Source organism: Leuconostoc fallax KCTC 3537, assembly GCF_000165675.1.
Classification (GTDB): domain Bacteria; phylum Bacillota; class Bacilli; order Lactobacillales; family Lactobacillaceae; genus Leuconostoc_B; species Leuconostoc_B fallax.
On sequence record NZ_AEIZ01000017.1, the window covers coordinates 1 to 43,565 of the forward strand.

General features: G+C 37.9%; 41 protein-coding genes, 1 tRNA gene, 6 pseudogenes and 1 other annotated feature. Of the genes and pseudogenes, 39 read left to right on the forward strand and 9 right to left on the reverse strand.

Features of this window, described 5'->3' with window-relative positions; all coding sequences use genetic code 11:
• On the forward strand, positions 1-3,957 hold a 3,957-nt coding region (locus tag LEUFL_RS09945; RefSeq protein ID WP_010008003.1), incomplete at its 5' end, for a glycoside hydrolase family 70 protein.
• 59 nt (positions 3,958-4,016) lie between these two features.
• On the opposite strand, the gene LEUFL_RS0105390 is transcribed toward LEUFL_RS09945, so the two are convergent.
• Positions 4,017-5,354 (reverse strand): dihydrolipoyl dehydrogenase family protein, encoded by a 1,338-nt coding sequence (locus LEUFL_RS0105390; protein WP_010008005.1) that lies wholly within the window; start codon positions 5,352-5,354, stop codon positions 4,017-4,019.
• Positions 5,355-5,634: 280 nt separating this feature from the next.
• On the opposite strand from LEUFL_RS0105390, the gene LEUFL_RS0105395 reads away from it, so the two are divergent.
• The 7 genes from LEUFL_RS0105395 (at position 5,635) to LEUFL_RS0105420 (ending at position 8,527) form a co-directional block, all read left to right on the forward strand.
• Positions 5,635-5,934 (forward strand): thiamine-binding protein, encoded by a 300-nt coding sequence (locus tag LEUFL_RS0105395; RefSeq protein ID WP_010008007.1) that lies wholly within the window; start codon positions 5,635-5,637, stop codon positions 5,932-5,934.
• 32 nt (positions 5,935-5,966) lie between these two features.
• Positions 5,967-6,305 (forward strand): TetR/AcrR family transcriptional regulator, encoded by a 339-nt coding sequence (locus tag LEUFL_RS12470; RefSeq protein ID WP_050792577.1) that lies wholly within the window; start codon positions 5,967-5,969, stop codon positions 6,303-6,305.
• The gene (locus LEUFL_RS12475; protein ID WP_050792578.1) at positions 6,289-6,546 is read left to right on the forward strand and encodes a hypothetical protein; all 258 of its coding nucleotides are present in this window, start codon (positions 6,289-6,291) and stop codon (positions 6,544-6,546) included. The genes LEUFL_RS12470 and LEUFL_RS12475 overlap by 17 nt, the downstream gene beginning before the upstream one ends.
• A gap of 25 nt (positions 6,547-6,571) precedes the next feature.
• Positions 6,572-6,655, forward strand: a sequence feature (ribosomal protein L21 leader region).
• An 11-nt stretch (positions 6,656-6,666) separates the two neighbouring features.
• On the forward strand, positions 6,667-6,966 hold the full coding sequence (gene rplU / locus LEUFL_RS0105405) for a 50S ribosomal protein L21 (RefSeq protein WP_010008008.1): 300 nt from the start codon (positions 6,667-6,669) through the stop codon (positions 6,964-6,966).
• A 25-nt stretch (positions 6,967-6,991) separates the two neighbouring features.
• The gene (rpmA, locus tag LEUFL_RS0105410; protein ID WP_010008009.1) at positions 6,992-7,306 is read left to right on the forward strand and encodes a 50S ribosomal protein L27; all 315 of its coding nucleotides are present in this window, start codon (positions 6,992-6,994) and stop codon (positions 7,304-7,306) included.
• Positions 7,307-7,424: 118 nt separating this feature from the next.
• A complete protein-coding gene (locus tag LEUFL_RS0105415; RefSeq protein ID WP_010008010.1) occupies positions 7,425-8,033 on the forward strand; it encodes a L,D-transpeptidase in 609 nt (202 codons plus the stop codon).
• Positions 8,034-8,131: 98 nt separating this feature from the next.
• Complete coding sequence (locus LEUFL_RS0105420) at positions 8,132-8,527, forward strand: rhodanese-like domain-containing protein (RefSeq protein WP_010008011.1); 396 nt, start codon at positions 8,132-8,134, stop codon at positions 8,525-8,527.
• Positions 8,528-8,562: 35 nt separating this feature from the next.
• On the opposite strand, the gene LEUFL_RS0105425 is transcribed toward LEUFL_RS0105420, so the two are convergent.
• Positions 8,563-8,745, reverse strand: coding sequence for a DUF3042 family protein (locus tag LEUFL_RS0105425; RefSeq protein ID WP_010008012.1), 183 nt, complete (start codon positions 8,743-8,745; stop codon positions 8,563-8,565).
• Positions 8,746-8,993: 248 nt separating this feature from the next.
• Between LEUFL_RS0105425 and miaA the strand changes: the two genes are divergently transcribed.
• A complete protein-coding gene (gene miaA, locus LEUFL_RS0105430; protein WP_010008014.1) occupies positions 8,994-9,890 on the forward strand; it encodes a tRNA (adenosine(37)-N6)-dimethylallyltransferase MiaA in 897 nt (298 codons plus the stop codon).
• Between the two features lie 521 nt (positions 9,891-10,411).
• Here the strand turns inward: miaA and LEUFL_RS13410 are convergent.
• Positions 10,412-10,738: a hypothetical protein gene (locus tag LEUFL_RS13410; RefSeq protein ID WP_308736780.1), complete on the reverse strand. Its 327-nt coding sequence runs from the start codon at positions 10,736-10,738 to the stop codon at positions 10,412-10,414.
• A 292-nt stretch (positions 10,739-11,030) separates the two neighbouring features.
• Between LEUFL_RS13410 and metK the strand changes: the two genes are divergently transcribed.
• From metK to LEUFL_RS11680, 14 genes and pseudogenes are all read left to right on the forward strand, one after another.
• Positions 11,031-12,200: a methionine adenosyltransferase gene (gene metK, locus LEUFL_RS0105440; protein ID WP_010008015.1), complete on the forward strand. Its 1,170-nt coding sequence runs from the start codon at positions 11,031-11,033 to the stop codon at positions 12,198-12,200.
• A gap of 208 nt (positions 12,201-12,408) precedes the next feature.
• A complete protein-coding gene (gene gatC, locus LEUFL_RS0105445; protein ID WP_010008017.1) occupies positions 12,409-12,714 on the forward strand; it encodes an Asp-tRNA(Asn)/Glu-tRNA(Gln) amidotransferase subunit GatC in 306 nt (101 codons plus the stop codon).
• Positions 12,714-14,180, forward strand: a complete 1,467-nt coding sequence (gene gatA / locus LEUFL_RS0105450; protein WP_029508677.1) for an Asp-tRNA(Asn)/Glu-tRNA(Gln) amidotransferase subunit GatA — start codon at positions 12,714-12,716, stop codon at positions 14,178-14,180. The genes gatC and gatA overlap by 1 nt, the downstream gene beginning before the upstream one ends.
• 17 nt (positions 14,181-14,197) lie before the next feature.
• Entirely contained in the window at positions 14,198-15,631 is a 1,434-nt protein-coding gene (gene gatB / locus LEUFL_RS0105455; protein WP_010008020.1) for an Asp-tRNA(Asn)/Glu-tRNA(Gln) amidotransferase subunit GatB, read from the forward strand.
• 68 nt (positions 15,632-15,699) lie between these two features.
• A complete protein-coding gene (locus LEUFL_RS0105460; protein WP_010008022.1) occupies positions 15,700-16,695 on the forward strand; it encodes a diacylglycerol kinase family lipid kinase in 996 nt (331 codons plus the stop codon).
• Between the two features lie 77 nt (positions 16,696-16,772).
• Positions 16,773-18,170: a 23S rRNA (uracil(1939)-C(5))-methyltransferase RlmD gene (rlmD, locus tag LEUFL_RS0105465; RefSeq protein WP_010008024.1), complete on the forward strand. Its 1,398-nt coding sequence runs from the start codon at positions 16,773-16,775 to the stop codon at positions 18,168-18,170.
• 79 nt (positions 18,171-18,249) lie between these two features.
• Positions 18,250-18,321: transfer RNA gene (locus LEUFL_RS0105470), tRNA-Glu, on the forward strand.
• Between the two features lie 102 nt (positions 18,322-18,423).
• Entirely contained in the window at positions 18,424-19,026 is a 603-nt protein-coding gene (locus LEUFL_RS11670; protein ID WP_141557416.1) for a glycosyltransferase family protein, read from the forward strand.
• A 223-nt stretch (positions 19,027-19,249) separates the two neighbouring features.
• A pseudogene (locus LEUFL_RS13210) lies at positions 19,250-19,875 on the forward strand (glycosyltransferase).
• Positions 19,876-19,883: 8 nt separating this feature from the next.
• Positions 19,884-20,726, forward strand: a complete 843-nt coding sequence (locus tag LEUFL_RS09975) for a hypothetical protein (RefSeq protein ID WP_050792582.1) — start codon at positions 19,884-19,886, stop codon at positions 20,724-20,726.
• 15 nt (positions 20,727-20,741) lie between these two features.
• Positions 20,742-21,566: a Cof-type HAD-IIB family hydrolase gene (locus LEUFL_RS0105485; RefSeq protein ID WP_010008028.1), complete on the forward strand. Its 825-nt coding sequence runs from the start codon at positions 20,742-20,744 to the stop codon at positions 21,564-21,566.
• 104 nt (positions 21,567-21,670) lie between these two features.
• Positions 21,671-22,609, forward strand: a complete 939-nt coding sequence (gene rbsK / locus LEUFL_RS0105490; RefSeq protein ID WP_010008029.1) for a ribokinase — start codon at positions 21,671-21,673, stop codon at positions 22,607-22,609.
• Positions 22,587-23,993, forward strand: a complete 1,407-nt coding sequence (locus LEUFL_RS0105495) for an RsmB/NOP family class I SAM-dependent RNA methyltransferase (protein WP_010008030.1) — start codon at positions 22,587-22,589, stop codon at positions 23,991-23,993. The genes rbsK and LEUFL_RS0105495 overlap by 23 nt, the downstream gene beginning before the upstream one ends.
• 55 nt (positions 23,994-24,048) lie before the next feature.
• Positions 24,049-24,885: pseudogene (locus tag LEUFL_RS11680) on the forward strand (DUF368 domain-containing protein).
• A 25-nt stretch (positions 24,886-24,910) separates the two neighbouring features.
• On the opposite strand, the pseudogene LEUFL_RS11685 reads toward LEUFL_RS11680, so the two are convergent.
• A pseudogene (locus LEUFL_RS11685) lies at positions 24,911-25,589 on the reverse strand (hydrolase).
• Positions 25,590-25,786: 197 nt separating this feature from the next.
• Between LEUFL_RS11685 and LEUFL_RS0105510 the strand changes: the two are divergent.
• Positions 25,787-26,233 carry a universal stress protein gene (locus LEUFL_RS0105510; protein WP_010008036.1) on the forward strand — a complete coding sequence of 149 codons (447 nt, stop codon included), beginning with the start codon at positions 25,787-25,789 and terminating at the stop codon, positions 26,231-26,233.
• A 31-nt stretch (positions 26,234-26,264) separates the two neighbouring features.
• Here the strand turns inward: LEUFL_RS0105510 and LEUFL_RS11690 are convergent.
• The 3 genes and pseudogenes from LEUFL_RS11690 to LEUFL_RS09995 form a co-directional block, all read right to left on the reverse strand.
• A pseudogene (locus LEUFL_RS11690) lies at positions 26,265-27,031 on the reverse strand (peptidylprolyl isomerase).
• Positions 27,032-27,034: 3 nt separating this feature from the next.
• On the reverse strand, positions 27,035-27,556 hold the full coding sequence (locus LEUFL_RS0105520) for a hypothetical protein (RefSeq protein ID WP_010008039.1): 522 nt from the start codon (positions 27,554-27,556) through the stop codon (positions 27,035-27,037).
• Positions 27,543-27,941, reverse strand: a complete 399-nt coding sequence (locus LEUFL_RS09995) for a phosphatase PAP2 family protein (protein WP_010008040.1) — start codon at positions 27,939-27,941, stop codon at positions 27,543-27,545. Before LEUFL_RS09995 ends, LEUFL_RS0105520 begins: the two co-directional genes overlap by 14 nt.
• Positions 27,942-28,271: 330 nt before the next feature.
• Here LEUFL_RS09995 and LEUFL_RS0105530 point away from each other — a divergent pair, with 330 nt between their 5' ends.
• The gene (locus tag LEUFL_RS0105530) at positions 28,272-28,727 is read left to right on the forward strand and encodes a nucleoside 2-deoxyribosyltransferase (RefSeq protein WP_010008041.1); all 456 of its coding nucleotides are present in this window, start codon (positions 28,272-28,274) and stop codon (positions 28,725-28,727) included.
• Between the two features lie 76 nt (positions 28,728-28,803).
• Here LEUFL_RS0105530 and lexA read toward each other — a convergent pair whose 3' ends face one another.
• Positions 28,804-29,439, reverse strand: coding sequence for a transcriptional repressor LexA (gene lexA / locus LEUFL_RS0105535; protein ID WP_010008042.1), 636 nt, complete (start codon positions 29,437-29,439; stop codon positions 28,804-28,806).
• Between the two features lie 192 nt (positions 29,440-29,631).
• On the opposite strand from lexA, the gene LEUFL_RS0105540 reads away from it, so the two are divergent.
• Positions 29,632-29,880 carry a YneF family protein gene (locus tag LEUFL_RS0105540; protein ID WP_373419076.1) on the forward strand — a complete coding sequence of 83 codons (249 nt, stop codon included), beginning with the start codon at positions 29,632-29,634 and terminating at the stop codon, positions 29,878-29,880.
• A gap of 89 nt (positions 29,881-29,969) precedes the next feature.
• On the opposite strand, the pseudogene LEUFL_RS11695 reads toward LEUFL_RS0105540, so the two are convergent.
• Positions 29,970-30,613 (reverse strand): annotated as a pseudogene (locus LEUFL_RS11695) (lysophospholipid acyltransferase family protein).
• 64 nt (positions 30,614-30,677) lie between these two features.
• Between LEUFL_RS11695 and LEUFL_RS0105550 the strand changes: the two are divergent.
• From LEUFL_RS0105550 to LEUFL_RS12490, 13 genes and pseudogenes are all read left to right on the forward strand, one after another.
• Positions 30,678-31,442 (forward strand): tRNA1(Val) (adenine(37)-N6)-methyltransferase, encoded by a 765-nt coding sequence (locus LEUFL_RS0105550; RefSeq protein WP_010008046.1) that lies wholly within the window; start codon positions 30,678-30,680, stop codon positions 31,440-31,442.
• Positions 31,430-31,708: a GIY-YIG nuclease family protein gene (locus LEUFL_RS0105555; RefSeq protein ID WP_010008047.1), complete on the forward strand. Its 279-nt coding sequence runs from the start codon at positions 31,430-31,432 to the stop codon at positions 31,706-31,708. Before LEUFL_RS0105550 ends, LEUFL_RS0105555 begins: the two co-directional genes overlap by 13 nt.
• Positions 31,709-31,835: 127 nt before the next feature.
• Positions 31,836-32,612, forward strand: a complete 777-nt coding sequence (gene rpsB / locus LEUFL_RS0105560) for a 30S ribosomal protein S2 (RefSeq protein WP_010008048.1) — start codon at positions 31,836-31,838, stop codon at positions 32,610-32,612.
• 108 nt (positions 32,613-32,720) lie between these two features.
• Complete coding sequence (tsf, locus tag LEUFL_RS0105565; RefSeq protein ID WP_010008050.1) at positions 32,721-33,596, forward strand: translation elongation factor Ts; 876 nt, start codon at positions 32,721-32,723, stop codon at positions 33,594-33,596.
• 108 nt (positions 33,597-33,704) lie between these two features.
• Positions 33,705-34,433, forward strand: a complete 729-nt coding sequence (gene pyrH / locus LEUFL_RS0105570; protein WP_010008052.1) for a UMP kinase — start codon at positions 33,705-33,707, stop codon at positions 34,431-34,433.
• Positions 34,433-34,978, forward strand: a complete 546-nt coding sequence (gene frr, locus LEUFL_RS0105575) for a ribosome recycling factor (RefSeq protein ID WP_010008054.1) — start codon at positions 34,433-34,435, stop codon at positions 34,976-34,978. Before pyrH ends, frr begins: the two co-directional genes overlap by 1 nt.
• 239 nt (positions 34,979-35,217) lie before the next feature.
• Positions 35,218-36,162: a glycine--tRNA ligase subunit alpha gene (gene glyQ / locus LEUFL_RS0105580; RefSeq protein ID WP_010008056.1), complete on the forward strand. Its 945-nt coding sequence runs from the start codon at positions 35,218-35,220 to the stop codon at positions 36,160-36,162.
• 57 nt (positions 36,163-36,219) lie between these two features.
• Positions 36,220-38,271, forward strand: a complete 2,052-nt coding sequence (gene glyS, locus LEUFL_RS0105585) for a glycine--tRNA ligase subunit beta (protein WP_010008057.1) — start codon at positions 36,220-36,222, stop codon at positions 38,269-38,271.
• A gap of 124 nt (positions 38,272-38,395) precedes the next feature.
• Positions 38,396-40,249, forward strand: coding sequence for a translation elongation factor 4 (gene lepA, locus LEUFL_RS0105590; RefSeq protein WP_010008058.1), 1,854 nt, complete (start codon positions 38,396-38,398; stop codon positions 40,247-40,249).
• 108 nt (positions 40,250-40,357) lie between these two features.
• Positions 40,358-41,428, forward strand: coding sequence for a zinc-binding alcohol dehydrogenase family protein (locus LEUFL_RS0105595; protein ID WP_029508679.1), 1,071 nt, complete (start codon positions 40,358-40,360; stop codon positions 41,426-41,428).
• The gene (gene prmA, locus LEUFL_RS0105600) at positions 41,428-42,321 is read left to right on the forward strand and encodes a 50S ribosomal protein L11 methyltransferase (RefSeq protein WP_010008060.1); all 894 of its coding nucleotides are present in this window, start codon (positions 41,428-41,430) and stop codon (positions 42,319-42,321) included. Before LEUFL_RS0105595 ends, prmA begins: the two co-directional genes overlap by 1 nt.
• Before the next feature lies 1 nt (position 42,322).
• Positions 42,323-43,062 (forward strand): annotated as a pseudogene (locus LEUFL_RS11700) (RsmE family RNA methyltransferase).
• 191 nt (positions 43,063-43,253) lie between these two features.
• Entirely contained in the window at positions 43,254-43,496 is a 243-nt protein-coding gene (locus LEUFL_RS12490; protein ID WP_141557417.1) for a hypothetical protein, read from the forward strand.
• Positions 43,497-43,565: the final 69 nt, after the last annotated feature.

Genomic DNA, 43,565 nt, shown 5'->3' on the forward strand with positions numbered 1-43,565 from the left:
ACAACAGCACAAGCAACACAAGATACAGCAGCTAAGACAACAGCAACAGATAAGATTGCAGCACAAGCAACACAAGATGTAGCAGCTCAAACAACAGACAAAACGGCATCAACGACATCAGACACTGCTAAAAATCTTAAAGTAATTGATGGTAAAACATATTTTGTTGACGATAACGGGCAAACTAAGAAGAATTTTGCGACTGTTATTGACGGCAAGGTAATGTATTTTGGCAAGGATGACGGGGCACTCGTTACTACTGACAAATATCAGTTCAGCGAAGGCTTGTCTAGTGAAAATAATACCTACACAGCGCATAATGCTGCTTATGCAACAACTGCTGATAATTTTGAAGCCATTGACGGATACTTGACGGCTGACAGTTGGTATCGTCCTAAAGAAATATTAGCGGATGGTAAAAATTGGACCCCTTCAACCGATAAAGATTTACGTCCGATTTTGATGAGCTGGTGGCCAGATAAGACCACGCAAGTTAACTATCTTAATTATATGAAAAGCTTAGGTATTTCTAATCAAGCCAACGACTATAAAGTAACAGATAATCAAGATGCTTTGAATCAGGCGGCACAAGATGTTCAAGCAAATATTGAACAAAAGATTAGTCAAGAAGGCCAAACGCAATGGTTAAAGGACGATTTAGCTACCTTTGTGAACAGCCAACCAAATTGGAACTTTGCCAGTGAATCACAAACAACAGGTGATGATAAAGACCATTTGCAGGGGGGCGCGTTATTGTATGTCAATAGCGACAAGACGCCTGATGCTAACTCAGATTATCGTTTATTAAATCGCACACCAACAAATCAAAAAGGATCACCTTCATATACAATTGATCCAACTCAAGGTGGTTATGATTTCTTATTAGCGAACGATGTCGATAATTCAAATCCGGTTGTGCAAGCAGAACAGCTAAATTGGATGTACTATTTGCTAAACTTCGGTTCAATTACTGATAATGATAGTGATGCTAATTTTGATAGTATTCGTGTGGATGCTGTTGACAATGTGGACGCTGATTTGTTACAAATTGCGGCTGATTATTTTAAAGCAGCGTATGGTGTTAACAAAAATGATGCCATTGCTAACCAACACGTATCAATCCTAGAAGATTGGAGTGATAATGACGCAGAATATGTTAAAGATCATGGTGATAATCAACTATCAATGGATAATAAATTGCGATTATCTCTCAAGTATTCATTAACAATGCCAACTGTGGATCAATATGGGAACAAGCGAAGCGGTTTGGAACCATTTTTGACAAACAGCTTGGTTGATCGTACGCAGGATAATACTGAAAATACAGCACGTCCGAATTATTCTTTCGTTCGCGCACATGATAGTGAAGTACAAACGGTTATTGCCGAAATTATTAAACAAAAAATTGATCCGAATGCTGATGGTTTAACACCAACAATGGATCAATTAAAAGCTGCCTTTGAAATATATAATGCAGATCAACTTAAGACAAATAAAGAGTTTACACAATATAATATTCCAAGCACATACGCCACAATTTTAACAAATAAAGACACAGTACCACGTGTTTATTATGGTGACTTATATACCGATAACGGCCAGTATATGGCTAATAAATCACCATATTATGATGCTATTGACACTTTACTAAAGTCACGAATGAAGTATGTTTCTGGTGGACAAAGCATGAATATGCAATACATGCAAGGTGATGCAAATATGGCATCAGATAGCTATCGTGGTATTTTGACATCAGTACGTTACGGTAAAGGCGCTATGAGTGCCAAAGATAAGGGTAATAAGAATACCCGAACACAAGGTATTGCTGTTATTCAAAGCAATAATCCGGACCTGAAGTTAAGCCAGACAGATAGAGTTGTTGTGAATATGGGATTGGCGCATCGTAATCAAGCTTATCGACCGGTATTATTGACAACACAAGATGGCTTGGCAACTTATCAAAACGATGCCACCGTTGCGACTAATTTGATTAAATATACGAACGCGAATGGTGAATTGATTTTTGATCAATCAGACATTCAAGGTGCTGCAAACCCACAAGTATCTGGCTATTTAGCAGCATGGGTACCAATGGGTGCTAAAGATTCTCAAGATGCACGAAGTGACAGTAAGACAAAGAGTGTTAATGATGGTCAGACATTACATTCTAATGCTGCCCTAGATTCACAAGTGATTTATGAAAGTTTCTCTAACTTCCAAGACTTTCCAACAACAGAATCTGAATACACTAATGCGGTTATTGCTAAGAATACTGATTTATATAAAAGTTGGGGGATTACTAATTTTGAATTTGCCCCACAGTATCGTTCAAGTACTGAGGGTAGTTTCTTAGATTCAATCATTCAAAATGGTTATGCCTTTACAGACCGTTATGACATGGGCTTCAACACACCAACCAAGTATGGAACAGTGGATCAATTACGAACAGCTATTAAAGCTTTGCACACAACAGGTATCAAAGCGATGGCGGACTGGGTGCCAGACCAGATTTACAATTTGACAGGTAAGCAGGTAGTTACTGCACAGCGTGTCAATAATTCAGGAATTTATGACCAAACTTCTGTCATTAATAAGACACTATATGCCGCTCAAACCGTTGGTGGTGGTGCATATCAGGCACAATATGGTGGTGCCTTCTTAGATGAAATAAAGTCGCGTTATCCTGAACTATTTAAGATTAATCAAATTTCAACGGGTGTACCAATGAATCCAAATGAAAAAATAACAGAATGGTCAGCTAAGTATTTCAATGGTACTAATATTCAAGGCCGTGGTGCTTATTACGTGCTAAAGGATTGGGCAACTAATGAATACTTCAAGGTAAGTGCTTCAGATAATAGTACAGCATTCTTACCTAAACAATTATTGAATGAACCAACAAGCACTGGATTTATCTCAAATGATAAAGGGATGATGTACTACTCAATGAGTGGATATCAAGCTAAAGACACATTTATTCAAGATGAAAATAATAACTGGTATTACTTTGATCAAGATGGTTACATGGCTTATGGTTTCCGTAAAGTTGAAGACAATAATTATTATTTCCTACCAAACGGTATTGAGTTGCAAGATGCTTTCTTAGAAGATAGTCAGGGTCAGACATATTACTTTAATCAACAGGGTAAGCAGTCAATTGACGGTTACTATATGAATAAGAACAAGCAATGGCGATACTTTGATAAAGATGGTGTGATGGCTAAGGGTTTGACAACCATTACTATGGATGGACAGTCATATACACAATACTTTGATGCGGATGGCATCCAAATTAAGGGCAAAGCAATTAAAGCAGCAGATAATCAATTACGTTATTTCGCGCTTGATTCCGGTAACATGGTAATGGATCGCTTTGAACAAATTGGTGATAACGTGTGGGCATACTTTGGTACAGATGGTCTTGCTATGACAGGAAATCAAACAATCAAGGGACAAAAGCTATTATTTGACGAGAATGGTCAGCAAATAAAAGGTAAAGCCGTAGCTGATAATAATGGTGTATTGCATTATTATGATGCAAATTCTGGTGAAATGGTTGTTAATCGCTTTGAGCAGTTATCAGACGGATCATGGGCATATTTCGGTGTAGATGGTGCTGCTGTAACGGGAGAACAAACGATCAATGGTCAAAAATTATACTTTATGAACGATGGCCGTCAGGTGAAGGGCCGTGAAGTAAATGATGCCAATGGTCACGTACATTATTATGATGACAATTCGGGTAATTTAGCACAATCAAGATTTGCTAATTTAAAACACAATATTTGGGCATATTTCAATCAGAGTGGTGAAGTTGTGACCGGGTCACAAGTTATTAATGGACAGCATTTGTACTTTGAGAGTGATGGCGATCAAGTGAAGGGTCGTGAACATTTAGATGAAAATGGCCATTTACGATATTATGATGCTGATTCTGGTGAAATGGTACAAGGTTAAAATAAAAACACAATCTCAATGGTAGATTGTGTTTTTATTGCGTTTGTAGCAATGTGCTGTTATTTGATTTGATCCCAAGTTGCAGATGAAATCGAAGGGAAAAGATAGATTAACCTTGAAAGTTCCGCTTTACCAAATTGGAATTCAATTGCAGGTAGCAATGTATTCATCGCATTGTCGGCTTGGTCACTTACTTCAGTGGCCCCCACTAAGTGGTGTGCATTATCAAATATTAATCGACTGTCTGCGATTTTTTCGTTATTTACCTGACGATACCAGTCATTGTCAAAATCAACGGTTTGTATATCGAAATGGTTATCTTGTGCGGCCGCCACAGACATACCAGCCTTAGCAATTCTTGGTGATGTAAAGACAACAGAAGGAATAACAGGATATTGAATGGGGTCTGTTGTTGCTTGACTTAATAGTTGTGTCAGATAAAGCGATTCAAAGATTGCAGTTGGTGTCAACTTTGGTTGTTGTTTATCAATAACATCACCAGAAGCGTATATATTTTCTACGTTTGTTTGTAGATGATCGTTGACAACAATGCCGTTGTCGTTATAAGCGATACCAATTTTATCGAGGTTTAGCTTCTCAATGTTAGGCACTCTACCAGTAGCATCCAAAATCCAGTTTGTTTTAAGGTACTGATCTTGTCCATAATCAATCCATAAGCTTTGCCCTTCTTGTCGAAAAGCTGAAATATCAGCTTGGGTAATAAATTTAACGCCACGTTGCGTTAAATCATCGACAATTTTTTGAACAAAAGGTTGATAGAATTGCCGTAATGCTTGTTTGCCATGCATTAGAACCGTAACGTTAGCACCAGCAGCATTAGCCATTGTGGCAAATTCCATACTAATATAACCTGAACCAATAATTGCAATGTTATCAGGCAGGTGTGTTAGGTTCATAAAGTCTTCACTGTCATGTGCTAATTGTGTCCCTGGGATATCTAAACGATGTGGATGTAATCCAGTAGCAATGACAACCTTTTCAGCTGTAATCGCCTGTTCGTTAACAATGACGGTGTGCTGGTCTTGAAATTGACCGGTACCCTTAAGAATAGTAATACCTTGATTTTTCAGCATGCCAGTGATGGCACCCGGCAAGTTTTGAATAACCGTATTTTTATGTTGAACATTCTCTTGCCAATTAATATGAACAGGATGCGTCACAATCTTTTGCATGCTTTCGGCGTAGCGTTGATGGGTAACGGGAGAATCTAAACTGATTTTAGCATTACAACCACGATTAGGGCAGGTACCGCCAACTAATCCAGCTTCTACAACGCCAACTTTGATACCTTTTGCAGCAAGTGGAATTGCACCATCAAAAGTGCCATGACCACTACCAATATATAAAACATCATAGTCAAATTTATTTTGCGACATATCTTACCTCCATATATGTTATGCTCCAATTGTATCCTCAGCATACGCGTAAATTTGATGATGTACAAAAGATGTGCTTATTTGGTTTTTAACTCAAAAACGTGGTATCGAGATGAGTCAATACCAAAATGGTTAAAATTCATTGATATGCAGATTATGATATTATATGAAGCAAAGGGATATATGATGGTGTATTGTACCTTGGCAAAAAGATGTATAGGTGACTTATCTAAGCATTACGTCACCATATGTTAAGGAGAATAAAGGAGATAATATTATTATGGCAAATGCGGCAATGGCAATTCAAGTACTACCACAAACCACGAATACAACGGAACTATTGCAGATAGTTGATGCAGCAATAGCAGAAATTGATAGCACAGGTTTGTCATATGAAGTTGGTGCTTTTGAAACAACGGTTGAAGGTGATCTTGAAGAATTAGTTATGCTCATTCCAGCGATTCAAAAAGCTTGTGTGGCTGCTGGTGCGCAAATGATTAGTAACTACATTAAATTAAGCTATGCCCCACAAAATCATATTTTAACGACTGATGAAAAGTTGAAAAAGTATCGGCCTTAATATTTAATGTCATTTTTTAGGAGTGGGTCGATATGATCAATACAGATGCCAGAATTATTCAAACGATGAATAAAATAAGAAATACAGCAAAAGCTTTGATGGTTACACAGCCCGACTTTGCAATGACGACTTTTCTAACACAAGCAGGTGTTACAAGAGGCACTTTCTATAAGTATTATGATAATAAAGCACACTTAGTAGCTGAAGTGAATCATGCAATTGTGACTGATTTAGTACAATATACTGAGACAAAATTCCAATTAGCACTCGTTATTAAAGCCATTAGTGAAGATGCTGCTTTTTATAATGCTGCTTTAAATTTGAATAGCAATCCTAGTTTTTTATCATATTTTGATGACACATATTCATGACCAGATGTTGATTCAAACACAAAGTCTTGAGGAACCCATACAACAACATGTGCGTTACCAATGGGAAGTTATTCATGCCGGCTTTTGGGGGATCATTGGCAAGTGGTTACAAGAAAATATGACATTATCTCAAGTTGAGTTACTAGAAGAATTTTCTGAAGTTTGGCGGGTTAATCATGGGGCGATACAACAAACAGGACTGTCTTTATTTGACTTTAGTTCAATTGACAGTTATGAATAATTTTGATACACTGGGAGAGTTGTTAGCGTAGCTACAACCACTCAGATTAGGTTAAAGCATGCGATGGACTAGGGCCACGCCGCCTATAATGGTGAGTCTAAGTATAAGGAGAATCCAATAATGGCATACGCAATTATTGTAACTGGTGGTAAACAGTATAAAGTTACTGAAGGTGACACAATTTTCGTTGAAAAGTTGAACGCTGCTGAAGGTGAAAAGGTTACCTTTGATCAAGTTGTTCTTGTTGACGGCAAGATTGGTACACCTTTCGTTGAAGGTGCTAAAGTTGAGGGAACTGTTGAAAAGCAAGGTAAGCAAAAGAAAGTTATTACTTTCAAGTACCGTCCTAAGAAGCATTCCCACACAAAGCAAGGACACCGCCAACCATATACACGTGTGAAGATTGATTCAATCGCGTAAGCATCATTTGTAAAGGAGAAAAGACATGTTATTAAATCAAGAAAACTTGCAAATGTTCGCCCACCACAAGGGAGGCGGATCTTCAGCCAACGGTCGTGACTCAGCTGGTCGTCGTTTAGGCACAAAAGTTGCTGATGGACAAGCTTTGACTGCTGGTTCAATTATTTACCGTCAACGTGGTACACACATCTACCCAGGTGTTAATGTTAAGCGTGGTAATGATGACACATTATTTGCATTATCAGATGGCGTTGTAAAGTTCGAGCGTAAAGGTCGTGACAAGCGTCAAGTATCTGTTTACTCACGTGAACAATACGACCAAATTCTTGCTGCTAAGTAAGTGTTAAAAAGTTCTATACCTAAAGGTATAGAACTTTTTTATTATATCGCGAATGATAATAAACACTAAAACGCGTGATATACTTAAAAAGATGAGAGAATAGAAATGGGGTAGTGTGATGAAAAAATGGACCATCTTAGTGTTAAGTATGATTGGCATTGGTATTGTCATTGGTGGCTATCATAGTTTGGTTACTTCGCACACATCCTCTGCGTCTGCTCAACATTTGTCAGTGAAGAAGTCACATCCAAATCACGTACAACAGAAATCTAGTATGCGGCCAATGACTGGTGATTATTATTTGAAATCATCTGAAAAGAAGCCCTATGTTGATCTTAAAAAATATCAGCATGTTAACGTTTTAGTATCGATTGCTAAACAGCGGGTTTATATTAGATCAAATCAAAAGGTCTTGTACACTATGTATAGTTCGACTGGTAAAAATGATACTACGCCACGCGGTCAGTATCACATTCAAGGTGAGCGTGGCCAACATTTTTATAATGCCTCATCTGATGAAGGCGCGAATTATTGGGTATCTTGGAAGGATCATGGTATCTACCTCTTTCACAGTGTACCAGTTGATCACACTGGGCATTATATTGCTGCCGAAGGTCAACAACTCGGTAAAAAAGCGGCTTCCCACGGTTGCGTTAGACTATCTGTATCGGATGCAAAGTGGTTTTATGAAAATATACCAGAAAATACTGAGGTAACGATTAGATAATGACTCAAAATTTAGTGTATTGCTGGGGATATTAGCAAAAATTGATGTGGCGTATGCTATAATGTTTACCGTTGACATAATTAAGAAGAGGTCGAATGATGAACATTATTTGGATGGTTATTTATCTTGCGTTGGCATGGATTTTGGTGTCAGTTGCCAGTTGGGGATGGATGTATTTATCTGCCCGAATGAATGCGCAATTACTAAAATCAGAAGCATTTGAAACGCAATCTAACGATGGACAAATTATTGATGTCCGTGACAAGGAACCATATAAACGCTCACATATTTTGGGTGCACGGAATATTCCAGCCATTAATTTTTCACAAGGAAAAGCAGGACTGCGTAAAGACAAGCAGATTTTCTTATATGATGATAATATGCGTAATGCCGCACGTGCTGCAAAGTTATTAAAAAAGCAGGGATACAAGAAAGATAATCTCTACATTTTGCGTAGTGGTTTTGATCAATATACAGGTAAAAAGACAAAATAAAAAATGGTGCCAATTAGTGGTACCATTTTTTAATATTAAAAGCGTGATTGATGAGCAGAGACACTTTTGCGAATCGCTGCCTTTGAGACTTCTTCAGTATGTTCAGCCGCTTTTTGTTGTGGCTTAACGACTGTGTGCTTGTAACCTAAAGCGCTTGCAGCGGCCACGACAACCGAACTCAGGATACCAACAAAAACACCAGCTTTAAATGATTTCATATTTGTCTCTCGTGTAACGATATGCATATGTTACACTTACTTTCTTAAGATTTTCTAAAGTCTATTATCAACTATTTTAGCCGTTTTGTAAATCAATATTGCTTATATGGGATAATAAAGTTATCATATTTAAGCGAATTAAGGTTGTCTTTGCTAATGGATTAATGAGATACAGGATATATTGTCATTCACTATACTACTAGAATAATTGTACTTTTAAAATAAACAGATATATAAGGTAAGAAATAATGAATCAAATTTTAGTGATTATGGGCCCAACGGCTTCCGGGAAGAGTGATTTAGCAATACAAATGGCAGAGCGATATAATGGCGAAATCATATCGGCAGATGCATTGCAAATTTATCGTCATTTAGATATTGGCACTGCTAAAGTCAGCGCGGCAGAACAAGCTACAGTGCCACATCACTTAGTTGATATTCTAGATATGACAGATACCTACTCTGTTGCTGAATTTGTTGAACAAGCAGATCAAATCATTAAACAAATTATTCACCGAGGGCGATTACCAATTATTGTTGGTGGCACAGGCTTTTATATTAAAGCCCTACTTGGGTTACAGCCGTTAGATTATCAAAAAAGCGATACAGCGCTGCTTCAAAAATTAAAAACATTGTCATTATCAGAATTAGTTACTATGTTAGGTCAAGTTGCACCAGATCAATTAACAAAAATTGATTTGCATAATCCGTATCGTGTGCAGCGTGCCATACTCATTGCGCAAAGCGCGCAAAAGAGTAATATAGAACGGCCAAGTTACGATGCTTTAGTTGTTGGTGTAGATTGGCCTAGAGAAGTGCTATATGAACGGATTAATGCTCGTGTTGATAAAATGTTGGGTATGGGTCTGCTCGATGAAGCTAAAACACTATTGGAACAAGGCGGGACGGATTTACAGGCAGGGAAAGCAATTGGATATAAAGAACTCTTTCCATATCTATTAGGACAAACAACGTTAGCTGTAGCAAAACAACAACTCCAGCAAAATTCTAGAAGGTATGCCAAGCGACAGCTTACATATTTGCGCCATCAGATTGCTGGATTAATTTGGATTGATGGTAATACGGCACAATATGATACATCAGTATTAGTAGATCAATGGTTAAAAAAAAGCTCACAATTGTGAGCTTTTTTTAATGATACATGATAATTAAGGATATCATTTGTAATAAAACGTAGAGCATATTTTGCCAATTCCCAATTTTAGCTTTAGTAAATTGGAGAATAAAAGCAGCGCAACTGAATAATAAGATGAAAATGATACCAAAATCTACATGATGACTAAAGATAGCTACGATGAATAATGCAACCGTTAGAATACTCAATTTCCGACCGTTTGGGTTCGGCATGATAATAGGTGTGAAGTAGAAGAAAAAGCTGAAAAATACAGGTAATAGATAAATGAGGAATCGTTGTGTAATAAAGTCATTTTGAACATAAAATAAGGCGATAGGGATTGTGAAGGTAGCTAAAGCACCGAATAATAATAAACCTAAAATATTTTGAATACCTAGCCACAATTGTTGAATGATAATGAGTAACGCATTAAATAGAAGTAATAGCCAAAATATTTCTTGACGTGTTTGAATTAATGACGTGAAAGTAAATAAGGTGCCCAGGACAATGAACAGATAGCTTAAATAACTTCTAAAAATTTTGCGTAATAATCAATGCAATCGCAATACTTGTTGTCAGTGTGTAGCCCATCATTGGTGCGAGTTGCCAAGTGAACGGCACTTGCAACGTATGGCTAGAATAGTGTAACGGCAGATACCACCATACAATATTTAAGGATGTAACAATAACAACTAGTGGGGTCCAAAAACGCCAATCCATTTTATCTAGACGGGCAAATTGCTCAAATGGGCGATGATCAAATGCGTTGAGTGAAAAACGTCGAGGCATTTTTCTGCCATCTGGTAATTGCTGCCTTTGAAAATCATAATTATTTTTGTCTGTCTTAATATTGTCCATACTTTTTCCGCCTTAATGTCATCGGTAATTATTTTACATTACTTTTTGTAACTATAAGTTTTCTTTTTTGTAACGTTTTACCCAATTGCATTTTTTTCATATTTTGCTATCATGTGTATACAATTTAAAACGAGCTATCTAGAGTAGGTGAGTGATACAGCACAATGACCCTACACCAACCGGCACAGCGCGGTGGTACTTCTGTAAGATAGTCGACACGTTCTGCGCGTTCGATTATCGAGCGCGTTTTATTTTGTTAAAAAATACCATTTAGGTATATTAGGAGAACAAAATGACTAAGTATTTCACATCAGAATCTGTTTCTGCAGGACATCCAGATAAAATCGCTGATCAAATTGCGGATGCGATCTTAGATGCTGTTTTGGAGCAAGATCCTGATGCTCGTAGTGCTGTTGAAGTCACAACTTCAACTGGCGATGTTTCTATCTTTGGTGAATTATCAACCAAAGCTTATGTTAATGTCCGCCAAATTGCGACTGATAAGATTCGTGAAATTGGATACGACAAGCCAGAATTGGGCTTTAGTGCTGATTCTGTTAACGTATCTAATCGTATTGTTGAGCAATCATCAGATATTTCTGATGCTGTTGATCAAGCTGATGATGATCCTGAACAGTTAGGTGCAGGTGACCAAGGTCTTATTTTTGGTTACGCTACTAATGAAACAGAAGGTTATATACCATTGGCATTGGCCTTATCTCATCAACTTATGCGAAAAATTCGCGATGTACGTGAGAGCGGTGAACTCGATTATTTACGACCAGATGCTAAAGCTGAAGTAAGTGTCGAAATTGGCGATGACGGGCAGGTGGAACGCATTGCAGCTGTTGTTTTGTCAACACAACACGATGAAAATATAACACTTGAAAAGTTACGTACAGATATTAAGCAACATGTGATTGATCCAGTTTTGCCAGCTGAGTTAGTAGATGATCATACAATTTTTTATATTAACCCAAGCGGTCGTTTTGTTTTGGGTGGCCCTCAGGCAGATTCTGGGTTAACAGGCCGTAAAATCATTGTGGATACTTATGGTGGTGCTGCACATCATGGTGGTGGTGCATTTTCTGGAAAAGATGCAACTAAAGTTGATCGTTCAGCCGCATATTTTGCAAGGTATGTTGCCAAAAACTTAGTTGCTGCTGGTGTGGCTGATCGTTTGGAACTACAAGTTGCTTATGCTATTGGTGTTGCCCGCCCAGTATCACTAAATATTGAAACATTTGGTACGGGACATGTTGACGCCGCGTTAGTACGTCGGGCCGTTGAGACGCTCTTTGACTTCCGACCATTGGCAATTATTAACCATTTGAACTTACGTCGTCCGATTTATCAGCAAACAGCTGCCTTCGGTCATTTTGGTAGAACAGATGTTGATTTACCTTGGGAACATTTGGACAAAGTTGACGACATTAAAGCGTTGATTAGCACAGCAAAATAATATTTAAAATACCCGGTTGGGTATTTTTATTTAACACGTTAAAATAAAAAATATTTAATCACCACTTATTGTTATTTTTTGATGATTCCAATTATTATGTTATATAAAATATGCTAGAATGGATTAGATATCTAAAAGGGAGGAAAAGTGTTGCACGTATTGATATATCAGCATTTATTTACTGATTTTACGGCAACACTTAGTCATTATGAAAGAAAAAATCACGCGTGAAGAAGTTGCTCACGTTGCTGGTTTAGCTAAATTATCATTTAATGATGAACAGCTTGACCATTTTACAACACAATTGAGTGATATTTTAAATATTTTTGATACTTTGGCTACCGTTAATACGGAAAATGTCGAACCAACGTATTCAGTTACAGAAAATGTCAACATTTTGCGTGAGGATGTTGCGGATAATTGGCAACAAAAGCAAGAATTGCTTAAAAATGCGCCATTAGAGGCAGCTGGGTTAATTAAAGTACCGGCTATTTTAGATGAGGGAGAAAATTAATGACAATGAATTATTTTGATCATGATTTGACATCATTGCATCAACAGCTTGTTAACAAAGAAACAACAGCAACTGAATTGGTACAAGCCACATTAGACAATATTAAAGCTACTGATGATCAACTTAATGCTTTTATTACAACGAATCCTGAATCTGCGTTAGAAGCAGCAAAAGCTTTGGATAAAGCAGGACAATTTGACAATGCTTTGGCCGGTATTCCGCTTGGTCTGAAAGATAATATGGCAACTAAGGGCATTCAGACGAGTGCCGCATCACGTATTTTGAAAGACTTTAAGCCGGTTTACACAGCAACGGCTGTTGACAAATTAAATGCGGCGGGTGCTATTTCTGTTGGAAAAGCTAACATGGATGAATTTGCCATGGGTGGTTCAACCGAGACATCTTACTACAAGACCACAACCAATGCTTGGGACCACACTAAAGTTCCTGGTGGCTCTTCAGGCGGGTCTGCTGCAGCTGTAGCAGGTGGGCAAGTGCCTTTCGCCTTGGGATCTGATACTGGTGGATCAATTCGTCAGCCGGCAGCGTTCAATGGTATTGTTGGTATGAAACCAACATATGGTCGTGTATCACGTTGGGGCCTATTTGCAATGGCCTCATCATTAGATCAAATTGGTCCATTTACACGAACGGTTAAAGATAATGCTTTGGTATTGAATACTATTTCTGGTCATGACCAAAGAGATTCTACTTCGGCGACACGTGAAGTTCCTGACTTTACAAGCAAGTTAACTGGGGATGTTAAAGGCCTCAGAATCGCTGTTCCCAAAGAGTATTTTGGTGAAGGTATTGACGAACGTGTCTCTGTTACCGTTCGAGCTGCCATTGCACAACTCGAAGCCTTAGGTGCTACCGTGGACGAAGTGAGCTTGCCACACACCAAGTATGGTGTTGCAGCATACTATATTATTATGTCCTCTGAAGCATCATCTAACTTACAACGTTATGATGGTGTCAAATATGGGTTCCGTGCTGATGATGTTAAAAATTTGGAAGACTTGTATGTAAAAACACGTTCTGAAGGATTTGGTGATGAAGTTAAGCGACGTATCATGTTAGGCACATTTTCATTATCTGCTGGCGCTTATGATGCATTCTTTAAAAAAGCAGCCAAGATTCGTACTTTGATTATTGAAGATTTCAACAAAGTATTTGAAGACTATGATGTGATTGTAGGACCGACTGCACCAACTGTTGCTTATGGTATTGGTGAAGAAATTGATGATCCAACGGCTATGTATTTAGCTGATGTTCTGACTATTCCCGTGAACTTGGCTGGATTGCCTGGTATGTCAGTGAATGCTGGTTTTGTTGATAATTTACCAGTTGGCTTACAAATTATTGGAAAACCATTTGACGAGTCGACTGTTTACCAAACAGGATATGCCTTTGAACAAGCTAGTCGTTTGTTCGAAAAGAAGCCTGACATTGCAAAGGAATATTAAGAGGGGGTCCACACAACATGTCTAACTTTGAAACAACTATTGGTCTTGAAGTCCACGTTGAGATGAAGACTAATTCTAAATTATTGTCACCCTCACCGGTACATTTTGGTTCTGAACCTAACGAAAATGCTAATGCGATTGATTTTGGTTATCCCGGAGTTTTGCCAGTCGCCAACAAAGGTGCTATTGAATTTGGTATGCGGGTTGCTATGGCCTTGCATGCTGATATTACACCATTTATTCGTTGGGATCGTAAAAACTATTTCTATCCTGATAACCCAAAAGCCTATCAAACAACACAATCTCAGACACCTATTGGTACGAATGGATATATTGATATTACGCTAGATGATGGTACAGTAAAACGTATTGGTATTACTGAAATGCACGTTGAAGAAGATGCGGGTAAGAATACTCATGGCACTGATGGTTATTCTTATGTCGACTTAAACCGTCAGGGTACGCCATTGATTGAAATTGTTTCTGAACCAGATTTATCTTCTCCAGAAGAAGCCAAAGCTTATCTAGAACAATTACGTAAGGTTGTTCAATTTACCGGTGTATCTGATGTTAAGATGCAAGAAGGTCAAATGCGTGCAGATGTCAATGTATCGTTACGTCCGTATGGATCTGATACTTATGGTACTAAAGTAGAAATGAAGAACATCAACTCATTTAACTATGTCTATAACGCATTGGCATTTGAAGAAAAACGCCAAGCACGTGTGTTGATGAGTGGTGGTACGATTCGTCAAGAGACACGTCGTTATGACGAACCAACAAAATCAACAATTTTGATGCGTGTTAAGGAAGGTGCTGATGATTATCGTTACTTCCCAGAACCCGATTTGGCACCAATTGCAATTAGCCAAGATTGGATTGCTGAAGTGGCTCAATCATTGCCAGAATCGGCTAATGATCGTCGTCAGCGTTATGTTTCTGAATTAGGTATTGAACAATATGATGCAGATGTTTTGACACAAACAATGGAAATGGCTGATTTTTATGATCAAGCTGTGACGAGTGGTGGAGAACCTAAGCGTGTTGCTAATTACTTGATTGGCGATGTGAATGCCTATTTGAATAAGAACCAAGTTGAACTACCAGATACACAATTAACACCAGAGCATCTTGCCGGCATGGTTAAGTTAATTGAAGATGGTACCATTTCAACCAAGCAAGCTAAGAAAGTATTTGAAGCTATCATGGTTGGTGAAGATCCTGCAGAATATGCACATCAACATGGCCTTGTGCAATTAAGTGATCCCGCACAATTAACACCAATTATCAATGAGATTTTGGATAATAACCCACAGTCTATTGAAGATTTTAAGGGTGGAAAAGATCGCGCTGTTGGTTTCTTGATTGGTCAAATTATGAAAGCAACTAAGGGGCAAGCCAATCCTGGTGTTGTCAATAAAATATTGATGCAAGCTTTAAATGAGCGATAAGTATTAATTTTAAAAACCAACCAGAACAGACTATCTGGTTGGTGTACATAAACAATGGGAGTAACGTTATGAAACGAGCACGAATTATCTATAATCCAACAGCGGGACGCGAAGCAATTAAGCGTGAAATGTTAGATATTTTGGCTGTCTACGAATCAGCTGGTTACGAAACCAGCACTTTTGCGACAACACCGGAGCCAATGTCGGCTGCTAAAGAAGCAGAGCGTGCGGCAAAGGCAGGTTTTGATTTGATTGTGGCGGCTGGTGGTGATGGCACGATTAATGAGGTGGTGAATGGTTTGGCACCTTTGAATGAGCGACCATTGTTGGCTGTTATTCCAGCAGGTACGACGAATGACTATGCACGAGCTTTAAAGTTGCCGCGAGATGAACCTTTGGAATCAGCTAAAGTGATTTTAAAGAAAGAAACGATTCACATGGATATTGGTAAGATTACTAAAGATAATCAAGAAAAATATTTCATGAATATCGCGGCACTAGGTACCATTAGTGAAGTAACTTATGCAGTGCCTTCTTTGATGAAGTCGTTGTATGGTTATTTAGCATATTTAGTTAAAGGTGCTGAATTATTAACACGAATTAAACCAGTTAATGTTAAAGTTGAATATGATGATGGTGAGTATTCAGGCAAAACATCTATGATTTTCTTAGCTTTAACGAATTCTGTTGGTGGTTTCGAATCGATTGTACCTGATGCCAAGTTGGATGACGGTTATTTCACACTGCTCATTGTTAAGGAATCCAATTTAGCGCAAATATTGACTATTGTCGCTAAAATGATTAACGGTGGCAAGCATATTGACGATCCACAGTTAATTTATAAGAAAACGAATCAAGTCAAGATTACGCCACTTACTAATGATCAGATGAAAGTTAATATTGATGGTGAATATGGTGGTGATGCACCTATGGCTTTTACAGATATGCCACGGCATATTGAATTAGTTGCTAATTTGAGTGCAATGTCGCGTTTGCCTGAACCTGACAGAGATAGTGAGGTAGAACGTCATTTAGCCGAAGAGGCCAAAAAGTTTGAAAAGTAAGTGATCAGTTACTGGCAAGTAATTTGTTAGTAACTATTTTTAATTAAGTAAAGAATATTAAGGTGAAGGATAAGTATATGGCAAAAATAAATCGAGTAATGAAGGCAAAAGGCGGTGCACCCGTCAAAAAGAATGAAACAATTGAAGCAACAGTTATAGATATCACTTATCAAGGAATGGGCGTTGTTAAAATAGATCAATACCCTGTCTTTGTACCTGATGCCTTACCTGGAGAATTAATACAGGTTGGTATCACCAAAGTACTGAAGAGCTATGCTTTTGGCCGACTTGTAAAACGTCTAAAGGCATCCCCCGATCGTGTTGAAAATAAAAATAAAGCTTTGATTACCAGTGGTATCGCACCATTAGTGAATTTGAAATATTCAGCACAGTTGTTGTTCAAGCAAAATCAAGTACAACAATTGTTTAAAAAAATGAATATCGACGTCACTGTTGCACCAACTATCGGTATGGAGAATCCCACAGCATATCGTAATAAAGCACAAGTGCCTGTCCAAGAAATTAATGGTCAGTTAGAGACTGGCTTTTATCGTCGTGGTTCTCATAAGCTAGTACCGACGAATCATTTTTACATTCAAGATCCTAAAATTGATGAAGCAGTAAGCATTGTTCGGGACGTATTAAGAGAACTTAAAATTTCTGCTTATGATGAAGATACTAAAAAAGGTACCATACGACATATTATGGTGCGCCGAGGTTATTATTCACATGAATTGATGGTTGTTATTATTACTCATACGGCAAAGTTGCTGGGTAGTGATATTATTATTAAAAAATTACGTGAACAGTTACCGGAACTTAAAAGTCTTATTCACAATGTTAATAATAAAATGACAAATGTTATTATGGGTGAAGACAATCGCGTGATGTGGGGAGAAGACCACATTCACGATCAGTTACTTGATTTAGATTTTGTGATTGGACCGAATTCTTTTTACCAAGTGAATCCGCAGACAACATCCGTACTGTACCAGCTAGCAGCTGATAAAGCACAGTTAAAGCCTCAAGATGTTGTGGTAGATGCTTATTCAGGTATTGGTACAATTACTTTGTCTATTGCGAACCGTGTTAAAAAAGTTTATGGTGTTGAAATAGTACAGCAAGCAGTAGTAGATGCGCAACTAAATGCCAAAAATAATCAAATTAGTAATGTATCATTTATTGCCAAAGATGCACCAGAACAAATGGCACAGTGGGCGGCAGAAGGTTTAAAACCTGATGTTGTATTTGTTGATCCACCACGCAAAGGGTTGACAGAAGACCTTATTGAAGCCATTAGTAATATGGATACAAAAACTTTTGTTTACATTAGTTGTAATCCTGCTACTTTAGCACGAGATGCGGCTCAAATCATAGCTGCTGGATATCACATTGATGGAGATATTCAGCCATTGGATCAGTTCCCACAAACAACGCATGTTGAAACTGTCGCTGTTTTCAGAAAAAATCATTAATTTCAAAAAAGTATTGACGAGCCCGTATATTCTTGGTATTCTAATATAGTTATTTGATACGAACAACGTAATTGACCATGGCTCGTTGGTCAAGTGGCTAAGACGCTGCCCTTTCACGGCGGAATCGAGAGTTCGATTCTCTCACGAGCTACTAAAAAAGCTGGAACTTCGGTTCCAGCTTTTTTGTTTGTTTTTATAGTAAAATAGTAAGTATAAAGACATAGTCAATTTGAGGAAAATGCATGTATTTTTTGTGAATAAAGGAATTCATCAGTTAAATAGCGGTGTTGAATACGCACAGTTTTACCGTGCAGATATCTTTAATCAGCAACAATGGCCTTTTAAATTTATCTTGACAGACTTTTTGCCGAATTTAGATAAAAGTATCCAACAGATGCAGTTAAAGAATCGAGAAATAATCAATTTATATGAATATTTTTTGAGTGAGGATCCAGTAACATATTTGAAAAAAGGTTTAACTGTATCTCAGGCATTTGACCAAAAAGACTATTATGATGATCAGCAACATCTTAAATTATCTGTCATTCATAATACCAGGCACTATACGACGACACTTTATTATCACTACCGTATTGATCATGATACAGGAAAGGTAGTTCATGATATTGATCGTGTCATTTTAACCAATGGGACACATCGCTTGATGTGGCATTATCAAGTGAATAGGGTATCTGGACGGCACGCAACAAGTTTTCGGTTATTTGACTTTGAAGACCAGAATTACTGGTTTCAAAATTTCGAAGGGCTATTATCATTTTTTATCAAAAGGTTAATGAAACTTTTTCAAATGGGCATTATATCATTGATCGTGGTGTGGATAATCAAGAAGCACTGATTCGATTGAAAGCAGCAGGTGCTATGATTACCATAACCCAAGTGATACATGCACAACATTTTTTGGTATAAAGCAACAACAATTGCTATTTAATCAGCACTATCAATACTTATTTGACCATGCTAAAATGTTTGACCATATTATTACGGCGACAATGGGTCAGACACAACAGGTTATAGAAAATCTGCAAACCATTGGTCTTGATCATGAGCAAACAAAAGCAATGGTCAAAACGATTCCTGCTGGCTATGCCAGAGCGATTAAGACACCACGAAAGGTTCATCAGAATGTCTTTCAATTTGTGACAGCTTCAAGATTACATCCAGAAAAGCATATTGATCATATTATTTACGCCATTCAGCAATTGAAGCAGAACAATTACTCGGTAGCTTTGACAATTTATGGTGATGGTGATGACAATCAGAGGTTAAAAAATTAATCTTAAAACTAAATCTTTCAGATACGGTACATTTAATGCCAACGACGCATCATTTTTTAATTGTTTTGAATGAATATGATGCATTGGTATCGGCATCTTATTCAGAAGGCTTTGGGTTAACTTATTTGGAAGCACTCAGTCAGGGTTTACCTGTGGTCAGTTATGCGAATACATATGGTGCTCAGCATTTGATTAAAGATGGTGTGAATGGCTATTTAGCTAATGTCATCTTTTCTAATCAGTCATCTGATATTCAACAAAATATTCAAAACTTAGTACAGGCTATGGTTAAAGTAATGGTATCAAATAACTATCCGAAGCTATCTGTTGGTGCAATCCAAACAGCACAACAGTATTCAAGCAATCGTGTAACACAAAAATGGGCTGAATTGATGGGGGTAGGCGATTGAGGATAGAATTGATTAAAGATTTGACGCAATGCCATTTGGATAGTGTTCAGTGGCAAATCCAGCGCATAAAAGATGGCAAAAGTGATGAATTGTGGTTTTTAACACCGCATGAAGATGCAACATATTTAGTTGAACAGATGGGTTTACCACCAGAAAAAGTTTATGATGTTTATGCACAACAGTATTTACAAACCTATCAACCATATCAGGGGATGTGGTGGTCACAATTAAACGTACCAAATGATGCGCAATTGGTGATTCAGAGCAATCTAACGAAGCAAATCATCAGTCAAGGTCATGTTGTGGCTCAGATGAGATGGTTTATGGCCAGTAACCGACGCATTCAGTCAGTTACTTGGTTAGATCAAGATGAACAAATCGATTATCAAGATGTTTATCAGCGAAATGGTCAATTATTTGCCCGGCAATATTTTAGCGAAGGGGCTGTTCTATCTAGTGATTTTTATTTTGGCCAATCGGATGTAGTACTACGACAAATGTACGATCAAGGGCAAGCAAATCTTGTTATAAGAGATGATAATATCTTTAATCAACGACAAGATTATCTTAGGCAAATGTTAACAGATCGAATAGCAAGCCATCAGGTGAATATGACGCAGATTGAATTAGCACAGTATTTACCAGAAAATGCAGACACCCAACTCACGTTGATAAATAGCATACTCGATCATCAAGGTAATGTGAATCGCCAATTATTGTATTTTTTGAATGATTACGCAGTGAATCTTCAATCGATTCGCCTTAATCCGTATGATTATGAGATAATTAAAAGTGAAAATATTTTGCAATCAGCGATGTATGACAAAATAATTATTGATGAACACAATTAAAGGTATGGAGTAAATATGATTAAGTTAATCGCAACTGATTTAGATGCAACGTTTTTAAGAGCTGATAAAACTTTTAACGAAGACTTATTAAGCACTGTATTAACTAAGTTAAAGACATTTGATGGCTATTTTGTTGTGGCAACAGGTAACCATGTGCAACGTGTTGCAACCTATTTTGCTAACTTTTCAGGACAGTATCAACTTATCGCAAATAATGGTGCGGAAGTGGTATTAGACGGTATTATCCAGAATGTTAAAAGTCTGCCAGAACACAGTTTAAGTGTTATTTTAAGCTTAGTTGAGCAACTCAAAACCGCGCCACAGATGGGGCTTGTTTATACAGCAGCTGATCGATCGTTCATGCTGGCATCACAAGCACCAGAGGATCCAGCAATTGTCAAAAAGGCCAATGACTTTTTTGAAAATTTGATTGTGGTAGATCGTATTGAGCAAATTGATGTGCCAGTATTAAAAGCAACAGTTGTTGTTCAACCTGAAGAAACACCAGAATTTATGCAGGCCGTACGACTGATGTTACCCCATCAAGTACATGTGACGACGTCTGGGTATGGTGCTATCGATATTGTTAATATTGATGTTAATAAAGCAAATGCTTTACAATATCTTGCTAACAAGCTATCCATTGAACCAGATGAAATTATGGCTTTTGGGGATGGCCTAAATGACATGGAGATGCTCGATTTTGTAGGCCATCCTTATGCAATGCCAAATAGTGATCCTGCATTATTTGATCACGACTTTAATGTTGCAGTTAGTGATAACGAACATGATGGTGTATTGAATACCATTTTAGAAGTATTAAATACACAAAAAGAATAGGCATAATGCCTGTTTTTATTTGTACATAATATAAGCTTACGTATCCAGTTTTATTTCGAAACATGATATGATAGTAAGGTTAATAATCAATTTGGATGGACGCTATGCTTAAGAATATCGTTGTACTCGGCAGCTTAAATGTCGATAACATTTTAAAAATGCCAAGAATGCCATTTGAAGGCGAAACAATGGCACTACAAGATGTCACCACCGCGCCAGGTGGCAAGGGCGCCAATCAAGCAGTTGCAGCTGCTCGACAGGGCGCCAATGTCTTTTTTGTTGGTGCCGTTGGAAATGACACAAATGGTCAATTTATGAAGACAACCTTGCTGACAAATGGGGTGAATGTTGATCAAGTGGCGGTTAAAAGTGATGTGCCTACTGGCTCTGCTTATATTATGTTGCAAGAAAACGGTGCAAATACTATTATGATTCATGGTGGTGCCAACCAGGCCCTGACACTGGATCACGTTGAAGCAGCACGAGATATTATTGCAAAAGCTGATATTTTAGTTGCACAATTTGAAGTACCTTTGGCGGTGATTACAGCGGCTTTTGCTATGGCTAAAGCCTATAATGTTCAAACAATTTTAAATCCCGCACCAGCAGTATACAGTATCACACCAGAATTAGCTGCATTAACTGACGTGATTGTACCAAATGAAACGGAAGCGCAATTACTTTCTGGTATCAAAGTAATACCAGATGAGGGCGTCTTAAACCGCGTTGCTGATAAACTATTAGCGACTGGCGTACCACGTGTGATTATCACACTAGGTGGTGCTGGATCGTTTGTTGCGGAAGGAACGAAACGCTGGTTTGTTGATCCTGTAAAAGTATTAGCACAAGATACAACTGCGGCAGGAGATACGTTTATTGGTACACTAGCTAATGTATTAAATAAAGATTTTACAAATATTGATGCATCAGTAACTCGGGCAACGTATGCGAGTGCTTTAGCTGTAACACGTGCAGGGGCAATACCATCGATTCCGACTTATGAAGAGGTAGATAATTTTAATGACACTGCCACAAAGCTATAAAAATAAATATGAACGCTTATTAGGTGATGAAGCAACAGCTTTTTTTGCGAGCTTCACACATTCAACACAGAAGGCTTATCGTGTTAATCCTTTAAAAAATCAAACACAATTGTATACCACACCAGATAATGGTCAGGTACCGTATGGTAAATGGGGACATTTTGGGTCTGTTTCAGGACGCAGCGTTGACCATACTAATGGTGTCGTTTATTCTCAGGAACCTTCGGCGCAATTTGTCGGTGAGGTTGTGCAACCTCAGCCAGGCGAAAAAGTTCTGGACTTATCTGCTGCACCGGGTGGTAAATCGACTCATTTAGCAGCTTTTATGCAACAAGATGGTTTATTGTGGACCAATGAAATATTTCTCAACAGAGCTAAAATATTGAATGAAAATATCGAGAGAATGGGTATTTACAACAGTATTGTTAGTTCGCAAAAGCCTGAAGAATTGAGTGCGAAATTACCACAATTTTTTGATAAAATTTTAATTGATGCGCCTTGTTCTGGTGAAGGCATGTTTAGAAAAGATCCCGATGCGATAAGCTATTGGTCTGAAAGTTATCCAGCAGAATGCGCACAAAGACAGCGTGATATTTTGGCTGAAGCAGTTAAAATGTTGAAGCCAGGTGGCGAACTTGTTTATTCCACATGTACTTTTGCACCAGAAGAAGATGAACAGATGATTGCTTGGCTATTATCGGAATATCCTGATTTCAGTGTTGTGCCGATTGAGAAAGTTAATGGCATAGCTGATGGCCGTCCAGAATGGGCAGATAGTCAGTATGTTTCAGGAATTTCTGACCATAGCCAAACAACGCATATGACTGAATTAAAAGGGACCGCACGATTATGGCCACACCTTTTAGAGGGTGAGGGACATTTTGTTGCTAAATTAAAGTTGTCAACAGATACAGTGACGAGTGATGCCAACGTTACAACAATACAATCATCCAGTTTAACGGCACAACAACGTGACTTATTGACAGCATTTATTAAAGACACGCTGATTGATTTTGAGTTAGCTGAAGATAGGCTTATTTTATTTGGTGACCATGTTTACCTAGCACCCACTGGGGCGCCTAGTATTAAAGGCATGCGTATTTTACGTGTTGGACTAGAGCTAGGTAGCTTTAAGACAAAGCGTTTTGAGCCTGCTCATGCGCTTGCATTGGCTTTAGCACCACATCAGTTCCAACAGTATTATGAAATGAATGATGCGCAGTGGCGCCAATTTGTTCATGGAGATGTTTTGAATGTCGAAGGGGATTTCAAAAAGGGATGGGTTCTCATGACAATGAATGGGAATGGTGCTGGATTTGGTAAGTATGTTAATGGGCAAATTAAAAACTTTTATCCTAAGGGATTACGTTTTGCTATTAAATAGTACGCAATCAATACATATGATGTAGCAGTATGTCATATAAGTAAGGTAGGACAAAATGAGACAAAAAGTAGTTAAAAATTGGTTAATTCGATTTATTAAAGGTGTTTTTATCGCATTGGGTTTTATTTTTACCAGGAGTCTCTGGTGGCGTTTTAGCAGCAATCTTAGGATTATACGAAAGAATGTTGAATTTTTTGGCTCATTTCCGCCAAAATTTTAAGCATGATTTTCGTTTCTTCTTACCGGTTGGCTTAGGTGGTATTGTCGGTATTATTTTACTAAGTAGCCCCTTAGAATATTTATTAACCCATTATAAAGCAATGGTTTTGTGGGGATTTGCGGGCGCTATTGTTGGTACATTACCCACTATGTTTAAAGATAGTGGGCGTGATGGTCGGAAAAAGAGCGATTGGCTTTGGTTGATTGGAACGGCTATCGGTAGTGGCTTATTTTTATACAATATGACACATTTGTTCGGACAATTACCCGTTAATTTTTTTCGTGGATGTTAGCAGGTGGGCTTATTGCACTAGGTGTTATTGTGCCAGGATTAAGTCCATCTAACTTATTGTTATATTTGGGATTATTCAATCCAATGCTCAATGGGTTCAAGCGAGCAGACTTAGGCGTATTTATTCCCATTGCTATTGGTGGTATCTTGACCATGGCCTTCTTTTCAAAAATTATGAGTTTCTTATATCAGCGTTTCTTTTCTAAAGTATCACATTTTATTTTAGGTATTGTCGTAGCATCAACTGTGCTTATTGTATTACCACCAATTGCTGATTATAGTGGCTTTGACTTTTTGGCAATTATCATCAGTATTGTATTATTTATTTTAGGTATCGTATTGGGTAAATGGATGAGTAATTTGGAAAATAAATACAAATAAAAAGCTACCTTAGAAAGGTAGCTTTTTATTGATGAGGTAACTCTTTTTTACGGTAACTCTCCATTTTTTCTTTAAATAATTGTCCGTTAGTAGGTGGTGTATAAGTGATTGCATTAGCACCAGCAGCAATAGTGCTCGTTATATCTTCATCTGTCGGTCCACCAGTTGCAATAATTGGTAAATCAGGATAGATATTTCGAAAATGTTGAACGGTTTCGGCTGTCTTTTTGCCTGCACTAATATTGATAATAGCGATACCTGCTTTTAACTTATCTTCAATTGGTGTATAAATAGATGTTACAGTGCTAACAATGGGGATATCAACTGTTGTATCCACTTGGCGAATAGTTTCCAGTGGGGTGGGTGCGTTCATGACAACCCCAATAGATCCCTGTGATTCAGCAAATAAGCTCATAAATGCTGATCGAGAACCATTAGTTAAGCCACCGCCGACCCCGGAAAAGACAGGAATATCAGCTGCTTCGATAATACTTTTAGTAATAGCGGGATGTGGTGTGAAAGGATAAACGGCAATAACAGCATCTGCATCAGTATTACGAATGATAGCGATGTCTGTGGTAAATATAATAGATCGTATTTTTTACCAAAAATTTTAATGCCACTGGCTTGTCTGATGACCGGAGGGACTTTAACAATGTCTTTTTTAACTCTGTTGTAATTTCAGGAATATTCTGTGTAGACATAATTACTTCTCCTTCTCGATATAAATACTCACTTTGCTTTTGATTTTTAGTATACTGCAAGTATAGGGAAAATTGATAAATAAACACTTCTATAAACATTTTTTCACAAATTAGTGTAATTTTTATGGAAACGCTTTCAAATTTGCTTTCAAAGTTGTAGAATAGAATTAAATAAGAGATACAGGTAGGAGAATATTATGACAGTTTATAAGAATGTTTTAGTTGCTATTGATGGTTCAGATATCTCGAATAAAGTAATTGAGGTTGCACATAATTTTGCCCCTGAAGCACATATTGATATTCTAACAGTTGTGGACACAACTGGCGGTGGCTACTTTGGTACGATTGTTATGAATAGCGATATTATCTATCAGCTGGAGCAAGAAGCTGAGGAGTACATTAATAAGGCCTACAAGTATGCTAAAGCTTTGGGTCATGAAGATGTTGACATTCATATTCGTTTTGGTTCTCCTAAACAAGTTATTTCTCGGGGATTCATTAAAGATCATCACAATGATTTAATTGTTGTGGGTGAAACTGGTATGAATCGGATGCAGCGTGCCATGTCCGGTACAGTACCTGCCTTTGTCACGAAGACATCTGAGATAGATGTTTTAGTTGCAAGAACGCTTGATAGAGATTAATAAAAAGACATGCTGCTAAGAGCATGTCTTTTTATTTTGCTTCCTGTAAAATATCTATATTTGTCACTTTAACTGGATTGATTGGTTGGGATTGTTCTTTTTGCTGATTATTTTTGTTTTAGCATTAGCAATTTTATCTACAATATCCATACCACTTATCACTTGACCAAAAACTGTATATTGACCATCAAGGCTAGGATAACCACCATGCTTGTAGGCATCAATAATCTTTTTTGGATAATTATTAGTATCTAACTTACTGGATTGATCATCACCATTTTGAACAATGAAAAATTGGCTACCATTTGTATCAGTACCCGCGTTAGCCATTGAAAGTGCACCACGAATATTATATAAAGATGTGGATATCTCATTTTTAAAGCCATTGCCACTATCTATTTTACTATTCTTATTCTTCCAAATTGATTCACCGCCCGAACCATCGCCTTTAGGATCGCCACCTTGAATCATAAAGTCTTTTATAACACGATGAAATGTCGTGTTGTTATAATAACCTTGTTTGGCATGTGTTAAGAAATTTTCAACGGCAAGTGGTGCGTAGTGATTGAACAGCTTAATTTTGATATTACCAGAACTTGTCTTAATGAGTACTAGACTTTCATTTTTAGCAATAGTATTAGAAAGCTGTGGTAGGGTGAGTTGATCGAGTTGCTTTTTGGTTTTCTTTTGTGTACTTTCGGTAGCAGTTTGTTGTGGTTGGCGAGTCCACAACACAGCAACGGCGATGATGATCAGTAAGACGATACCCATACTAATTTGTGGTAAATATTTTTTCATTTTTTATACTCTTTCAATCATAAATACAGAAATACTATCTGTTTGGAAAAGTGCTTGTTTAAAGTCTGCGGATAATAAGCTTTCTCTAAAAGGCTGCCAATTTTCAGGCACATGATTAAATTTAGCAATTAAAATACCACCGTGTGTTAAACGTAATAATGTACGCTCGATTTGATTTAAATAGTCATTGGGCTGAGCGTCTTGATTATCAACATCATCTGAATAATCAAATATGATAGCTGATGCTTGAACTTGTGCACCCATTTCTTGAACAAAATCGCTATCTAAAGATTTACCCAGTAGGGTTACACGTTCTGATAAACCACTCATAAAAAGAGAGGTTACAGCACTATTTGCATTATCCTTAGTTAATGCATAACTTATAACATGACCGGTAGCGCCAACACGAGTTGCCAAGAAGCGCGTATTATCACCGTTAGCAGTTGTAGCATCAATCACAGTATCGCCAACCTGAATAGTTTGTTCGAAAATATAATGTGTAAAGCTATGACTAGATGGTAGCATGGTTATTATCCTCCAAAAGTTTTCTTGGTAATTTAAATAAATAATGGCTGGAAATATAAAGCAAAATGAAGCCTAACGATATGCCTGCAAGGATATCACTGGGATAATGCACGTTAATATAGACACGGCTAATGGGAATTATCAGCATGAGCATAGCAAGTAGTGTCAATAGAAAGCGTTTGATTAATAATACACGATATTCACGATAAATAATTAAAAATAACGTACCGTAAAATAGTATTGATACCATGGCATGACCAGAAGGGAAACTAAAGCCATGCTCTAAAATGAGTTGTGGGGTGGGGCGTGCACGCATAATAATCTGTTTGACAACGATTGTTACTAATCCTGAAAAAATAATGGTGTTAACTAAGAGTAATACCATTGCCCGATAGTTTTTTAGTCTACCTAATAGTAAGCAGATAAGCATTAACAGAATGGCTATTGTCGAACTATTGCCTAGTTGTGTAACATTGATAAAAATAAAATCTAATACTGTGTTACGTTGGATGAGGATATGTTGCAGGGTATGGTCAAATTGCTGAAGCCAGGTGGCGTTGTTAATAACACCGTAAGTTAAAGTGATGAATAGTAATATAGCACCTATAAATAATGGAAAAGATAAATGGTATTTTTTGTCATGGTATTAGTATATCCTATTGGGAGTTCTTGAGCTAAGCGATTTAATCCATGTTAAACTAATATTATTAATGGATTGGAGTATTTTGATGACCAAAAAGATTTATTTAGCAAGCCCTTTTTTGATGATGAACAGATTAATCGCGTTAAACAAGTGGAATCAGCTTTGGCAGCAAACGACACTGTTGCATCGTTTTTTTCACCACGCTTAAATCAACATGAAGAATTTGAATTATTCAGCGAACCTTGGCGTCAAGCAACGTATGCAGGTGATGTCAAGGCGATTGAATCGGCAGACGTATTAGTTGCCGTTATTGATTATGAAGATAATCAAGTGGATCCAGGAACAGCATGGGAATTTGGCTATGCTGTCGCCAAGGGTATTCCGGTTATTGTGTTAAAAGAGAAATCGGGTGCTGTAAATTTGATGATGGGTGTGCCATTACAGGCTTATTTTACAAATATCGAAGATATTCAACACTATAATTTTGATGAATTGAAAACTGTACCATTCTCTGGCGAAATCTTTTAAGATAAGTGTCATAAAAAATACCTCCAGCGTTAAAGTTCGAACTTTAACTTTGGGGGTATTTCATTTGATTCTATTTTTAATAAATAGCGTCACGATACAAACCAACAACTTTTCCAAGAACAGTTACACTTTGTAAAATAATCGGCGCCATAGTTGTGTTTTCTGGCTGTAATCGGTAGTGGTCCGCTTCTTTGAAAAAGCGTTTGACCGTTACTTCGTTGTCCTCATTCATAGCAACAACAACTTCGCCATTATCCGCATTATCTTGCTTACGGACAATGACTTTGTCACCACTAAGAATACCCATGTCAATCATAGAATCACCACGAACATTTAACATAAAAAGGTCACCATCAAACTGTGCTAAATCATCTGGGATAGGGAAAAATTCAGTTGCATTTTCTTCAACTGCTAAAATGGGTTGCCCCGCAGTGACCACACCCAATACGGGAATCCGGCCAGGTGTTGTTGAAACCCCTAGAATTTCCAAGCCGCTAGTTGTGACTTCGATGGCGCGGGCACGAGGCTTTTTAGTATCTTTTTTTAGATAGCCTTTTTTCACGAGGCGCTCAATATGTCCATGAATTGTAGAAGATGAAGATAAGCCAACTGCCTCACCAATTTCTCGTACAGTCGGTGGATATCCTTTATTGGTTTGCGCTTCATGTATGAAACGTAAAACTTGTATTTGTTTACTTTCTTGGCTTGCCATTTCTATCCTACTCGTTATAAATTAATTTCAGTATATCGAATTTTTGTTCGTAGTTCAAACATATGTTCGTAATTATTTAGATTTTTTAAATTATTAAATGTTTCTTATCCGCTTTTATGGTAAAAGCTTGTTAACTCTGATAAAATGTTTACAGACTAATTAAGGGGATTTAACAAGATGAGTACAGGTTTAATGATGGTATTAGTTGCAGTTATTGCTTTAGCAGTGGGATTGGTTGGTGGTTTCTTCCTAGCACGTAATTCAATGAAGAGCTACTTACAAAAGAACCCACCAATTTCTGAAGAAATGATGAAATCAATGATGATGTCGATGGGACAAAAGCCATCACAAAAGAAATTGAATCAGATGATGGCACAAATGAAGCAACAGCAACAAAAAAGTAATTTATTCTACTATCCCTTAATATACCAAATGAAATAGCCATCGATTTAGACAACTTAGTCTACAGCGGCCGTTGCTAATGATGGGATAATTTAAAAAGCCTGAGGCAACTATGCTCAGGCTTTTCTTCATGAGTGATTCTGATTATTTTTGGGATTTGGGTCTTCATAATGCCAATCAGGGTTGATATCATGATCTAATTGGTCAAAAGCAGCTTGCATTTGTTGTGCATAATCCGCAATAACTTCATCTGTAAGCCTTTTTTACGGTCAATATTGATAGGTTTACCGAAAGCAACAGTTGTATTATTACGACGGAAAAGTTGCCCAAACGTCACAGGGCCTTGATAAACTGCAGGTACAATTTGTTTACCAGCTAATTTTGCAATAACTAGGGCACCAGATTTGAGCTCGGATGAATGACGCGATCCAGAAGGGAACATGACAAGGGAACGCGTACCTGACTTGAGTTCGTTGACTGGTGTCTTAATCACGCTTGGTCCAACATTATGACGATCAACGGGAAAGGCGCCGGCTTTGGTGATAAGCCATGCGAGTGGTTTGAATCGAAATAATTCGATCTTTGCCATAAAAATAAAATGTTTGGGGTAGGCTGCAATTGCATACCAAACGGGATCCCACCAGGTACGGTGCGGTCCAACTAAAACATAATTATCGTCTGGTAGGTTGTCCTTCCCCATATAGTGGATACGCCCATTGATTGTCCAGATGATACCGACAGCTACACTTCTTAAAAAATCATAAAATTTCATTAAATAATACACCTCATTTATAATCCTTAGTATTATCTCAACTAATAGAAAGAAACGCAATATTATGATAGAAACTCATCTTAAACCAGGCGAACGATTGGATGGCCTTTCGTCGCAAAATATTTATATTATTCAAAATCCAGATATGTTTTCATATTCATTAGATGCTATTTTACTCGCGTATTTTGCGCAACCTAAAGGTAAGGGACGTGGCATAACGGTTGATCTTGGGTCCGGTACAGGCGCAGTGGGTTTGCTTTATGCGCCCAAAATTACTGGAATTGTTAAACTCGTTGAAATTCAGCCAGAGCTCGCAGAAATGTCACAACGCAGTATTGTCACTAATCATTTGCAGGAGCGCGTGAGTGTGGTTAATCGCGATATGAATACAATTTTTGATGATATTAAACCAGGGAGTGTGGAAACTGTGTTAAGTAATCCACCATATTTCCCACTGAATGCGACTACAAAAACGAATATTGATAGACATTATGAATTAGCTCGGCATGAATTGACCATTGACTTACCTAAACTTGCACAGATTGCAAACAAACTATTAAAAAATAATGGTAAATTTTACATGGTACATCGACCAGAACGTCTAACAGATATTTTTGCCGCGTTTGCTGAACGTAAGTTGATGATTAAACGTGTGCAATTTGTATATGGCAAAGCTGGTCGGGAAGCCAATATGGTATTAGTTGAAGCTATAAAGGCTGGTAAACCTGGAGGCGTACGAATTTTACCACCAATTATCGCTTATACCGAAGATAATGCATATACGTCGCAAGTGCATGAGATACTTTATGGTGACGTATGGAACAAATAAGCAAAATTTATTATTTCTATGTTTTACACACTGCTGATGATTATTTCTATGCCGGTTTCACAGATGATGTGGGTAAACGTTTTGCTGTTCATCAAGCTTTCAAAGGTGCAAAATTCACTAGAGTAAAGTCTCGACATCCACTCAAATTAATCTATGCAGAAGCTTTTACAACCAAAAGTGATGCATTAAAGGCGGAGGCTGCTTTTAAAAAGCTCACTCGGACACAAAAAGAACATTTCTTACATGAACACGCTATTGACTGGTAGTTTATAATCATGTAAAATGTAAGGGTTGCATAAGCAATAAATACACACGGTAGATGAGTTCACATAGGTGCAGAAATGTCATTATGAATGCAGAATTTACCGGAGGCAAAACCTAGGAGATTAGAACATGGCAGTTATTTCAATGAAAGAACTTCTTGAAGCAGGAGTTCATTTCGGACACCAAACACGTCGCTGGAACCCAAAGATGGACGAATTCATCTTTACAGAGCGTAATGGTATCCACATTATCGATTTACAAAAGACAGTGAAGTTAGCTGACGAAGCTTATAACTTTGTGCGTAATGCTTCTACTGATGGTGCTAACATTTTGTTTGTTGGTACAAAGAAGCAAGCAGCTGATGCTATTGCTGAAGAAGCAACACGTGCAGGTCAATACTTTATCAACCATCGTTGGTTGGGTGGAACTTTGACAAACTGGAACACAATCAAGACACGTATCCAACGTTTGAAGGATCTTGAAGTGATGGCTGAAGATGGTACATTTGATGCCTTGCCAAAGAAGGAAGTTGTTTTGTTGAACAAGCAACATGCCAAGTTGGAAAAGTTCTTGGGTGGTATCAAGGATATGCCAGGTTTGCCTGACGTATTGTTTGTTGTTGATCCTAACAAAGAAGAGATTGCAATTAAGGAAGCCCGTTCTTTGAACATTCCTGTTGTTGCAATGATCGATACAAACTCAAATCCTGACCTTGTTGATGTTAAGATTCCTGCTAACGATGATGCTATTCGTGCAGTTCGTTTGATTACTTCAAAGATGGCTGATGCTGTGATCGAAGGTCGTCAAGGCCAAGATTCAGCACCAGAAGATGCTTTCGTTGAAGGTGATGACAACGTTGAATCAATTGAAGAAATTACAAACATTGTCGAAGAAGGCAACAAGTAATTAATTATACTAAATGCCGTTCCACGCGGACCTGTTTGGGACGTGAAGCGGCATTTTTTAATGCAATTTGTTATAATAAAACTAAATTATTTTTAGAGGAGCACAATAATGGCAATTACTGCTGCACAAGTGAAGGAATTACGTGATAAGACAAGCGTTGGTATGATGGACGCAAAGAAGGCTTTGGTTGAAGCCGATGGCGACATGGAAAAGGCAATTGATTTGTTGCGCGAAAAGGGAATGGCTAAGGCAGCTAAAAAGGGAGACCGTGTTGCTGCTGAAGGTATGACTTATGTTACTGTTGAAGGTAACAAAGCGGCAATCGTTGAATTGAACTCAGAAACTGATTTCGTTGCAGGTAATGCAGAATTTAACGAATTGCTACGTACAGTTGCAAAGACAATTGTTGAAGCAAATCCTAAGGATGTTGAAGCAGCACTTGTATTACCAGTTGCAGATGGACAAACTTTGAACGATGTGATTATTCACACAACACAAATTACTGGTGAGAAGATTACGTTGCGTCGTTTCGCGGTAATCGAAAAGACTGATGCAGAAAACTTCGGTGCTTACTCACACATGGGTGGTTCTATTTCTGCGTTGGCTGTGTTAGAAGGTGCAGATGAAAGTACTGCTAAGGATGTTGCAATGCATATTGCTGCTATTGCGCCTAAGTATATTGCTGATTCTGAAGTGCCAGCTGAAGTTATTGCGCATGAAAAAGAAGTACAATTGAAATCTGAAGATCTTGCTGGTAAGCCAGACAACATCAAAGAAAAGATGGTCGAAGGACGTATCAAGAAGTTCTTGGCTGAAATTACTTTGTTGGATCAAGATTTCGTTAAAAATGGGGACCAAACAGTTGCTCAATTCGTAGCAAGTAAGAATGGTTCAGTAAAGTCATTTGTTCGTTACCAAGTTGGTGAAGGTATCGAAAAGAAGGTGACGGATTTAGCTGCTGAAGTTGCTGCACAATTAGGCTAATTTAGCATGAAGATGCGCTGTTTTGTTGGCGCATCTTTTTTGAGACGTTTTACTGAAAAGCCAAGCATTTTGGTATAATTAAACAAGCAAAGGTAGAAGAGGCAAATAATGAGTAATAGCGTAAAGTATAAACGTGTATTAATGAAATTATCTGGTGAAGCGTTGGCTGGCGACAAGGAAAGTGGTATTGACTTAGAGACGGTCTCATCAATCGCACAAGAATTAAAGGATGTATACGATTTGGGTGTACAAATTGCCATTGTTGTTGGTGGCGGTAACTTGTGGCGTGGTGAGCCAGCAGCTAAAGTAGGTATGGAACGTTCTCGTGCCGATTACACAGGTATGCTTGGTACCACAATGAATGCATTAGTTTTGCAAGATGCATTGCAACGCACGGGTGTTGATACACGTGTACAAACAGCTATCGAAATGCGTCAAATTGCTGAACCTTATATTCGTGGCCGTGCGATTCGCCATTTAGAAAAAGGACGAATTGTTATTTTTGCGGCTGGTACAGGTTCACCTTACTTCAGTACTGATACAACAGCAGCTTTACGTGCTAATGAAATTAATGCTGATGCGATATTGATGGCTAAAAATGGTGTGGATGGTGTTTATTCAGCAGACCCAAGAACACATGAAGATGCAGTAAAGTTTGAAGAATTGACCCATCTCGATATCCTTAAAAAAGGTTTGAAAGTGATGGATTCAACGGCTAGTTCATTATCTATGGATAATAATATGCCACTCGTTGTATTTAATTTAAATACACCAGGAAACATTAAGCGTGTTGTTCGTGGTGAAAATATTGGTACCACAGTTAAAGGAGCAGAATAATGAGTTTTGATTTTTCAGACGCAAAGGCACGGATGCAAAAAGCCCAAGATGCTTTACAACGTGAATTAGCTGGTATCCGTGCGGGACGTGCTAATCCAGCATTACTTAATCGTGTTGAAGTAGAATACTATGGTGCGATGACACCACTTAATCAAGTGGCATCAATTCAAGTACCAGAAGCACGTATTTTATTAGTAACACCTTTTGATAAAACAGCATTGGATGCAATTGTGCATGCAATTAATGTTTCTGACCTAGGTTTGAATCCTGCTAGCGATGGTAATGCCATTCGTTTGGTAATTCCACAATTGACAGAAGAACGTCGTAAGGAATTATCTAAAGATGTTAAAGCTGAAGGTGAAAAAGCTAAAGTCGCCATCCGTAACATTCGACGCGATGTTATGGATAGTATCAAAAAAGATGATGCGCTTAACGAAGACGATATGCACAAGGCCGAAACTGAAGCTCAAAAATTGACAGATGAGAATGTAAAGGCTATTGACAAAATAGCAGCAGAAAAAGAAGAAGAATTATTAACTATCTAATTATTTCTTGACGAACGCCGTCCTGCGGTGCATAATAACATGGTATATATTGCAATTTCTTAATGACGTGAAGTGGCGTTCACCGAAAGAATTGGAATACTCGAGTGTCGGATAATATATCCGGAAATCAGGTGGAACCGCGCGAAGAGCGTCCTGATGTCATTTTGACATTAGGGCGCTTTTTGTGTGCTAATGAATCTAATTTAAACCCAAAATAAGTGAATGGAGTCGAATGTGATATGTCCCAGAAATTATCTTTACAAGATATCATCTTAACTTTGCAGAAGTATTGGAGTGCGCAAGGTGCTAATTTAATGCAAGCATATGATAATGAAGTTGGTGCTGGTACGATGAGCCCTTATACTTTTTTGCGTGCCAATGGTCCAGAGCCTTGGAATGCAGCATATGTTCAGCCTTCTAGACGTCCAGCCGATGGCCGTTATGGTGATAATCCAAACCGTATGTTCCAACATCATCAATTTCAATTAGTGATGAAGCCTTCACCAGAAAATATACAAGAGCTATATCTTGGTTCCCTAGAAGCACTAGGTATCAATGCCTTAGAACACGATATTCGCTTCGTGGAAGATAACTGGGAAAACCCTTCAATGGGTGCCGCTGGTATTGGTTGGGAAGTTTGGCTAGATGGGATGGAAGTAACGCAGTTCACTTATTTCCAACAAGTTGGTGGTATTGAAGTAGATTCTGTCACTGCAGAAGTAACTTATGGCTTGGAACGATTAGCATCATACATTCAAGAAGTGCCAACAGTGTACGATTTAGAATGGGGAAACGGTGTATTATATGGTGATATCTTTAAAGAACCAGAATATGAGCACTCTGTTTATGCATTTGATGAATCAGATCAAGAACTTTTGTTAAAGCATTTTGATGATTATGAAAAAGAAGCAACACGTCTATTGGCACTCGGACTTGTACATCCTGCATATGATTATATTCTAAAGTCTTCACATACTTTTAATTTATTAGATGCTAGAGGGACCGTATCTGTTACTGAACGTGCAGGATACTTACATCGTATTCGTGCAATGGCACGTAAAGTGTCGCATGTCTTTATTGAAGAACGTGCTAAGCGTGGTTTCCCATTGTTAAAAGATGAAGTACTACGTGAGAAATATTTAGGTGAAAATGGCAAGTATGTGCCTAATAAAGATGAAAAATAATCGCATTATTCATTGATACACCAAACATTATTGAGCAAATATAGGAGTACAAAGCAAATGGCACATACATTTTTATTAGAAATTGGTTTAGAAGAAGTACCTGCACATCTTGTAACAGGTGCGGCAGAACAGTTAGTCAAGCGGACACAAGCTTTTCTTGAGCAACACAGATTAGATGTTGCAGAAATTAAGTCTTATTCAACACCTAGAAGATTAGCTGTCCAACTCATTGATGTTGCAGAAAATAGTGCATCGATTGATGAAGAATATCGTGGTCCATCTTTAAAAATTGCAAAAGACGACACCGGTAATTGGAGTAAAGCTGCACAGGGGTTTGCCCGAGGAAAAGGGGCCACGCCAGATGATTTCGTTGAAAAAGATGGGTATGTTTTCGTTTCAAAACATATTTCAGGAGTACCTGCCATCGATATTTTAGCTAATATTGGTAGTGAAGTTGTTGAGCAAATGAAGTTTTCAACTTACATGAAGTGGGCTAATTTTGATTTTCTTTATGTCCGTCCAATACGTTGGTTAGTTGCGCTATTTGACAGTGACATTGTTGATTTTTCAGTTCTAGATGTTCGTTCTGGTCGCACGACACGAGGACATCGCTTCTTGAGTTCGGACAACATCGACATTTTAAATGCTCAAAGTTATGAAGAAACATTGGCATTAGCGCATGTTGTGGCGGACGCGCACCAACGTAAACAAAAAATTCGCCAGCAATTAGATGATATTGCAGCACAACACCAATGGGTGCTGCATGTTGATGAAGACCTGCTAGAAGAAGTGAATAATATTGTTGAGTGGCCCACAACTTTTTCAGGTAGCTTCGATGAGAAATATTTAGCTGTTCCTGATGAAGTTTTAATCACTTCAATGCGTGAGCATCAACGTTTCTTTTTTGTGACAGATCAAGATCAGCACTTATTGCCTTATTTTGTATCCGTAAGAAACGGTGACGCTAATCACTTACAAAATGTGATTGCCGGAAATGAAAAGGTCTTGATTGCACGCTTGGAAGATGCAGTCTTCTTTTATCAAGAAGATCAGCAAAAGACAATTGCTGATTATATGGAAAAAGTTAAAAAGCTTGTCTTCCACGAAAAAATTGGTAGTGTTTATGAACACATGCAGCGTGTTAAACAACTTGCAGCGCAATTAGCAGAATCATTTGATTTCACAACACAACAGCAGCAAGATCTCTTACGCAGTGCTGATATTTATAAGTTTGATTTAATGACTGGTATGGTTGGCGAATTTGATGAATTGCAAGGTATTATGGGTGAGCATTATGCTAAACGCTTTGGTGAAAGTGATGCCGTAGCTGCTGCTATTAAAGAACATTATTTGCCAGTTAGTGCAGATGGTGATTTGCCGGTTAGTGATGTTGGCGCAGTGTTGGCCTTAGCTGATAAGTTAGATGGTATTATATCTTTCTTCGCTGCTGGGTTAATTCCAAGTGGATCAAATGATCCTTATGGGTTGCGTCGTGCTGCAACAGGTATTGTGCGCATTTTGAAAGACAAAAAGTGGCACATCGCCTTAGCTGATGTTTTAGCAACATTTATACCAAAGAATTCAGCAACAGAGGGTGCTGATCTACAGACGATTTTGAATTTCATATTGGATAGAGTGCGTAAAATTGAGAGTGATAAAGGTATTCGCTCAGACATTATTGCAGCAGGAACACAAATGAAGTCAATATCAGATATTGTGTATATTGATGAACGCGTGCATGTTTTAGCACAACATGCACAGGATGATGCTAATTTCCGAGAAGTTATGGAAACTTTGACACGTGTTCAAAAATTAGCGCATGGATACGTCGCACAAGGGGAAGTTCAAGTGGAGCTATTAGAAAACGACGCTGAACAGGCATTATATCGTTTGACACATGAATTGAATCTTGATGTATTGGTGAACGAAGGGGCTGAAGTTGTTTATACGACTCTAGCTAATTTGACACAAGCAATTCAAGATTACTTTGATAATACAATGGTGATGGTTGATGATGAACGAATTAAAAACAACCGCTTGACACAATTAAGCCAAATTAATCGTTTAATTATGCAATTAGGTGATTTGAATCAAATTGTAACAAAATAAAGCGATATATAATGATTAAAATAATGCAAAGCGCGGGTTTATCCAGCGCTTTTTTATTGGTAAAATAAGAGTGTATATATAAAGAAAGAAAACGCATTGTAGTGAGATAATGCGCTAGAAAATTATGCCTAATATTGATATTAACGCTTTAAAAGAAAGACAAAAACATATTCGTAACTTTAGTATTGTTGCGCATATTGACCACGGTAAGTCAACAATTGCTGATCGTATCTTAGAACAGACGCATACTGTTGCTGAACGTGATATGCAAAATCAATTACTTGATACGATGGAGCTAGAACGAGAACGTGGTATCACAATTAAGTTAAATGCTGTTGAGGTCCATTATGATGCAAAAGATGGCGAGACGTATATTTTTCATTTGATTGATACACCAGGACACGTTGATTTTTCATATGAAGTATCACGTTCTTTGGCCGCTGCTGAAGGCGCAATTTTAGTTGTGGATGCAGCACAGGGCGTGGAAGCACAAACATTAGCCAATGTTTATTTAGCTTTGGATAATGACTTAGAAATTTTGCCAGTCATTAATAAAATTGATTTACCTGCTGCTGATCCTGAAAAAGTCAGACAAGAAATCGAGGATGTTATTGGTATTGATGCATCGGAAGCAGTATTAGCATCGGCAAAGCAAGGTATCGGTATTCCTGAATTACTTGAAAGAATTGTAACTGATTTACCAGCACCACAAGGGGATTTAGAAGTACCTTTACGTGCACTTATTTTTGATTCGGAATATGACGCTTATCGTGGTGTCGTACTGAACTTGAGAATTAAAGAAGGTATCGTTAAGCCTGGCGACCGTATTCGACTTATGAATACAGGAGCGGAATATGACGTGACTGAAGTTGGTGTCATGTCACCAGATGCACAAAAACGTGATTATTTGATGGCTGGAGATGTTGGCTATTTAACAGCATCTATTAAAGATATTACGACCACACATTCAGGGGATACAGTAACATTGGCTACTCATCCAGCTGAAGAACCTTTGCCTGGTTATCGCCCTATGACGCCGATGGTATATGCAGGATTATATCCAGCAGACAACGCGAGATATACAGATTTACGTGAAGCCTTAGAAAAATTGCAGTTGAATGATGCGGCATTGGAGTTTATACCTGAGACATCACAGGCTCTAGGATTTGGGTACCGTGTTGGATTCCTTGGATTACTGCATATGGATGTGATTCAAGAGCGTCTAGAGCGTGAATTTAATTTAGACTTAGTAACTACAGCACCGTCAGTAACCTATCAAGTAACCAAGAGCGACGATGAAGTTGTTGAAATTGAAAACCCATCAGAATTACCTGAAGCTAGTCAAATTAAATCTATATTAGAGCCTTACGTCCATGCATCGATTATGGTGCCAAATGAATATGTTGGTGCAGTGATGGAATTAGCCCAGCGTAAACGTGGTGAATTTGACACGATGGATTATTTAGATGCCTCACGGGTTAACGTTAAATACTATATTCCGCTTTCAGAAATCATTTTTGATTTCTTTGACCGCTTAAAATCTAATACACGTGGGTATGCATCATTAGATTATGAAATTAGTGGTATGCGACAAAGTGATTTAGTTAAGATTGATATTTTACTTAACAGTGAGAAAGTAGATGCATTGAGTTTCATTGTTCATCGTACATTTGCTGCTGAACGCGGTCGCATTATCACGGCTAAATTGAAAGAGTTAATTCCACGTCAAAACTTTGAAATTCCAGTTCAAGCAGCGATTGGCTCTAAGATTATTGCACGTACTAATATTAAGGCTTATCGCAAAGATGTGACATCTAAAATTCATACTGGTGATCCAGATCGACGTGCTAAATTATTGGACAAGCAAAAAAGAGGTAAAGCACGTATGAAGGCTGTTGGTATTGTGGATATTCCACAAGAAGCATTTATGGCAGTATTGAATACAGATGATGACGAACAATACTCACGTGGTAATTAGTCGTATCGTTACTGATTCACTTTTTTGTTTATGGTGCTAAGATAGTGATAGAAGTGCTATTTCAGTAAATTGAAAACGTGTCGAACAAGAAAGAGGTTGGGTATGGCAATATCAGTTATTGACAAAATTAAAAAATTTTGGCCATTTGGTCAAGTGAAAATGACGGCTATTGGTGTAGATCAATTCTTGCCTAGCCAAGACGCTCGTGCTTTTACTGCCAAAGTAATTGCACGGCCATCCGCTACCAGTCGAGATTTATTAATTAAAGTATTGGCAAGCGCTATTAATCCAGTAGATATTAAAATGCGAGAAAGTTACAAAAATAATGGTGAATTTCGTGTTTTCGGTTTTGATGCTGTGGGTGAAGTAATCAGTAAGGGATCTCAAGTTACAGACTTTCAAGTTGGTGATAAAGTATTTTATGCGGGCGCACAGATGCGACAGGGATCTAATGCGGAATATCAATTAGTTGATGAACGTTTAGTCGCATTAGCACCCCAGACGTTGCGTGATGAAGAAATAGCTGCAATGCCGTTAACCTCAATTACTGCCTCAGAAATTTTAGGGGATGCTATGGGCTACCAGATTGATAGTAACAGCGCGCAAGGACATACGATTTTTATTGTGAATGGTGCTGGAGGTGTTGGTTCAACTTTAATTCAATTAGCTAAATATATGGGGATGGTTGTTATTACGACAGCCTCTCGTCCAGAATCAGTCGCATGGGTTAAATCTTTAGGTGCTGATTACATCCTTGACTATCATCAAGATTTACAAGTACAACTTACAAAGATTGGACATGATCAGGTAGATAATATTGCAATTTTACAGAATACAAATGCCTATTGGTCTCTTGTTCTGCAAACGATTAAGCCGTTTGGACATATTGTTTCAATTGTAGAAACGACAGCGCCAATTGATATGGCACCTTTGAAAAATCGAGGCGTTCAATTTAGCTGGGTATTTATGTTTGCTAAGGCAAACTATGGTATTGCCATGGAAACACAAGGGCAAGCATTATCTAAGATTAGTCAACTATTAGAAGAAGGAAAAATTAAGTCGACATTAACCAAAACCTATCATGGGTTAACAGCTGAAAATATTCGGCAAGCAACTCAAGACGTGGAAAGTGGCCGAATGATTGGAAAAGTTGTTGTGCGACATAATGAGGAAATATAATGAATTGGCAAGCGATTACTGTCAATACCAGTGATGAAGCCATCGAGGCAGTTTCTGCCATTTTAATGGATGGTGCTGGTGCAGAGGGCGTTCAAGTGAATGATCAAGTGACACCCGTAAAAATTACAGCTTACTTTGAAGATAATGCTGCTATCCGTCATATTATTCAGACGATAAAAACAGCATTAGCAAGCTTAGAAAGATATGGTATCAATGCGTCGCCTGCAACACTAGATATTGCAGGTATTAGCGAAAAAGATTGGTCTGATAACTGGAAAGCTTATTATCATGCGACACGAATCACACGTCATCTCACTGTGGTACCAGCTTGGGAATCGTTTTTGCCACAGCAAGAGCATGAGTATCCTATCTTTTTGAATCCTGAACTATCTTTTGGAACAGGAACACATCCTACAACCAAGCTCATGTTGCAGGCCTTGGAAACAGTCGTTCGTGGTGGAGAAACCATGTTAGACATTGGTACTGGATCAGGCGTATTATCGATTGCAGCGAAACAGTTGGGCGTGGCACAGATTTTAGCAACAGATGTTGACGACGATGCGGTCCAAGTTGCTCGAGATAATTTACTTGTTAATCCGATAGCACAAGATGTTAAGGTTATTGTTAGTGACTTGATGGCAGGTGTTGATTCAGCGCCTGTTGATTTAATTGTGGCTAATATTTTAGCAGATGTGATTGAGTTATTGATCCCACAGATTTGGGGCTATTTAAAACCAGGTGGTTACTTTATGGTATCTGGTATTATCGAGGCGAATGCACATCATATTTTGAATCAATTCACTGACGCTGGCTACCAAGTCATTCAACATAATCAAATGGGAGACTGGCATAGTTTTATTGTTCAAAAACTAGTCGATGAGGAAATAGCATAGTATGCAGAGATACTTTTTAAACAATGAAATATCAGAAACTTTCACATTAACATCAGATGCTGATGCCTTTCAACATTTTGGTAGAGTATTACGTGCTAAGATTGGAAGTCAAGCAGAGTTCGTCACCCCATCTCAGAAAGTGATTTATATTGCTGAAGTTGAAACATTGGATCGTCATGAAATGGTGCTGCGTGTTATTGATGAAAAAGATGCAGGAGACATTGAGTTACCTATTAGTATTGATTTAATCGTTTCACCTTTAAAGAATGATCGCTCCGATTGGTTGGTTCAAAAGGCTACGGAATTAGGTGCCAATCGAATTATTTTTACTAAGATGACACGGACAGTAGCTAACTGGGATCGACAGTTACCAAAAAACAACAACGATTACAAAAAATTGCTAAAGCTGCTGCGGAACAATCCCATCGATTAAAAATACCTGAGATTGTATTTATGAGTTGGCAAGATATTCTCAAAGTGCCAAAAGATGCTGGTATTGTGGCATGGGAAGAATCAGCACGCCATAATGAACATGCGGCGCTAGTGTCGGTTGTTAACCATCACCAACATAGCAGATTAGCGATGTTATTTGGACCAGAGGGTGGATTAACAGAAAATGAAATCCAAGATTTAAGCCATCATGATTTTCTGTCAGCAGGATTAGGCCCAAGAATATTACGTGCGGAAACGGCGCCATTATACGCTTTATCTGCTGTTAGCCTATTGTGCGAATTGGTATAATTCGTTAAAATACATTATATACATTTGGAAGTTGGTAAACTTATGGTAAAAAACAATCTTAATAAAAGCTATGTTTATCATATTCTAATATCACTATTTTTGGGTGTTTTTTCGCCTTATTTTAGTAGATTACTAGGATTCAATGAATTGACGCGTCTTGCTTTGGTTTATTTTTGATTAATGGTGTCTATATGCTTTATCTTGGTTTGTATACAAGGAAAAGAGGGTTAACACCTTTTATATTGGTTGTCTTACCCTTAGGATTCAGCGTACTTGCCACATTACTATGGCAAGCAGTATCAACAGATTACGGATTCTACTTTAGTGGTTTATACCTCATTCTTGGTCTATTTACATTTTTTGGTGATACACGTGATGATCCTGATGAAGATATGATTCAAATTGAACATGATTTTCAAAGTGATGATATTTAAGGCGTCTTGAATATTGGCGAAACAGTTATGATATATTGAATTAAATAGCTAATAAAAAGCATGTACTCG

What these genes read in the sequence shown, in the direction of transcription:
- LEUFL_RS0105390 (WP_010008005.1), bottom strand. Translation starts at nt 5,354, where the DNA reads ATGTCGCAAAATAAATTTGACTATGATGTTTTATATATTGGTAGTGGT.
- LEUFL_RS0105395 (WP_010008007.1), top strand. Translation starts at nt 5,635, where the DNA reads ATGGCAAATGCGGCAATGGCAATTCAAGTACTACCACAAACCACGAAT.
- LEUFL_RS12470 (WP_050792577.1), top strand. Translation starts at nt 5,967, where the DNA reads ATGATCAATACAGATGCCAGAATTATTCAAACGATGAATAAAATAAGA.
- LEUFL_RS12475 (WP_050792578.1), top strand. Translation starts at nt 6,289, where the DNA reads ATGACACATATTCATGACCAGATGTTGATTCAAACACAAAGTCTTGAG.
- rplU (WP_010008008.1), top strand. Translation starts at nt 6,667, where the DNA reads ATGGCATACGCAATTATTGTAACTGGTGGTAAACAGTATAAAGTTACT.
- rpmA (WP_010008009.1), top strand. Translation starts at nt 6,992, where the DNA reads ATGTTATTAAATCAAGAAAACTTGCAAATGTTCGCCCACCACAAGGGA.
- LEUFL_RS0105415 (WP_010008010.1), top strand. Translation starts at nt 7,425, where the DNA reads ATGAAAAAATGGACCATCTTAGTGTTAAGTATGATTGGCATTGGTATT.
- LEUFL_RS0105420 (WP_010008011.1), top strand. Translation starts at nt 8,132, where the DNA reads ATGAACATTATTTGGATGGTTATTTATCTTGCGTTGGCATGGATTTTG.
- LEUFL_RS0105425 (WP_010008012.1), bottom strand. Translation starts at nt 8,745, where the DNA reads ATGAAATCATTTAAAGCTGGTGTTTTTGTTGGTATCCTGAGTTCGGTT.
- miaA (WP_010008014.1), top strand. Translation starts at nt 8,994, where the DNA reads ATGAATCAAATTTTAGTGATTATGGGCCCAACGGCTTCCGGGAAGAGT.
- LEUFL_RS13410 (WP_308736780.1), bottom strand. Translation starts at nt 10,738, where the DNA reads ATGGACAATATTAAGACAGACAAAAATAATTATGATTTTCAAAGGCAG.
- metK (WP_010008015.1), top strand. Translation starts at nt 11,031, where the DNA reads ATGACTAAGTATTTCACATCAGAATCTGTTTCTGCAGGACATCCAGAT.
- gatC (WP_010008017.1), top strand. Translation starts at nt 12,409, where the DNA reads ATGAAAGAAAAAATCACGCGTGAAGAAGTTGCTCACGTTGCTGGTTTA.
- gatA (WP_029508677.1), top strand. Translation starts at nt 12,714, where the DNA reads ATGACAATGAATTATTTTGATCATGATTTGACATCATTGCATCAACAG.
- gatB (WP_010008020.1), top strand. Translation starts at nt 14,198, where the DNA reads ATGTCTAACTTTGAAACAACTATTGGTCTTGAAGTCCACGTTGAGATG.
- LEUFL_RS0105460 (WP_010008022.1), top strand. Translation starts at nt 15,700, where the DNA reads ATGAAACGAGCACGAATTATCTATAATCCAACAGCGGGACGCGAAGCA.
- rlmD (WP_010008024.1), top strand. Translation starts at nt 16,773, where the DNA reads ATGGCAAAAATAAATCGAGTAATGAAGGCAAAAGGCGGTGCACCCGTC.
- LEUFL_RS0105485 (WP_010008028.1), top strand. Translation starts at nt 20,742, where the DNA reads ATGATTAAGTTAATCGCAACTGATTTAGATGCAACGTTTTTAAGAGCT.
- rbsK (WP_010008029.1), top strand. Translation starts at nt 21,671, where the DNA reads ATGCTTAAGAATATCGTTGTACTCGGCAGCTTAAATGTCGATAACATT.
- LEUFL_RS0105495 (WP_010008030.1), top strand. Translation starts at nt 22,587, where the DNA reads ATGACACTGCCACAAAGCTATAAAAATAAATATGAACGCTTATTAGGT.
- LEUFL_RS0105510 (WP_010008036.1), top strand. Translation starts at nt 25,787, where the DNA reads ATGACAGTTTATAAGAATGTTTTAGTTGCTATTGATGGTTCAGATATC.
- LEUFL_RS0105520 (WP_010008039.1), bottom strand. Translation starts at nt 27,556, where the DNA reads ATGCTACCATCTAGTCATAGCTTTACACATTATATTTTCGAACAAACT.
- LEUFL_RS09995 (WP_010008040.1), bottom strand. Translation starts at nt 27,941, where the DNA reads ATGGTATTACTCTTAGTTAACACCATTATTTTTTCAGGATTAGTAACA.
- lexA (WP_010008042.1), bottom strand. Translation starts at nt 29,439, where the DNA reads ATGGCAAGCCAAGAAAGTAAACAAATACAAGTTTTACGTTTCATACAT.
- LEUFL_RS0105540 (WP_373419076.1), top strand. Translation starts at nt 29,632, where the DNA reads ATGATGGTATTAGTTGCAGTTATTGCTTTAGCAGTGGGATTGGTTGGT.
- LEUFL_RS0105550 (WP_010008046.1), top strand. Translation starts at nt 30,678, where the DNA reads ATGATAGAAACTCATCTTAAACCAGGCGAACGATTGGATGGCCTTTCG.
- LEUFL_RS0105555 (WP_010008047.1), top strand. Translation starts at nt 31,430, where the DNA reads ATGGAACAAATAAGCAAAATTTATTATTTCTATGTTTTACACACTGCT.
- rpsB (WP_010008048.1), top strand. Translation starts at nt 31,836, where the DNA reads ATGGCAGTTATTTCAATGAAAGAACTTCTTGAAGCAGGAGTTCATTTC.
- tsf (WP_010008050.1), top strand. Translation starts at nt 32,721, where the DNA reads ATGGCAATTACTGCTGCACAAGTGAAGGAATTACGTGATAAGACAAGC.
- pyrH (WP_010008052.1), top strand. Translation starts at nt 33,705, where the DNA reads ATGAGTAATAGCGTAAAGTATAAACGTGTATTAATGAAATTATCTGGT.
- frr (WP_010008054.1), top strand. Translation starts at nt 34,433, where the DNA reads ATGAGTTTTGATTTTTCAGACGCAAAGGCACGGATGCAAAAAGCCCAA.
- glyQ (WP_010008056.1), top strand. Translation starts at nt 35,218, where the DNA reads ATGTCCCAGAAATTATCTTTACAAGATATCATCTTAACTTTGCAGAAG.
- glyS (WP_010008057.1), top strand. Translation starts at nt 36,220, where the DNA reads ATGGCACATACATTTTTATTAGAAATTGGTTTAGAAGAAGTACCTGCA.
- lepA (WP_010008058.1), top strand. Translation starts at nt 38,396, where the DNA reads ATGCCTAATATTGATATTAACGCTTTAAAAGAAAGACAAAAACATATT.
- prmA (WP_010008060.1), top strand. Translation starts at nt 41,428, where the DNA reads ATGAATTGGCAAGCGATTACTGTCAATACCAGTGATGAAGCCATCGAG.
- LEUFL_RS12490 (WP_141557417.1), top strand. Translation starts at nt 43,254, where the DNA reads ATGCTTTATCTTGGTTTGTATACAAGGAAAAGAGGGTTAACACCTTTT.